Source organism: Lentzea sp. NPDC051838 (assembly GCF_040681245.1).
Lineage (GTDB): Bacteria > Actinomycetota > Actinomycetes > Mycobacteriales > Pseudonocardiaceae > Lentzea.
This window is the reverse complement of record NZ_JBFAYI010000038.1, coordinates 1-55,454: the sequence shown is the minus strand read 5'-3', so window position 1 is coordinate 55,454 and position 55,454 is coordinate 1. Positions and strand designations below refer to the sequence as shown.

56 protein-coding genes (1 of these 56 running past the window's edge) are annotated in these 55,454 nt (G+C 68.0%); 25 read left to right on the top strand and 31 right to left on the bottom strand.

Annotated features, from left to right (window positions below; translation table 11 throughout):
- Positions 1 to 92, bottom strand: partial view of a TetR/AcrR family transcriptional regulator gene (locus AB0M24_RS42495; RefSeq protein ID WP_363779885.1) — the 5' portion only. The gene continues 517 nt to the left of window position 1, outside the view; the window shows 92 of its 609 coding nt (coding positions 1-92); the start codon lies at positions 90 to 92; its stop codon lies beyond the left edge, outside the window.
- A gap of 50 nt (positions 93 to 142) precedes the next feature.
- Between AB0M24_RS42495 and AB0M24_RS42490 the strand changes: the two genes are divergently transcribed.
- Positions 143 to 1,039, top strand: coding sequence for an SDR family NAD(P)-dependent oxidoreductase (locus AB0M24_RS42490; RefSeq protein WP_363779883.1), 897 nt, complete (start codon positions 143 to 145; stop codon positions 1,037 to 1,039).
- Here AB0M24_RS42490 and AB0M24_RS42485 read toward each other — a convergent pair.
- Positions 944 to 2,602 carry a BTAD domain-containing putative transcriptional regulator gene (locus AB0M24_RS42485; protein WP_363779881.1) on the bottom strand — a complete coding sequence of 553 codons (1,659 nt, stop codon included), beginning with the start codon at positions 2,600 to 2,602 and terminating at the stop codon, positions 944 to 946. The two genes, AB0M24_RS42490 and AB0M24_RS42485, sit on opposite strands and share 96 nt — an antisense overlap.
- Positions 2,603 to 2,652: 50 nt before the next feature.
- On the opposite strand from AB0M24_RS42485, the gene AB0M24_RS42480 reads away from it, so the two are divergent.
- From AB0M24_RS42480 to AB0M24_RS42470, 3 genes are read left to right on the top strand one after another with little or no spacing between them, the layout of a single operon-like run.
- On the top strand, positions 2,653 to 3,525 hold the full coding sequence (locus AB0M24_RS42480) for an alpha/beta hydrolase (protein ID WP_363779879.1): 873 nt from the start codon (positions 2,653 to 2,655) through the stop codon (positions 3,523 to 3,525).
- Between the two features lie 15 nt (positions 3,526 to 3,540).
- Positions 3,541 to 4,002, top strand: coding sequence for a hypothetical protein (locus AB0M24_RS42475; protein ID WP_363779877.1), 462 nt, complete (start codon positions 3,541 to 3,543; stop codon positions 4,000 to 4,002).
- Entirely contained in the window at positions 3,999 to 4,859 is an 861-nt protein-coding gene (locus AB0M24_RS42470; protein ID WP_363779875.1) for a hypothetical protein, read from the top strand. The genes AB0M24_RS42475 and AB0M24_RS42470 overlap by 4 nt, the downstream gene beginning before the upstream one ends.
- A 39-nt stretch (positions 4,860 to 4,898) precedes the next feature.
- Here AB0M24_RS42470 and AB0M24_RS42465 read toward each other — a convergent pair whose 3' ends face one another.
- On the bottom strand, positions 4,899 to 5,090 hold the full coding sequence (locus tag AB0M24_RS42465) for a S1 RNA-binding domain-containing protein (protein WP_355561772.1): 192 nt from the start codon (positions 5,088 to 5,090) through the stop codon (positions 4,899 to 4,901).
- A 181-nt stretch (positions 5,091 to 5,271) separates the two neighbouring features.
- On the opposite strand from AB0M24_RS42465, the gene AB0M24_RS42460 reads away from it, so the two are divergent.
- A complete protein-coding gene (locus AB0M24_RS42460) occupies positions 5,272 to 6,234 on the top strand; it encodes a YafY family protein (protein WP_363779872.1) in 963 nt (320 codons plus the stop codon).
- A complete protein-coding gene (locus AB0M24_RS42455) occupies positions 6,231 to 7,148 on the top strand; it encodes a sigma-70 family RNA polymerase sigma factor (protein ID WP_363779870.1) in 918 nt (305 codons plus the stop codon). Before AB0M24_RS42460 ends, AB0M24_RS42455 begins: the two co-directional genes overlap by 4 nt.
- Here AB0M24_RS42455 and AB0M24_RS42450 read toward each other — a convergent pair.
- Positions 7,108 to 8,874 carry a LamG-like jellyroll fold domain-containing protein gene (locus AB0M24_RS42450; protein WP_363779868.1) on the bottom strand — a complete coding sequence of 589 codons (1,767 nt, stop codon included), beginning with the start codon at positions 8,872 to 8,874 and terminating at the stop codon, positions 7,108 to 7,110. The genes AB0M24_RS42455 and AB0M24_RS42450 overlap by 41 nt on opposite strands.
- Positions 8,875 to 8,967: 93 nt before the next feature.
- On the opposite strand from AB0M24_RS42450, the gene AB0M24_RS42445 reads away from it, so the two are divergent.
- Positions 8,968 to 9,687, top strand: a complete 720-nt coding sequence (locus AB0M24_RS42445; RefSeq protein ID WP_363779866.1) for a sulfite exporter TauE/SafE family protein — start codon at positions 8,968 to 8,970, stop codon at positions 9,685 to 9,687.
- Positions 9,684 to 10,634, top strand: a complete 951-nt coding sequence (locus AB0M24_RS42440; protein WP_363779864.1) for a hypothetical protein — start codon at positions 9,684 to 9,686, stop codon at positions 10,632 to 10,634. The genes AB0M24_RS42445 and AB0M24_RS42440 overlap by 4 nt, the downstream gene beginning before the upstream one ends.
- On the opposite strand, the gene AB0M24_RS42435 is transcribed toward AB0M24_RS42440, so the two are convergent.
- The 6 genes from AB0M24_RS42435 to AB0M24_RS42410 form a co-directional block, all read right to left on the bottom strand.
- Complete coding sequence (locus AB0M24_RS42435) at positions 10,591 to 12,207, bottom strand: alpha/beta hydrolase (protein WP_363779862.1); 1,617 nt, start codon at positions 12,205 to 12,207, stop codon at positions 10,591 to 10,593. The genes AB0M24_RS42440 and AB0M24_RS42435 overlap by 44 nt on opposite strands.
- A gap of 59 nt (positions 12,208 to 12,266) precedes the next feature.
- Entirely contained in the window at positions 12,267 to 13,238 is a 972-nt protein-coding gene (gene egtD, locus AB0M24_RS42430; protein ID WP_363779860.1) for an L-histidine N(alpha)-methyltransferase, read from the bottom strand.
- Complete coding sequence (gene egtC / locus AB0M24_RS42425; RefSeq protein ID WP_363779858.1) at positions 13,235 to 13,960, bottom strand: ergothioneine biosynthesis protein EgtC; 726 nt, start codon at positions 13,958 to 13,960, stop codon at positions 13,235 to 13,237. Before egtC ends, egtD begins: the two co-directional genes overlap by 4 nt.
- Before the next feature lie 4 nt (positions 13,961 to 13,964).
- A complete protein-coding gene (egtB, locus tag AB0M24_RS42420) occupies positions 13,965 to 15,254 on the bottom strand; it encodes an ergothioneine biosynthesis protein EgtB (RefSeq protein WP_363779856.1) in 1,290 nt (429 codons plus the stop codon).
- On the bottom strand, positions 15,251 to 16,450 hold the full coding sequence (locus AB0M24_RS42415) for a glutamate-cysteine ligase family protein (RefSeq protein WP_363779854.1): 1,200 nt from the start codon (positions 16,448 to 16,450) through the stop codon (positions 15,251 to 15,253). The genes egtB and AB0M24_RS42415 overlap by 4 nt, the downstream gene beginning before the upstream one ends.
- Positions 16,451 to 16,634: 184 nt before the next feature.
- On the bottom strand, positions 16,635 to 17,198 hold the full coding sequence (locus AB0M24_RS42410; RefSeq protein ID WP_363779852.1) for a YbhB/YbcL family Raf kinase inhibitor-like protein: 564 nt from the start codon (positions 17,196 to 17,198) through the stop codon (positions 16,635 to 16,637).
- 171 nt (positions 17,199 to 17,369) lie between these two features.
- On the opposite strand from AB0M24_RS42410, the gene AB0M24_RS42405 reads away from it, so the two are divergent.
- Positions 17,370 to 18,854: a S8 family serine peptidase gene (locus AB0M24_RS42405; protein ID WP_363779850.1), complete on the top strand. Its 1,485-nt coding sequence runs from the start codon at positions 17,370 to 17,372 to the stop codon at positions 18,852 to 18,854.
- A gap of 50 nt (positions 18,855 to 18,904) precedes the next feature.
- On the opposite strand, the gene AB0M24_RS42400 is transcribed toward AB0M24_RS42405, so the two are convergent.
- The gene (locus AB0M24_RS42400) at positions 18,905 to 21,787 is read right to left on the bottom strand and encodes a PQQ-dependent sugar dehydrogenase (RefSeq protein ID WP_363779848.1); all 2,883 of its coding nucleotides are present in this window, start codon (positions 21,785 to 21,787) and stop codon (positions 18,905 to 18,907) included.
- Between the two features lie 236 nt (positions 21,788 to 22,023).
- On the bottom strand, positions 22,024 to 22,176 hold the full coding sequence (locus AB0M24_RS42395) for a hypothetical protein (RefSeq protein WP_363779846.1): 153 nt from the start codon (positions 22,174 to 22,176) through the stop codon (positions 22,024 to 22,026).
- A 154-nt stretch (positions 22,177 to 22,330) separates the two neighbouring features.
- Here AB0M24_RS42395 and AB0M24_RS42390 point away from each other — a divergent pair, with 154 nt between their 5' ends.
- A complete protein-coding gene (locus AB0M24_RS42390; RefSeq protein WP_204766031.1) occupies positions 22,331 to 22,924 on the top strand; it encodes a TetR/AcrR family transcriptional regulator in 594 nt (197 codons plus the stop codon).
- Between the two features lie 31 nt (positions 22,925 to 22,955).
- Positions 22,956 to 24,236, top strand: coding sequence for a cytochrome P450 (locus AB0M24_RS42385; protein ID WP_363779843.1), 1,281 nt, complete (start codon positions 22,956 to 22,958; stop codon positions 24,234 to 24,236).
- 166 nt (positions 24,237 to 24,402) lie between these two features.
- Here the strand turns inward: AB0M24_RS42385 and AB0M24_RS42380 are convergent, their stop codons facing one another.
- The gene (locus AB0M24_RS42380) at positions 24,403 to 25,872 is read right to left on the bottom strand and encodes a peptide MFS transporter (RefSeq protein WP_363779841.1); all 1,470 of its coding nucleotides are present in this window, start codon (positions 25,870 to 25,872) and stop codon (positions 24,403 to 24,405) included.
- A gap of 149 nt (positions 25,873 to 26,021) precedes the next feature.
- Between AB0M24_RS42380 and AB0M24_RS42375 the strand changes: the two genes are divergently transcribed.
- Positions 26,022 to 26,585: a TIGR03086 family metal-binding protein gene (locus AB0M24_RS42375; protein WP_363779839.1), complete on the top strand. Its 564-nt coding sequence runs from the start codon at positions 26,022 to 26,024 to the stop codon at positions 26,583 to 26,585.
- An 85-nt stretch (positions 26,586 to 26,670) separates the two neighbouring features.
- Entirely contained in the window at positions 26,671 to 27,333 is a 663-nt protein-coding gene (locus tag AB0M24_RS42370; RefSeq protein ID WP_363779837.1) for a glycoside hydrolase family 75 protein, read from the top strand.
- A 335-nt stretch (positions 27,334 to 27,668) separates the two neighbouring features.
- Here AB0M24_RS42370 and AB0M24_RS42365 read toward each other — a convergent pair whose 3' ends face one another.
- Together AB0M24_RS42365 and AB0M24_RS42360 are read right to left on the bottom strand one after the other, a co-directional pair.
- The gene (locus tag AB0M24_RS42365; protein WP_363779835.1) at positions 27,669 to 28,136 is read right to left on the bottom strand and encodes a GNAT family N-acetyltransferase; all 468 of its coding nucleotides are present in this window, start codon (positions 28,134 to 28,136) and stop codon (positions 27,669 to 27,671) included.
- Positions 28,133 to 28,636: a DUF4262 domain-containing protein gene (locus AB0M24_RS42360; RefSeq protein WP_363779833.1), complete on the bottom strand. Its 504-nt coding sequence runs from the start codon at positions 28,634 to 28,636 to the stop codon at positions 28,133 to 28,135. Before AB0M24_RS42360 ends, AB0M24_RS42365 begins: the two co-directional genes overlap by 4 nt.
- A gap of 139 nt (positions 28,637 to 28,775) precedes the next feature.
- Here AB0M24_RS42360 and AB0M24_RS42355 point away from each other — a divergent pair, with 139 nt between their 5' ends.
- On the top strand, positions 28,776 to 29,588 hold the full coding sequence (locus tag AB0M24_RS42355) for a helix-turn-helix transcriptional regulator (RefSeq protein ID WP_363779831.1): 813 nt from the start codon (positions 28,776 to 28,778) through the stop codon (positions 29,586 to 29,588).
- Entirely contained in the window at positions 29,588 to 29,746 is a 159-nt protein-coding gene (locus AB0M24_RS42350) for a DUF397 domain-containing protein (RefSeq protein ID WP_363779829.1), read from the top strand. Before AB0M24_RS42355 ends, AB0M24_RS42350 begins: the two co-directional genes overlap by 1 nt.
- On the opposite strand, the gene AB0M24_RS42345 is transcribed toward AB0M24_RS42350, so the two are convergent.
- Positions 29,724 to 30,461, bottom strand: a complete 738-nt coding sequence (locus tag AB0M24_RS42345; protein ID WP_363779827.1) for an SDR family NAD(P)-dependent oxidoreductase — start codon at positions 30,459 to 30,461, stop codon at positions 29,724 to 29,726. The genes AB0M24_RS42350 and AB0M24_RS42345 overlap by 23 nt on opposite strands.
- A gap of 35 nt (positions 30,462 to 30,496) precedes the next feature.
- On the opposite strand from AB0M24_RS42345, the gene AB0M24_RS42340 reads away from it, so the two are divergent.
- Positions 30,497 to 31,063: a helix-turn-helix domain-containing protein gene (locus tag AB0M24_RS42340; protein WP_363779825.1), complete on the top strand. Its 567-nt coding sequence runs from the start codon at positions 30,497 to 30,499 to the stop codon at positions 31,061 to 31,063.
- Between the two features lie 7 nt (positions 31,064 to 31,070).
- On the opposite strand, the gene AB0M24_RS42335 is transcribed toward AB0M24_RS42340, so the two are convergent.
- From AB0M24_RS42335 to AB0M24_RS42315, 5 genes are all read right to left on the bottom strand, one after another.
- Positions 31,071 to 32,075, bottom strand: a complete 1,005-nt coding sequence (locus AB0M24_RS42335; RefSeq protein ID WP_363779823.1) for an NAD(P)-dependent alcohol dehydrogenase — start codon at positions 32,073 to 32,075, stop codon at positions 31,071 to 31,073.
- Positions 32,076 to 32,214: 139 nt separating this feature from the next.
- Entirely contained in the window at positions 32,215 to 32,964 is a 750-nt protein-coding gene (locus AB0M24_RS42330; RefSeq protein ID WP_363779821.1) for a YebC/PmpR family DNA-binding transcriptional regulator, read from the bottom strand.
- Positions 32,961 to 33,593 (bottom strand): pyridoxal 5'-phosphate synthase glutaminase subunit PdxT, encoded by a 633-nt coding sequence (pdxT, locus tag AB0M24_RS42325; RefSeq protein WP_363779819.1) that lies wholly within the window; start codon positions 33,591 to 33,593, stop codon positions 32,961 to 32,963. The genes AB0M24_RS42330 and pdxT overlap by 4 nt, the downstream gene beginning before the upstream one ends.
- Before the next feature lie 10 nt (positions 33,594 to 33,603).
- Positions 33,604 to 33,969, bottom strand: coding sequence for a PPOX class F420-dependent oxidoreductase (locus tag AB0M24_RS42320; protein ID WP_363779817.1), 366 nt, complete (start codon positions 33,967 to 33,969; stop codon positions 33,604 to 33,606).
- The gene (locus tag AB0M24_RS42315) at positions 33,966 to 34,559 is read right to left on the bottom strand and encodes a dihydrofolate reductase family protein (protein WP_363779815.1); all 594 of its coding nucleotides are present in this window, start codon (positions 34,557 to 34,559) and stop codon (positions 33,966 to 33,968) included. The genes AB0M24_RS42320 and AB0M24_RS42315 overlap by 4 nt, the downstream gene beginning before the upstream one ends.
- 79 nt (positions 34,560 to 34,638) lie before the next feature.
- Here AB0M24_RS42315 and AB0M24_RS42310 point away from each other — a divergent pair, with 79 nt between their 5' ends.
- A complete protein-coding gene (locus AB0M24_RS42310) occupies positions 34,639 to 35,091 on the top strand; it encodes a helix-turn-helix domain-containing protein (RefSeq protein ID WP_363779813.1) in 453 nt (150 codons plus the stop codon).
- Positions 35,092 to 35,109: 18 nt separating this feature from the next.
- On the opposite strand, the gene AB0M24_RS42305 is transcribed toward AB0M24_RS42310, so the two are convergent.
- From AB0M24_RS42305 to AB0M24_RS42295, 3 genes are all read right to left on the bottom strand, one after another.
- A complete protein-coding gene (locus AB0M24_RS42305; protein WP_363779811.1) occupies positions 35,110 to 35,406 on the bottom strand; it encodes a hypothetical protein in 297 nt (98 codons plus the stop codon).
- A 128-nt stretch (positions 35,407 to 35,534) separates the two neighbouring features.
- On the bottom strand, positions 35,535 to 36,881 hold the full coding sequence (locus AB0M24_RS42300; protein ID WP_363779917.1) for an amino acid permease: 1,347 nt from the start codon (positions 36,879 to 36,881) through the stop codon (positions 35,535 to 35,537).
- A 139-nt stretch (positions 36,882 to 37,020) separates the two neighbouring features.
- The gene (locus AB0M24_RS42295) at positions 37,021 to 38,208 is read right to left on the bottom strand and encodes a PLP-dependent transferase (RefSeq protein ID WP_363779809.1); all 1,188 of its coding nucleotides are present in this window, start codon (positions 38,206 to 38,208) and stop codon (positions 37,021 to 37,023) included.
- Positions 38,209 to 38,282: 74 nt separating this feature from the next.
- Between AB0M24_RS42295 and AB0M24_RS42290 the strand changes: the two genes are divergently transcribed.
- Positions 38,283 to 38,723 carry an Lrp/AsnC family transcriptional regulator gene (locus AB0M24_RS42290; RefSeq protein WP_363779807.1) on the top strand — a complete coding sequence of 147 codons (441 nt, stop codon included), beginning with the start codon at positions 38,283 to 38,285 and terminating at the stop codon, positions 38,721 to 38,723.
- Here the strand turns inward: AB0M24_RS42290 and AB0M24_RS42285 are convergent.
- From AB0M24_RS42285 to AB0M24_RS42275, 3 genes are all read right to left on the bottom strand, one after another.
- Positions 38,720 to 41,104 carry a BREX system ATP-binding domain-containing protein gene (locus AB0M24_RS42285; protein WP_363779805.1) on the bottom strand — a complete coding sequence of 795 codons (2,385 nt, stop codon included), beginning with the start codon at positions 41,102 to 41,104 and terminating at the stop codon, positions 38,720 to 38,722. The genes AB0M24_RS42290 and AB0M24_RS42285 overlap by 4 nt on opposite strands.
- 353 nt (positions 41,105 to 41,457) lie before the next feature.
- Positions 41,458 to 41,766 (bottom strand): AzlD domain-containing protein, encoded by a 309-nt coding sequence (locus AB0M24_RS42280; protein ID WP_363779803.1) that lies wholly within the window; start codon positions 41,764 to 41,766, stop codon positions 41,458 to 41,460.
- Positions 41,745 to 42,440 (bottom strand): AzlC family ABC transporter permease, encoded by a 696-nt coding sequence (locus AB0M24_RS42275; RefSeq protein ID WP_363779801.1) that lies wholly within the window; start codon positions 42,438 to 42,440, stop codon positions 41,745 to 41,747. The genes AB0M24_RS42280 and AB0M24_RS42275 overlap by 22 nt, the downstream gene beginning before the upstream one ends.
- A gap of 27 nt (positions 42,441 to 42,467) precedes the next feature.
- Here AB0M24_RS42275 and AB0M24_RS42270 point away from each other — a divergent pair, with 27 nt between their 5' ends.
- Positions 42,468 to 43,052 carry an XRE family transcriptional regulator gene (locus tag AB0M24_RS42270; RefSeq protein ID WP_363779799.1) on the top strand — a complete coding sequence of 195 codons (585 nt, stop codon included), beginning with the start codon at positions 42,468 to 42,470 and terminating at the stop codon, positions 43,050 to 43,052.
- On the opposite strand, the gene AB0M24_RS42265 is transcribed toward AB0M24_RS42270, so the two are convergent.
- Positions 43,053 to 43,880 (bottom strand): hypothetical protein, encoded by an 828-nt coding sequence (locus AB0M24_RS42265; protein ID WP_363779797.1) that lies wholly within the window; start codon positions 43,878 to 43,880, stop codon positions 43,053 to 43,055.
- 150 nt (positions 43,881 to 44,030) lie between these two features.
- On the opposite strand from AB0M24_RS42265, the gene AB0M24_RS42260 reads away from it, so the two are divergent.
- Positions 44,031 to 44,459, top strand: coding sequence for a hypothetical protein (locus tag AB0M24_RS42260; RefSeq protein WP_363779795.1), 429 nt, complete (start codon positions 44,031 to 44,033; stop codon positions 44,457 to 44,459).
- Positions 44,460 to 44,501: 42 nt separating this feature from the next.
- Here AB0M24_RS42260 and AB0M24_RS42255 read toward each other — a convergent pair whose 3' ends face one another.
- Positions 44,502 to 45,794, bottom strand: a complete 1,293-nt coding sequence (locus tag AB0M24_RS42255) for a VCBS repeat-containing protein (protein WP_363779793.1) — start codon at positions 45,792 to 45,794, stop codon at positions 44,502 to 44,504.
- Positions 45,795 to 45,932: 138 nt separating this feature from the next.
- Between AB0M24_RS42255 and AB0M24_RS42250 the strand changes: the two genes are divergently transcribed.
- The 3 genes from AB0M24_RS42250 to AB0M24_RS42240 all read left to right on the top strand — a co-directional run bounded on the left by AB0M24_RS42250 (position 45,933) and on the right by AB0M24_RS42240 (position 50,264).
- Positions 45,933 to 47,183: a cytochrome P450 gene (locus tag AB0M24_RS42250; RefSeq protein WP_363779791.1), complete on the top strand. Its 1,251-nt coding sequence runs from the start codon at positions 45,933 to 45,935 to the stop codon at positions 47,181 to 47,183.
- A 90-nt stretch (positions 47,184 to 47,273) separates the two neighbouring features.
- A complete protein-coding gene (gene helR, locus AB0M24_RS42245) occupies positions 47,274 to 49,445 on the top strand; it encodes an RNA polymerase recycling motor ATPase HelR (RefSeq protein WP_363779789.1) in 2,172 nt (723 codons plus the stop codon).
- Positions 49,446 to 49,559: 114 nt separating this feature from the next.
- On the top strand, positions 49,560 to 50,264 hold the full coding sequence (locus AB0M24_RS42240) for a hypothetical protein (protein ID WP_363779787.1): 705 nt from the start codon (positions 49,560 to 49,562) through the stop codon (positions 50,262 to 50,264).
- 6 nt (positions 50,265 to 50,270) lie between these two features.
- Here AB0M24_RS42240 and AB0M24_RS42235 read toward each other — a convergent pair whose 3' ends face one another.
- Positions 50,271 to 51,188, bottom strand: coding sequence for a hypothetical protein (locus AB0M24_RS42235; RefSeq protein WP_363779785.1), 918 nt, complete (start codon positions 51,186 to 51,188; stop codon positions 50,271 to 50,273).
- Between the two features lie 86 nt (positions 51,189 to 51,274).
- On the opposite strand from AB0M24_RS42235, the gene AB0M24_RS42230 reads away from it, so the two are divergent.
- Entirely contained in the window at positions 51,275 to 52,033 is a 759-nt protein-coding gene (locus tag AB0M24_RS42230; RefSeq protein WP_363779783.1) for a hypothetical protein, read from the top strand.
- A 52-nt stretch (positions 52,034 to 52,085) separates the two neighbouring features.
- On the opposite strand, the gene pdxS is transcribed toward AB0M24_RS42230, so the two are convergent.
- Positions 52,086 to 52,979, bottom strand: coding sequence for a pyridoxal 5'-phosphate synthase lyase subunit PdxS (gene pdxS / locus AB0M24_RS42225; protein WP_179953702.1), 894 nt, complete (start codon positions 52,977 to 52,979; stop codon positions 52,086 to 52,088).
- A 246-nt stretch (positions 52,980 to 53,225) separates the two neighbouring features.
- On the opposite strand from pdxS, the gene AB0M24_RS42220 reads away from it, so the two are divergent.
- On the top strand, positions 53,226 to 55,283 hold the full coding sequence (locus AB0M24_RS42220) for an elongation factor G-like protein EF-G2 (protein ID WP_363779915.1): 2,058 nt from the start codon (positions 53,226 to 53,228) through the stop codon (positions 55,281 to 55,283).
- Positions 55,284 to 55,454: the final 171 nt, after the last annotated feature.

The window sequence follows — 55,454 nt, the reverse complement described above, 5'->3', positions numbered from 1 at the left end:
ACCGCTTCCGGGCCGCCGGCGTCCAGCAGCGAGGCGGCCGCGTCCAGCAGCGCGCGGCGGGTGGCGGCGGCGGACTCCGCGCGGGTGACCATGACCCGATCCTACAGTTGACAGTGTCATCTCAACGCGTACCGTGGTTGAGGTGACAACGTCATCTGAAAAGCTCGTCGTCGTGACCGGCGCCTCGACGGGCATCGGCAGGGCCACCGCCGAAGAGCTCGCCAGGCGTGGTTTTCACGTGCTGGCGGGCGTGCGCGGCAACCCGGACGCCATCCGGGCACGAGGCATCGAGCCCGTCCTCCTCGACATCACCGTGCCCGAGCAGGTGGCGGCACTCGCCGAACGCGTCGCGACCCGTCCGCTGCACGCGCTCGTCAACAACGCGGGCATCCAGGTGAACGCCCCGGTCGAGACCCTGCCGCTGGACGAGTGGCGGCACGTGTTCGAGGTCAACCTGTTCGGCCACATCGCCGTCACGCAGGCGCTGCTGCCGAACCTGCGAAACGGCCGCGTGGTCAACATCAGCTCCGTGGGCGGCAAAGTCGCCATGCCCACCTACGGCGCGTACGCGGGCGCGAAGTTCGCCCTGGAAGCCGTCAGCGACGCACTCCGCCGCGAGGGCGTACGAGTGGTGGTGGTCGAACCCGGTGGGGTCCGCACGGAGATGGCCACGCGAGGCATCGCCACCGCGAACAACCTTGCCGCGGCCATGACACCGGAACAGAGCGCGCGCTACGGCACCATGGTCCTGGCGATCAACAACCTGATGGCGGAAGGCACCGGAGCGGGAGTGACGGCCGGGCAAGCCGCCGAGGTCATCGCGAAAGCCGTGACGACCCGTGCACCGCGCACCCGCTACACGGTCGGCCGTGACGCGGCCCTGATCACGCTGCTGACGAGGGTCCTGTCCGACCGCGCGTTGGACCAGGTCATCGCCGCACGCCTAAAGCGTTCCGAACGACAGCATGCCCGTGGTGCCACCGATGATCTCGCCGCGAGCGGGCTCCAGCGCTTCCCGGGCTGCTTCGGCGAGCGCTGAGTCGCCTCTCTGCTCAGCCATGCGTGCCGTGAGCCACCACAGCACCTCGTAGTAGTGGTCCGCGCGCGGTGTGGGCAAGGACATGCCTTCGACCCACGGCCGGTATGGCCCCCAGTCGAGCGCCGGGTCAGGCGGCAGCCCGATCGACAGCAACGCCAGTGGCAGGAACCCCGTTTCCACTCCTGGCATGGATGACAGGTCCAACGCGCGGTATCCGGCTTCATCCGGCGCACGCATCAGCCGGAACCCGTTCGTGAATACGCGTACCAGCGGTGCCTCGTAAGTCTCGGCCAGCCGCTCGGCCTCCGTGACGTGCCGGGAGGCCTCCGAGAAGTCGCCCAGCGCCGACCATGCCTGCACCCCCACGAGATGACCGAGGATCTCGTAGGCGGGCAGGTCGTGCCGAGCGGACACCTCGATCAGCTCGGCCGCGATCCGCGCCCGCTCCCCCGACCGGCCGGGCTGCTGGAACGACTGCATGAACCGCGCGTTCAACGCCACCACGAGCACCGACGGATCGCCGAGCGACCGGGCCAGCTCCTCGGCTTCCAGCGCCGCCTCCAGAGCCCAGGCGTCCCGTGTGCCCCGATGCTCCACCGCGAGAGTGGCGAGCACCCGCGCGCGCAACGCAGACCCCGAAAGACTCGGCAACAAGCGCCGCCCCACCGACACCAGCGCGGCGGACTGAGCGGGATCATCGCTCACGGTCCAGTTGGAAGGCACGTCGTAGGCGGTCAGCACACGTGCCGTGAGCAGCGGATTCCCCAACCGTTCGGCCTCAAGGACAGCAGCGAACCGCTGTGCCTGAGCCAACGCCAGCCCACCGGTCAACGCCGCCTCGCCCGCCACCACACTCGCGGACCGCAACTGCGCGTAGGAGCCACCACGTGCAACGGCGTGACGAAGGATCTCGGCCTCTGCACGGTCGAGATCAGGCAGCGCGTCCAACCCGAACCGGTCCACCAACAGCTCACGCGCCGAACGCAGCACCCGCAAGGCCTCGACCTGCCGCCCGTCCTGGACCAGCGCGTGCGCCAGCAGGACCTGGGCCTTCTCCCGCCACGGATGCGCCCCGGCGAACTCCGCCAGCTCAGCGACCACTGACGGCCCTCGGCCTTGGTCGAGTTCAGCGCGCGCACGCAGCTCGACGGCCTGAGCGCGCACCTCCGACAACCGCGCGCGCTCCTGGACCACCCATGGGGACGGATCGAGGTCGGCATACGGCTCGGCCCAGCTCACCGACGACCCCGAGCCTGCCCGGACGTCGGATTCGAGCCGCCAAGCGTCCACCTCGGAGACCCGCAAGGCGTAGCCACGGCCGACCGTCGCGATCGCCTCCGACCCCAGCGCCGCACGCAGCTCCGACACGAACGTCCGCACCGCCCCAACGGCTCCAGCAGGCGGGTCTTCCCACAGAGAGGAGATCAACGCGTCGAGCGACACCACACGCCCGCCCGCGGCCACGAGACGACCGAGGAGCTCACGACGACGTTTGCTGCCAACGGCCACAACGCGTCCATCGGTGCCGACGACCGTCACCGGCCCAAGCACCCTGATCTGCACGAACGTGGATGCTAATCGCCTGCTGATCGGCCCGCCCGATGCTGGGCGGCATGAAGCTCCACACCACCATCACCGGCGAGGGCTCGTCGATCGTCCTGCTGCACGGCTTCCCGCAGACCCACCTGATGTGGCGGCACGTCGCCCCGCAGCTCGCGCAGAACCACACCGTCATCTGCCCCGACCTGCGCGGCTACGGCGCCAGCGACAAACCGGCGACGGGTTACGACAAGCGCACCATGGCCCAGGACGTGATCGACCTGGCCGACGAACTGGGCATCGAGAAGTTCGCGCTCATCGGCCACGACCGGGGCGTGCACGTGGCGTTCCGCGCCGCCCTCGACCACCCGGACCGGATCAGCCACCTCGGCCTGCTCGACAGCGTCCCCGCGTTCGACACCTGGAACGTTCTGCACGGCCGCGAGGCGAAGGTCGCCTTCCACCTCTACCTGCTGGCCCAGGAGTCCGGCCTGCCCGAGCAGCTGGTCACCAACAGCTCCGACGCGTTCTTCGGCCACTTCCTCGACGTGTGGTCGAACAACCCTTTCCCCGACGACATCCGAGCCGAGTACCTCGAAGCGGCCAGGAACTCGATCCCGTCGATCATCGAGGACTTCCGCGCGCTGGCGACCATCGACGTCGAGCACGACCGCGAGGACCTCGACAAAGGCCGGAAACTCACCATGCCCGTCGCCGTGATGCAGCAGGACTGGGGCACCCAGCTCGGCTTCGACCCCACCGAGCTCTGGCGCAAGTGGACCACCGATCTCCGGTTCACCACGACCAAGGCCGGCCACTTCATGGCGGAGGAATCACCCGACGACGTGGTGGAGTTCATCCAGGACCTCGTTGCTCCAGTTGAGGGAAGTTCGTCGGCAACCGGACCAACTCAGCCGACTGGTCTGGCGGCGGAGAGGGGGTGTTGATCACGATTTCGGGGCATGGCAGCCGAACCGTTCGCCCGCTTGGCCGACCGCCAGAACGCGTTGCGAACAGCACTACGCGCGTTACAGGCAGCGGGTCCCGGCAGCCCTGACTTCCCCGCCCTTCTCGCCGACACCGACAAAGAGGTCGAGGCCGTCATGCAGGCCCGCCGCGACGTCGAGGCGGCCCGGCTGACGGTGCCGAACCGGGCGATCGCGGCGGGCACGGCCGTCGGAGCGCTCATCGTCGTCATCGGCTGGTTCGACGGCTGGTCGCTGCTGTCCGTCGTGCTCGCCCTGGCCGTCGCCGCCGCCGTCCTCGTCGACCCGGTGGGACGCACCATCTGGGAACCGCGAGCCAGGACGGCGGCGATCTCGGCGGCCCTGCTCGCGGTTTTGCTGACACCATTGGCGAACGGCTGGGCGGCACTGGCCGTCGTGGCGGGCGTCGCGTGGTGGGCGTGGAGGACTCTCCGATGATGAACATCGACCCGGTCAAGGCGCTGGACGACAAGGTCGAGCGCCTGAAGAAGGACCTGAAGTCGCTCGGCGACCGCATCGACAACGCCCAGAACGACGCCGCCCAGCAACAGCTGAGCGCCACGAACCAGCTGCGCGACACCACCCGCAAGATCGCCAAGACCAACGACAGGGTCACCGAGCTCGCGGACAGCGTGCACCGCCTCGAACGGCTTCTGGTGGCGCTCAACCGGAAGGTGCGCGCGGGCGAGACGCAGAAGGCCGACTTCGACACGTGGCCGGAGATCGAGAAGCCGCTCATCGCGCGGATCCTCGCGGGCCAGGAAGCCTACGCGCGCAAGACGTTCACGCCGCAGGAAGCCAAGGACACCCGCAAGGCCATCGCCTCGTACGACAAGGCAGCCCTCGAAGCGATCGACGCCGCCGAAGCGCTCACGACGTTGCCACCCAACGCGGAATCGTTGTGGCGCAAGAAGTACAAGCAGTGGCGGATGATCACGAACAAGGAACGCCCCGACGCGCCGGACGACGGCGGGCACGCCAAGGACACCGCTGCCAAGTCAGCGGGCAACGAGGCCGTCGCGGAGGTGCGCGACCTGATTCGCACCCGCATCGAGGACGCGGTGGCGCAGGACCTGCTCTTCCCGGCGTGGTTCGAGAACATGCTCGGACCGGCCGCACCGCCCGGCAAGGCGGACGATTGGCTTTACACCGCAACGGATGTCGTGTTGTACCGGCTGCTGCACGACGTCACCAGCCCGGCGAGCGCGCTCGGTGCGCCACCGCAGGAACAAGGGCATCGCAGAAGCCTCCACGACCGGTTGATCGTGGAGTGCGCGGACTACCGCAAGGCGTGAAGAACTCGGGCAGGGCGCCTCTGCCCGAGTGTTCACGCGTTAGGCCAGCTCAAGGCTGAACCTCTGCTTCTCGGTGTCCACCATGAGGACCTTCACCTGCACCGAAGAGCCCACCTCGGCCTGCTGGCCGTGCAGAAGCCCGTGTGCACCGGCGGGGTGCTCGATGAACGAACCGAACGGGACGGTCGAGACGACCTTGCCCGAGAAGACATCACCAACGTTGGGAAGCATTGCGCATCACCTCCTCTCCCAAGCGCGTATCCCAAGACGGATAAGCGCGGGGATGGAGGGGCCCTGATCAAGTCAGGGCCGGGCAACCGTTCCGCTCACGGCACAAGGCCGACCCGGCAGTCATGAGAGCAACCCTAGCCACCGCAGGCCGTTGTCCGCAATGGAATCTAGACTTCCTCACATGCTGGAGACGTCCGCACGGCTGCTGAAGCTCCTCTCCCTGTTGCAGGTGCGGCGCGACTGGACGGGCCCCGAGCTCGCCGACCGGCTCAGCGTCGACGTCCGCACGATCCGCCGCGACGTCGACAAGCTCCGCAGCCTCGGCTACCCCGTCACGTCCCTGCCCGGCGCGGCGGGCGGCTACCAGCTCGGTGCCGGCGCGGAGCTCCCGCCGCTGCTGCTGGACGACGACGAAGCCGTTGCCGTGGCGGTCGGCCTCAGAACCGCCGCCAACGGCACAATCGCGGGCATCGAGGAGACGTCAGTCCGCGCGCTCACGAAGCTCGAACAGATCCTCCCCACCCGCCTGCGCAGGCGAGTCCAGGCGCTGCAGGCCCACACCACTCCCCTGACCGGCGCCGGACCGACCGTCGACGCCGAGACGCTCACGATCATCGCCGCCGCCTGCCGCGACCACCAGCAGCTGCGCTTCACCTACGCCCCAACGCAAGGCGAGCCCGCGAAGCGACTCGTCGAACCCCAGGGGCTCGTGCACACCGGCAAGCGCTGGTACCTCGTGGCGTGGGACGTGTCCAAACAGGACTGGCGGACGTTCCGCGTCGACCGCATCCCGGACGCACCGACGCTCGCCGCCCGCTTCACACCACGCGAGCCGCCGGCGAAGTCGTTGGGCGAGTTCGTGTCCCGCCAGGTGTCCACGAACGTCTACACCTACCAAGCCGTGCTCACGATCCACGCACCCATGCAGGCAGTCGCCGAACGCAGCTCGCCCGTGTCGGCGGCGCTGGAACCGATCGACGACACGAAGTGCCTCATGCGCACCGGAGCCGACACGCTGGACCGGATCGTGTTCCACCTGATGTTCCTGGGCTACGAGTTCGACGTGCACGAACCGCCGGAGCTCAGGGACCATCTGCAATCGGCCATCAACCGGATGCAGAACGCGATTAGAGTGCAGGAGTGACAGTGGACTTCGCGACGGCGGCGGACCCGTTCCGGCGGGAGCTGCTCGCGCACTGCTACCGGATGCTCGGCTCGCTGCACGACGCCGAGGATCTGGTGCAGGAGACGTACCTGCGCGCGTGGAAGGCGTACGACCAGTTCGAGGGCCGGTCGTCGGTGCGCACGTGGCTGTACCGCATCGCGACGAACGTCTGCCTCACCGCGCTCGACACCCGCACCCGCAGGCCACTCCCGTTCGGCCTGTCGACCAGCTCAGGCGAGGCCGACCCGCTCACCCAGGACCACGAGATCCCGTGGCTGGAGCCGTTCCCGACGGACCCGGCCGCGATCGTCACCGAACGCGAGTCGACCAGGCTGGCGTTCGTCGCGGCACTGCAGCACCTGCCGCCACGGCAACGCGCGGTGCTGATCCTGCGCGACGTGCTGCGACTGACGGCCGCCGAGACCGCGGACCAGCTCGACATGACCGTCGCGGCCGTGAACAGCGCTCTGCAACGGGCTCACGCGCAGCTCAAGGACCTCAGCGAGGACAACGTCACCGAGCCCGCCGACGCCAAGCCGTTGCTGGACAGGTGGGTGAAAGCGTTCGAGGCCAAGGACATCCCCGCGATCATCGGCATGTTCACCGAGGACGTCGTCTGGGAGATGCCGCCGTACCCGCAGTGGTACAGCGGCCCGGACATGGTCGCGTGGCACCTCACGAACCAGTGCCCGGCCGTCCCGCACGGCGCACGCATGATCGCCGTGGAAGCCAACGGACAGCCCGCGTACGGCCTCTACCTGCGTGAAGAGGACGGCGTGTTCCGGCCGTTCAACCTCCAGGTGCTGGAAGTGCAGGGCGACCGGATCACGCACGTCTCGTCGTTCTTCGACCTCAGTCTGTTCCCGCGGTTCGGGCTGCCTTCGACCGCATGAACTCGGAGCGGTCGAGCGGCCGGTTCACGACGCGCAGGTCGCCGATCCAGCCGTACAAAGACTTCTCCACGATCTTGTTGTACGCGTAGGCACCGACGAGCCACGGGTCACCGGCCGTCGAGATGCCGCGCGACGGCGTGGACGGGTTGCGCAACAAGGGCGATCCGTCGACGTACAACGTGGTGTGCACGCCGTTGTTGACCACCGCGACGTGCCACCACGTCTCGTACGGCATCTCGTGGCCCCAGTTCGTCGAGAGGCCCGGCAGGTTGCGCGGGAACACCGCCCACTGCAGGCTGCTGCCGCCCGCGAGGTTCAGCGTGGCGATCGGCTCGCTCGGGTCGTCGCCGGTCTTGCCGGCAGCCGATCCGGGCGCGAGCTTGGTGAACAGACCGCACCACGGGTGGTCGAAGTCCTTGGGCACCTTGAGGAACAGCTCGATCGTGTAGCCGCGCTCGAACGTCTGCTTGTTGATCGGCGCACCGTCCACAGTGGTCAGGTAGCCGTTCTTGCCGAAGAACAGCGAACGATGCGACGGCGCGAACCGGTGGTGGTCGTCCGAAGCGGTCAACGTGCCGGTCTGCTTGAGGTCGTTCCCGTTGCCCGACAGGTCCTTCAGCCCCTCGCCGAGCCGCCAGTACGCGACCGTGCCGGGGACGACGACCTCACGAGCGGGCTGAGCGGGAGGCAGCACCGGCGGGTCGAACCGCGCGAACCGCTGCTCGAAGTCGATTGGCACGCTGAACCGGTCGACCGGCCCGGTCAGCTCGATCTCCTTGCGCTCCAACGGGTTGAGCGACTGCTTGCCAAGCAGCCACGGCGACAGCGTCCGCACGTCGATCGTCCTGCGGTCGAGGTCGAAGTGGTAGAGCCGGATCATCGCGCCGCCGCCGTAGTAGCGGTCCTGGTAGTTCGTGATGTGCACGTGCACGTCGTTGCCGGCGGTGTTGCGCATCGTGGCGCGCGCCGGCGGCCAGAAATGGCCGTTCAGCGTCAGGAAGATCTGGTCGTTGTCCTTGATCAGCTCGTCCCACAGCTTGCGGCCGTAGTCGGACATCGTCGCGTTGCCCTCACCACCGTCGTAGACGAGCTCGTGCGTGGTGAGGATGACCGGCAGCTTGGCGTGCTGCTTCAGAACGCCCCGAGCCCACTCGAAACCCTTGGCGGACATGCGCCAGTCCAGCGCCAGCACCAGCCATTCCTTGCCGGCGGCGCGGAACACGTGGAACGAGTTGTAGCCGTCCGTGCTCGCCCCGCGGAACGTCGGCGAGGTGCGGAACCTGACCGGCCCGAACTTGTCCAGGTACGGCGTGCGGCCGCGCTGGTCGTCCGTGCGCGAGTCCGGCAGGTCGTGGTTGCCCGCGAGCACGCTGTAGCCGACGCGACGCCGGTCGAGCACCTCGAACCGCTCGCTGATGTCGTCGATCTCGCTCTTCCGCGCGTTCTCGACGAGGTCGCCGAGATGGCTGATGAAGACGATGTTCTCGGACTTCTGGTGGTCGATCAGGTACTGCAGCGTGGCCTTCAACGGCGCCGAGTCGCCGCGGTCGAGGTCGAACATGTACTGCGTGTCCGGGATCACGGCGAGCGTGAACCGCCGCGCCTCGGGGTCCGGGCGGCCACCGCTGACAACGATGTCGGCTTGGGCTGAACCGGGCGTGACCAGGGCGGCAGCGGCGGCGGTCGCACCTGTGCCGAGCAGGAAGGAACGGCGGGACGCAGTCATGGCGCGGATCGTAAGTGCGTTTTCCCAACGGCAGGCGAACGGCGAGCGAAACCTGGTCGTAAGCCTCCGCACCGATCGATAGCATCGCTAACCATGTCTTGGGGGATGGTGGCGGCGGCGGGCATCGTGGTGGCGCTGGGCGGCCTGTTGCAGGGCCTGATCGGGTTTGGGCTGGCGTTGGTCGCTGTGCCGCTGCTCGCCCTGCTCGACCCCACGCTGCTCCCCGTCCCCGTGCTCATGGTCGCCACCGCGCACGCGTCGATGTCACTCGCACGCGAGTTCAGCCACGTTGACTGGCGCGGTGTGGGCTGGGCGATGCTCGGCCGCCTCCCAGGCACCGTCGTCGGCATCCTGATCGTGGACGCCCTGGACCCCAAGGGTTTCGGGCTCGTCGTCGGCGGTTCGGTGCTGGGGTGCGTGCTGCTGTCGATCACCACCTGGCGGCCGCAACCGGAACCGAAAGCGCTGGTCACGGCCGGGTTCGCGAGCGGGTCGTTCGGCACCGCGACGGCGGTCGGCGGCCCGATGGTCGCATTGCTCTACCAGAACCAGGCGGGCCCGCAGGTCAGAGCGACGCTGGCGGCGTTCTTCGTGCTCGGCTCGGGTGCCTCGGTGATCGGGTTGCTCGCGGCCGGGCAGGTGACCGCCCACCAGCTGTGGACGGGCCTCGCGCTGATCCCGTTCCTCATCGCGGGTTTTCTGCTCTCGGGGCCGTTGCGCAAGAAGTTCGACGCGGGCGGAATCCGGACCCCTATGTTGGTCGTCGCCGGGGCGAGCGCCGTCGTGCTGATCGTGAGGAGCGCACTGCTGTGAACTGGGGGACGGTCGTCTGGGGTGCCGCGCTGGCCGCAGTAGCCCTGGTCAACGACCAGCTGCACTGGTTACCACCGCTGCAGATCGCGGGTCTGGCGATCGCGGCCCTGCTGATCGGAGTGGCACCGCGCCCCGCGTGGGTCGCGCTGGTGATCGCAGGAATCGCCGCGTACCCGATCAGCTCGGCTGCCCTGGAGTCCGACTTCGGGCACAGGGACGACCCCTGCTCCAACGGCACAGCCACCTGCGTCATCGTCGTCCGGCCTGCCTCGTACGCCGTGGAAGAACCGTTCACCCGCGACGCCGACCACCTCTTCCAGCTGCCGTTCCTGCCGGCGTGGCTGATCGTTCTCGGCGTGCTGGGCTGGGCGATCCGGCGCCGCAGCTGGCGGACGGCCGTCGCGGGGGCGGTGTACGGCCTCGCGGTGATGTGGCAGCCGCACGAGGCCCCGATCGTGCTGCTCGCGGCCGCGGCGGCCGCGCTCGGACCGCGCAAGGACGTCCGTTACCTGGCAGGTCTCGGGATCCTGGCGCTCGCGCTGATCGACCAGCAGGGGCCGTGGACGTTGCTGGTCACGATCATCGCCATCGTCGTCACGCTGGCGCTCGCGGTATGGGCGCTGGTCAAAAAAGACGGCGTCAACGGTGCCGTGGCGCTGGTCGCGCTGGCCTCGGCCTCGTTGACGCCGTTCCTCAGTGCGGGAGTGCTGCTGGCCGCGTCACTGGTCCAGCGACGCGCCTGGTTCGGACTTGCCGCTGCGGCCGCGGTCATCGGCTGGGCGTTGTACACGTCCACGCCGGAGCCCACGGGGATGCAGTGGCTGTCCCAGGATCAGCTGCCGGCCCGGTCCGCTTGGCAGAGCCCGGCGGTGCTGATCCTGGGTGTCACCGCTTTCCTCGCGATCAGGCGAAGGGCTGCACGTTCGGCTGGAACACCGAACCGTTAGCCGGCGCCTCGAGGTCGATCAGGTACTTCGCCACCGCGGCGTCGGTCGCGGCCGAGCGGCCCAGGATGCAGTGGCCGAACGAGTCGACGCTGATCAGCCGCGCGTTGCCGAGCTCCTTGACCATGCGCTGCGAGAACAGGTACTGCGTCGCCGGGTCGTAGTAGTTGCCCACGACGACGACCGGGTTCGGCGTCTTGCGGTTCCACGGGCCGATCCAGCGGTCCGGGTGGCGCGTCGGCCACGTCGGGCACGTCAGCAGGTCCGAGGCGGCCTGGTAGCGACCGAACGTGGGCGACTCCTTCTCCCACTTCGACGCCGTGTCCGCCCAGAAGCGGTTCGTGCGCGCGAACGGCTTGTCGGTGCAGTTCACCGCGTAGTACGAGTCGTCGGCGGTGTACGGGGTGTCGGGCAGCGGGTCGACGTCCATGCGGCCACCGGCGTTGTTCAGCGGCGCCGGAAGCTCCACAACGGACTGAACGTCGAACGAGGCAGCGGCGGCCGACGGGTTGAGCGCCTTGTGCACGCTCTGCAGCCACGCCACCAGCGTGCCGAAGCGCGGCACCGAGTACAGGTCACCGGACACACGGCCGATGACGTCGGCCAAGCCGACCTTCGAACCGTCCGGCATCGTCACGGGAGCCTTGCCCAGCGCGGTCTTCATCGCCTCGAACTTGCCGCGGGCGTCACCGGCGAACGCGCACTTCGCGACACCGGCGGCGTCACAGCGCTTGAGCATCGCGTCGAGCGCGATCTCGAAGCCCCGCGCACGCTCGCGGTCGTACTGGGTGCCGTTGGTCAGGCGCAGCTGCGGGTCGACGTTGCCGTCGATCACGATCGCGCGCGAACGCTGCGGGAAGATGTTCGCGTACGTCGAGCCGATCAGCGTGCCGTACGAGAAGCCGACGAAGTTGAGCTGCTTGTCGCCGACGGACTCGCGCATGATGTCGAGGTCGCGCACGACGGCCTCGGTCGACATGTGGTTGAGCAGCGGACCGGCGTTGATCTTGCAGTAGTCCGTGTAGGCCTTGGACTGCCGGATCGAGCTGGTGATCTCCTCGGTCGTCCGCGGCAGGGCGTACCAGCCCTCGTTCACCGCGTCGGCCTCTTCCTGGGTGCGGAAGCAGCGCAGCGGCGCGCTGCGGGCGACACCGCGCGGGTCGAAGCCGACGACGTCGAACCGGTCCAGCACCTGCGGCTGGAAGTAGTTCTTCGAGACGGCACCGCGAATCAGGCCGGAACCGCCGGGGCCACCGGGGTTGAGGAAGATCGTGCCGATCTTCTTCGTCGGGTCGTTGGCCGGACGCTTCATCATGGCGATGCCGGTCTTCTCCCCGCGCGGGCGCGAGTGGTCGACAGGCACTTCCTGGGTGGCACAGGTGAGGCGGGCCCGCTCCTCCGGAGTGACCGAGGCGGGCAGCGAGGCGAGCACGTCAGCCGCGCACTGCCCCCAGGCAGCGGGTCTGACGGAAGACGGCTCGGCCTGCGCACTCGCGGTGCCCAGGCCGGAAACGATGGTGCCGAGCACAAGCGCTGAGGCCAGCGCAAGGCGCACGGGTGCAAGGGATGACTTCACGGATGCACCCCATCACCGTCGGTGCACCGTTTGTACCCGTCGAACGGAGGGTTGTGTCCCTACACCGCCTGGGCCAAGGAGACGGCGAACCGGCCCTCGGTGTCGGTCCACCAGCGGTGCAAGGAAAAGCCGCCGTCTTCGAGCTCCTGCCGCACGCCCTCCTCGCGGAACTTCGCCGACACCTCGGTCCGCAGTTCTTCACCTTCGCGGAACTCAACGGTCAACCCGAGGTCGTTGAGCTTGACCGTCATGGCCCGCTTGGCGCGCAGGCGCATCTCGATCCATTCCTGCTCGGCGTTCCACAACGCCACGTGCTCGAACGCGTCGACGTCGAAGTCGCCACCGACCTCGCGATTCAAGACGTTCAACACATTCCGGTTGAACTCGGCCGTCACGCCTTGCGAGTCGTCATAGGCACGAACCAAGGTGGCTGGGTCCTTCACGAGGTCCGTGCCGAGCAGCAGCCACTCCCCCGGCTGCAACACGTCGCGCACCGTGCGGAAGAACTTCTCCCGCTCGTCTGGAATCAGGTTGCCGATCGTGCCGCCCAGGAACGCCACCACTCGCGGCGACTCACCGGGCAGCAACGACAGGTGCTGGGTGAAGTCGCCGACCACGCCGTGCACCCGAAGTCCCGGGTAGTCCGCCATGATCGCGTGCGCCGCCTCGGTGAGGGCCGACACCGAGACGTCCTGCGGCACGAACTCCCGCAACGTGCCGTGCTCGCGCAGTGCGCTCAGCAGTAGCCGGGTCTTCTCCGACGAGCCGGAACCCAGCTCCACCAACGCGTGCGCGCCGGTCGTGGCCGCGATCTCCGCGGCGCGGTCGGTCAGCACCTCGCGTTCGGCCCGCGTCGGGTAGTACTCGGGCAGCCTCGTGATGTCCTCGAACAACGCGCTGCCCACCGCGTCGTAGAACCACTTCGGCGACACCCACTTCGGGTCCGCCGTCAGCCCCGCGCGCACGTCTGCCCGTAACGCGTGTGCGGCGTCCTCCGGTTTGAGATGAACGTCCAGCACCGGCTCGGTCATATCGGTCGAACCTCCACAGTGGATGGATCCGCGGTGACCACGTGCCGGTCAGGGATCTCCTGCCAGTCCGGGTCGTCGTCGAGCTTCTCGGACGCGATCGTCACGCCCTGCGCTTTCTGCAGCACCCACAGGGCGTGTGTCCACGTTGTCCCCACGAGCACTTTTCCGTTGGTCAGCAAGAAGTTCAGGCGCGACTTCGGAGCCGCGTCCACTACTTCCCGCACGAGTTCAACAAGCGTTCGGGCCGGGTTCTTCCCGGTCTCCAAACGACGTCTGAGGACTGTCCACAACAGCGCGGAGTCGGTCGGTGCGTCCATCGTGAGCAAGTCGGCCACGTCAAGGGTTTTCGCGAGTCCGGCCACGGTGTGAGGCCAGCCGTCGACTCGCCCGTTGTGACTGAACAACCACGTGCCGTCGGTGAACGGCGCGCACGCCGCGTCGGACACCGGCATACCGACAGTGGCTGACCGCACCGCCGCCAGGAACGCGGTCGACTCCACGCTCGCCAGCTGCCTGAGGTTCGGGTCGCTCCACAACGTGCCCGCGCGCCGGTACCGGACAGGGCCGGGGAACCAGCCGACGCCGTAGCCGTCGACGTTCACGGTTCCGCCGGCCCGCATGTCGGCGGGCGCGTACGACTGGTGCTCCAACGAGTGCGGTGCGTCGTAGAGAGCACTGGCCAAGGGCACGGCTGCGCCCAGGTACGCCAGATGGCGGCACATCGGGCTAGGCGTCCCTGGCGCAGCGGAAGCCGGCGAAGATCTGCCGTCTGATCGGGTAGTCCCAGTTGCGGAACGTCGACCTGATCGCGGACTTGTCGGTGCCGAACGAGCCGCCGCGCAGCACCTTGTAGTCCGGCCCGAAGAAGACCTGCGAGTACTCGGCGTACGGGAAGACCTCGAAACCCGGATACGGACCGAAGTCGCTTGACGTCCACTCCCAGACGTCACCGATCAGCTGGTGCACGCCCGCGGACGAGACACCGTCGGGGTAGGCACCGACCGGCGCGGGACGCAGGTGGCGCTGGTTGAGGTTGGCGTGCAGCTCGGACGGCTCCTCGTCACCCCAGGGATAACGGCGGGTCTGCCCGGTCGACGCGTCGTAGCGAGCGGCCTTCTCCCACTCCGGTTCCGTCGGGAGCCGCTTGCCCACCCACGTCGCGTACGCCTGGGCCTCGTGGAAGCACACGTGCACAACAGGTTCGTCCGGCACGATCGGTTCGGTGACACCGAAAGCCGTGCGGACGAACGAGCTCTCCTCGCGTTGCCAGAACCGCGGCGCGACCAGCTTGGCCGTCGTGCGGTGTTCCCAGCCCGCTTCCGTCCACAAGCGACGGTCGTCGTAGCCGCCCGCCAGGATGAACTGGGCGTACTCGGCGTTCGTGACCGGTGTCGTGTCGATGAAGAACGGGTCGACGTGGACCTGGTGCGCGGGCCGCTCGTTGTCGAGCGCCCACGGTTCGTCCGAGGTGCCCATTTCGAACGGTCCGCCCGGAATGAACGCTTCCGTTGCGGGAACGAGGTTTCCGTGCGGCGGCTGCGGCGCGTGCAGGACGGGTTCGCCGGTGCGCAGCTGGTGCGTGGCGAGCATCGTCTCGTCGTGCTGCTGCTCGTGCTGCACGATCATGCCGAACGCGAAGGCGTTCTCGACGAGCTTGCGGCCCTCCAGCGGGACCTTCTCCAGCACGTCGAACACCTTGCCGCGCACGTCTCCCACGTACTGGCGAGCCTCGCGAGGGTTCAGCAGCGGTAACTCGGGCCGGACGCTGCGGGAGAACTTGAACGCGTCGTAGTACTCGTCGATGTCGCTTCTGACCGGTTCACGACCGCCGACGTCGCGCACGAGCCAGAGCTCTTCCTGGTTGCCGATGTGCGCCAGGTCCCAGACCAGCGGCGACATCAGCTTCGAGTGCTGCCGGACGAGGTCGTGCTCGTCGACGGCATCGGTCAAGGCGGTGGAACGCGCGCGCGAACGCAACAGTTCCTCCGCCACGTGCTCGCGGAGTTCTTCGGTCACAGCTTCCCCTCAAGCTCCTGGCTGATGGCGCTGATCTGATCGTGGGAGAGACCCGTGCGGGGCAACGCCTCGATGCCCAGGGCCACAACGTCCTTGGCGGCCTTCGCGATGCGGTCGTCCGCCAGCCCGTGCCGTGCGGCGACGAGCCACCGCCCTGCGGCCCGTTCGGTCGCCGCCAGCACACCGTCCACAACGGACGGATCACTGAACAGCGCGACGAGCAGCGCACTCGGCGCGATCCACCCGCCGGGCGCGGGCGTGTCGAGGTATCTGATCTCTATGTACCCGCGAGGTCTCACCGGCGGGAACATCGTCGTCATGTGGTACTCGAGGTCGTCACTGGTGGGGCTGCGGTCGAGTGCCCCGTTTATCCAGTCGGCAAACGTGAACCTGCGCGGCGGAATCCAACTTGGACTCGGCCCGCGCACCACGATCACCGGTGTGTCGACGACTCTCTTCGCGTAGGCGGCTGCCGGATCGGCGCACACAGCGCTGGGCCTGGTGCGCACGGGATCCGTGCCGTAGAGCGTCCGCATGCGCGCCGACGCCCAGTCCTGGTGCATGCCGCCGATGCTCGGCGAGTTCGCGAACAACGCGATCAGCACCGGCCCGAGCTGGTGCACGGCGGCCCACCGGTCGCGGAGGTGCTTCTCCTCGCCGAAGTCGAGGCACACCTGCAGGCCCGCGGTGTTGCACATCATCGCGATGCCGTCGGGACCGACGTCGTGGAACGCGTGCTCCATCGCCGCGTACCTCGGCACCTGCAGCATGCGCGTGGGATGTCTGTGCAGGTCAGCGCCTCGATCTCCGAGTACGAGACCGTGGTCCGCCAACATCGCGGTGAGATGGGAGATGTCCTGAGCGACCGTCCGGAAGAGGTCCGGGAGGCTGGTGCAGGGAGGAGTGGAGATCTCGACCTGCCCGCCGGGTTCGACGGTCAACGGTGTGCCGCTGGGCAACGGCCGCTGGGGGCTGTCCGGAACGAGCGTAGGGGGCGCGTGCTCTCCGAGAGCCGCGGCCAACCTGGCCCTGTCGAGCGTCTGACCTGGGTCTTCAGCGTGATGCACGGTCCATTCGAGCTCCACGCCGAACAACCTCGGTGGCCCGTGCTTGAAACAGACCGAGGCCACGTAGGCCTCGGCCTCCGCGCGGTCGGCGAACCTCACCGGCGCGGGTTCGTTACGCAACGCAGTCACGCTGCCACACTCCCCGTGATCGAATGGCGCGTTCGACGCTACACGCGGGGTCTGACAGTTGCACGGGTTCGGGCGGCCGCAAATCCTTACGGATCAACGACGTGGCTCGTGCGCACGCGTGCGTGCAGGGGGAATGTGACGCACCTTCCACGGAGGGTTTCCGCGGGAGGTGCGTCACGCTCGACTAGGGCTTCGCAGTCGAGAAGCCCGCCAGCTTCGCCTGACCCACCGCCGCCTTCTTCGCCGCGGCCTCCACGTCGGCCACCTTCGAGTTCTTGGTGATCCCGGGCAGCTTCGCGACCTTCACCGCGTACAGCGTGAACTCGTACTTGTGCTTGGAGCGCGGGCAAGGACCGAAGAACTGCTCGTTCACGGACGCGTTGCCCATCGCGCGCTGGTGAGCGCCCTTCAGGTCGGGCTCGACGACGTCGTAACCCTTCTTCAGACCCTCGGGCAGACCGGTGGCGGTGGCCGGGACGTCCCAGGCCGCCCAGTGCTTGCCGCCGTTCGAGGTGTCGATGAAGACCAGCGCGTAGGAGGCGGCCTTCACGTCACCACCGGTCCAGGCCAGCGGCGGGGAGATGTCGTTGCCCGCGCCGTGGTCGCCGGCGCACGAGTACTTGTCCGGGATGTTGCCGTTGTTCTTGTAAGCCGTGCTCGTCAACGCCAGCGGCGCGGGAGCGGCGACTGCGGGAGCAGCGACGGCCAAAGCGGCCAGGGAGAGCGCTGCCACGAAGAATTTACGCACGAAAGAACCTCCAGAGAAGCGGGCGGCGGAGGTTTCTGACAAGTGCCATCCGACCACATATAGGTGACCAATGCAATACGGCGAGTGAGTATCCGTGTACTACTCTCCGCGATGAGTTCGCGTATCCGCCGCGTGAGCAGAGCTTTTGAGACGCGTTCACAAGGGAGAACAATGCGGAAATTCCGGCTCGGACTCGCCGCGGCGGTTGTGCTAACAGGGCTGAGCACTCCCGCACAAGCCGCCGAAGACACCTACATCGTGGTCCTGCGGGAGCACATCCTCACCACGAACGTCACATCTCAATACGACGTGAACGTCCGCCACACATATTCATCGGCGCTGAACGGATTCAGCGCCACGATGACCGAGCAAAAGGCCGCGGAACTCAAGAAGGACCCGAACGTCCAGCTCGTCCAGCGCAACATCACCCACACCGTCAGCGACGCGCAGAACAACCCGCAGGCGTGGGGCCTGGACCGCATCGACCAGCGCACACTGCCGTTCGACCAGACCTACTACTACTCGACGGACGCGGCCAACGTGCACGCGTACGTCGTCGACACCGGCATCCGCGCGACGCACCAGCAGTTCGAGGGCAGGGTCAAGGAGGGCTTCGACGCCATCGACAACGACACCAACCCGGACGACTGCCACGGCCACGGCACGCACGTCTCGGGCACGGTGGGCGGCAAGGACTTCGGCGTCGCGAAGAAGGTCACGCTGCACGGCGTCCGCGTCCTGAACTGCAAGGGTTCCGGCACCACTGAACAGGTCGTCGCGGGCATCGACTGGGTCACCAAGAACGCGGTCAAGCCCGCCGTCGCCAACATGTCCCTGGGCGGCGAGGAAGACGACGTCCTCGACGCGGCGCTCAAGAAGTCAGTCGAGTCGGGCATCACCTACGCCGTCGCCGCGGGCAACTCCAACACGGACGCCTGCACCCAGTCCCCCGCACGGGAACCGAGTGCCATCACGGTCGGCGCCACGGCCCGCGACGACAGCCGCGCCTACTTCAGCAACTACGGCACCTGCCTCGACATCTTCGCGCCCGGCCTGGGAATCCTGAGCAGCTGGAAGGACTCCGACACCGCCACGCTCGACGCGTCCGGCACGAGCATGGCCTCCCCGCACGTCGCGGGCGCCGCCGCGCTCTACCTCGCCAAGAACCCCGCGGCCACCCCGCAGCAGGTCCGCGACGCGCTCGTCACCGCAGCGACGCCCGACAAGGTCACCAACCCGGGCCCCAACTCCCCCAACAAACTCCTCTTCACCAACCACGGCATCGTCCCGCCGCCGCCCACCCCCGGCTGCGGCCGCAAGACCAACGAGAACGACGTGCAGATCCCCGACGCGGGCGAGTACGTCGGCACGGCGATCCGGTACGCGGGCTGCAAGGGCAACGCCCCCAAGGCCACCAAGGTGGAGGTGACGATCAAGCACTCCGCCCAGAGCGACGTGCGGATCGAGCTCGCGGGCCCGAGCGGCCGCACGTACCTGCTGAAGGCCAACGGCGCCGGCACCAAGTTCCAGCCGTACTACACGGTCGACCTGTCGTCCGAAACCAAGAACGGCACCTGGCAGCTGCTGGTCCGCGACCGCAGCGAAGGTGACGTCGGAACTGTCGAATCCTGGGCCATCACCCTGCCCAAGAAGTAAAAGAAAGGGCGGGGCCCCGCAGGAGGCCCCGCCCTTCACCTAGCGAATTATCAGGTAGAAGCGTTCGACCGTCCGCGCAGCACGGTGTTCGCCGTGGACGCGTTCTTGATGGCCGTTTCGATCTGAGCCATCGTCGACGACGAAGTGATTCCAGGAACCACGTTGGTGTTCAACGCGTACAAAGTGAACGTGTACGGGTTGGTGGAACCACCGGGACAAGGTCCGAAGTACTTCAGCGAATTCGCACCCGAACCCATGGCCTTCTGCTTGGCACCACCCTGGTTCGGAACGTTGAACCCGGATCCGAGATTCTCCGGCAGCGAGGAAGCCGTCGCCGGAATGTCCCAGATCGCCCAGTGCAGCTTGTTGCCGTTGTTCGCCCGGTCGGCGAAGACAATCGCGTAGCCGGCGGCACCGGTCGAAGCACCCCACGCCAACGGCGGCGACGGGTCCTGACCCGCCGTACCGTCACCGGCACACGTGTACTTGTTCGGAATCATCGCGTCGTCCGCGAAGGCCGTGGACGACAGCTTGAAACCGGTGGGCGGGTTGCCGCCCGAGTACTGGATGTCGATCAGCAGGATGCGGTCGTTGTTCGCCGTGCCGTCCTTGTCCGTCGACGTGGTCAGCCAGATGTCGCCGTCGTGGTCGACCTCGACCGTGCGCAGACGGTTGTAGGTGCTCTGGAAGTACACCTTCTGGTCGACCAGCGTGTCGCCGTCGATCTTCATCCGGTACACCCGCTGACCCACGGTCGTCGCCACGAAGACGTGGTCGTTGATGATCGTCAGGCCGGAAGGGGACGCCTGCGACGTCGACCAGACCTTCTTCGGGGCGATGTAGCCGGAGCAGCTACCGGTCGTTCCCTCGCACGCCGGGTAGCCGTAGTTGCCGCCCTTGGTGATCAGGTTGACCTCGTCCTGCGTGGAGTCGCCGAACTCGGACTCCCACAGGCGGCCCTTCGAGTCGAAGTCGAGGCCCTGCGGGTTGCGGTGACCGAACGACCAGACCGCGTTGCCGAACGGGTTGTCCGACGGGATCGAGCCGTCGAGGTTGATCCGCAGGATCTTGCCGTTGAGCGAGTTCTTGTTCTGCGGGTTGTTGTCCGGGTTCTGCGCGTCGCCGACGGAGATGTACAGCTTGCCGTCGACCGGGCCGTACCGCAGGCGGCCACCGTTGTGGTAGCGGTTCTTCGCCATGCCCTGCAACAGGATCTGGTACGTGTTCTGAACGAGCGCGCCGTTCTCGTACTTGATCCGGATGACGCGGTTGCCCTCGGAAGCCGTGTGGTAGACGTACAACCAGTGGTCGGTGTTGAACGACGGCGACACCTCGAGGCCGAGCAGACCGCCCTCACCGTTCGTGCCGACGGCCTGGCTGATCTTGCCCGCCAACGTCTTCTGGCCGCTCTTGGTCAGCCGGTAGATGTTGAACGTGTTGCGCTCGCTGAACAAAGCCGAGCCGTCGGGCAGGAACACGAGGCCCCACGCCACGTCGACACCGGACGCGATCGTCGACACCGCACCGGGGTCGGGCGTGCCGGAAGGCCCACCCGCGGCCGGGGTCACCTTGATCTCGTTGGAGAGCCCGGACTGGTTGTTCTTCGCGTCCTTGGCCAGCACGCGGAACGCGTACTCGGTACCGGTGGTCAGACCGGCCACCGTCGCCGAGGTCGCGTTGCCGTCAGCGGACTGACGCACCGCGCCGTTGACGTAGATGTCGTAGCCCGTCACGCCCACGTTGTCCGTGGAGGCGTTCCAAGCCAGGTCGACGGACGTCGCGGTCTTGCCAGTGGAGCGCAGGTTGCCGGGAACCGAGGGGGCCTCGTTGTCCGGCGGCGCGGGCTGGGTGCGGCCGATGACGTTGTTGGAGGCCTGCGAGACGTTGTTCGCGGCGTCCTTGGCGAGCACGGTCCAGTCGTAGTCCGTGTCGGGCTGCAGACCGGTCGCGGTGGCCTGCAGGACGTTGCCGACGCTCGCGACGTGCTGGCCGTGCTGGTAGATCTCGTAGCCCGTGACACCGATGTTGTCCGTGGCCGCTTCCCACTTCAGCGACACCGTGGTCGCCGTCGAGGAGACGAACTGCAGGTTCTTCGGCGGCGTCGGCGGTTCGTTGTCGACGGGGCCGAGCCGGACCGCGGAGAGCTTGTCCGCGTTCGGGCCGCCGTTCGCGGTGGTCGCCGTCGCCCGGATCTTGTTGGCGCCGGCCTTCAGCACGACCTTCGCGGTGCGCGTCTGCCACGTCGTCCACGCGCCGGTGCCGGGGAACGACACGGTCTGCGCGGCGGCACCGTCCACCGTCACCGAGACAGGGCGGTCGACCGTCGTCCCGTTGGCGTACCGGAACGTCAGGTCGTGCTCGCCGGCCTGGTCAGCGGTGATCGTGTACTCGACGTACGAGCCCACCACGTTGTCGTAGTTGACGAACCCGGTGCCGGAGAAGCCGGCGTGGTTCGACTCGACGACACCCTGACCGATCGTCGCGTTCTCCGCTTCCTGCTCCAAAGCGGGAACGGCGTTGATCTCCTCGACGTCCAGGTAGTCGAGGTTGGGGCCACCCGTGGCACCGGTGGACGTGAGCTTGATCTTGTTCGCGCCCGCGTTCAGGTTCACCGTGTTGTCAACGGACGTCCACGTCGTCCACGCGCCCGTGCCCGCGAACGCGCGCTCGTCGACCGCGAGGCCGCCGTTCACGTTCACGTCGACCGGCCGGTTGTCGGCGGTTCCGTTGGCATAGCGGAAGGTCAGCTTCGCCTGGCCCGCCTTCGCCGCGTTCACGGTGAACTCGACGGAGCTCCCTGCGACGTTGTCGAAGTTGACGAAACCGGACCCGGAGAAACCCGCGTGGTTCGACTCCACCACGCCCTGGGAGATCGTCGCGCTCTCCGCTTCGTACCGGACGGGCGCCGCGAAGGCGCTTTCCGGTACCGACATCACTGCGATGGTTGTCGCGAACGCAACACCCATCGTGCCGAGCGCGCGTAACGCCCGGCCTCTGCTCGGTGCCACTGTTGTGCCTCCCACAAGACGGGTAGGGGGATCACTCCATGCGGCGGCGGGATTCAGTTATTGAATAGGAAAGTTTCCTGTCTGTCGCGCAGATCACACCACCACGTGACATGTCGAGTCAACCCCCTCCCAGAACTGCGGGAAAGCGCTTACCACGACCGTTACCCATCCCGGTTCTCCGCAAGTGCCGCGATGAGATCGGTGACCGTCCGGCTGAGCAGCAGATCGACCACGTGGACGCCTGTGGATTCACGCCGCTGCCACCCGAGGCGCTCAGCGAGCGCCGACAGCTTGATGATCTCCTGCGTCTCCATGGCGCTGGAGGATATTGGTGGCGCCGCACCCGTCTTCGCAGGCCCGGCCGATGATCCACTCGAAAGGGTCCCGCGCAGAAGATCACACAGTTGGACCCGTCCAATCCGTACGTACGGATTGGATTTCCCACCTCGGCCCTGCGACCATCTACAGGTGCCCAGGGTCAGCCAGGACCACCTAGACGCCCGCCGCCGCCAGATCCTCGACGGTGCGCGTGCCTGCTTCGCGCGCCACGGCTACGAGGGTGCCACGGTACGCCGTCTCGAGGAGGCGACGGGGCTTTCCCGCGGTGCGATCTTCCACCACTTCCGCGACAAGGAGTCGCTCTTCCTCGCACTCGCCGAGGACGACGCGCTGCGCATGGCGGACGTGGTGGCCGAACAAGGTCTCGTCCAGGTCATGCGCGACCTTCTCGACGAACCGGAGAAAAGGGACGAAGAGCACGCGGCGGATTGGCTCGGCACGCGTCTGGAAGTCTCCCGCCGACTTCGCACCGACCCCGATTTCCGCGCCCGCTGGGCAGAGCGGTCGGAACAGCTCACCGCCGCCACCCGCCAACGCCTCATCCGGCAGCGCGAAGCCGGCAACCTGCGCGACGACGTCGACGTCACCGTCCTGACGAGCTTCTTGGAGCTGGTGCTGGAAGGCCTCGTCTCCCACCTGGCCATGGGCCTGCCAGCGGACGACATGGAGCCGGTGCTCGATCTGGTCGAAGAAACCGTGCGCCGACACCGCCGGAGCTCTTGAAGCTTCTTCACGTAAGCCGCAGTGTGGAGGCATGTCCACGCTGAAGACCGCCGCCCAGTTCTTCGCAGTGCGCACGCTCCTGCGCGGCTATGCGCTGATCGGTGACCCGTACGCCAAGGTGATCACGTCTCCGCCGAACACCGACCCGTACCCGATGTACGAGAACGTGCGCGCCAAGGGCGACATGGTCCGCAGCAGGATGGGCGCGTACGTCACGACGTCGCGCGAGATCTGCGACTCGGTGCTGCGGGACAGCCGGTTCCTCACGATGACGTTCGACGAGGCGTCGATGGTGCCGATCACGCTGGTCAAGGACGGCGAGAAGATCGTCAACCCGGTGCAGGACTCGTTCCTGATGATGAACCCGCCGGACCACACCCGGCTGCGCAAGCTCGTCCAGCCGTTCTTCACGCCACGGGCGCTGAAGGACCGCAGCGAGTCCATCCAGAAGATCGTCGCGAAGTACCTCGACGGCCTCGACGGGCACTTCGACGTCGTCACGGAGTTCGCCTCCCAGGTGCCCATGCAGGTGATCGCGGACCTGCTCGGCGTGCCCGACGACGACAAGCCGACCTTTGCCCGTTGGGGCAGCGCGCTCGCGGAGACGCTCGACGGCGTCTGGTCGCACAAGCAGCTGAAGGACCTGCACGCCACGATCATCGAGTACAACGACTTCATCGACGGCCTGATGGACGAGCGCCGCCGCAACCCGCAGGACGACATCGTCAGCTACCTGGTCACGCAGCACGCGGACCTCAGCCGCGAGGATCTCGTCGCCACGACGGGGTTGTTGCTGTTCGCCGGGTTCGAGACGACGGTCAACCTGATCGGCAACGGCGTGCTGAAGGCGTTCGAGAACCCGCACACCGTCGCGCCGCTCGCGCAGAGCCCCGAGTACGCCGAGGGGTTCGTCGAGGAGGTGCTGCGACTCGACCCGCCGGTGCAGTACACGTTGCGGTGGCCGAAGGAGCGTCTCGAACTGGCCGGCGTCTCGCTCCCGAAGGGCATGCCGGTGATGCTGATGCTCGCGGCCGCGAACCGGGACCCGCGCGTCTTCAAGGACCCGCTGAAGTTCGACCCGACGCGGTCCAACGCGCGTGAGCACCTCGCGTTCTCCGCGGGCATCCACTACTGCATCGGCGCGGGACTCAGCCGCATCGAGGGCGCCATCGCGTTGCACGAGCTCTTCAAGCGCTTCCCGAACCTCGCCCCGGACGGCGCCGTCAAGCGTCGGAGGTCGAAGCTCATCCGCGGCGCGTTGCAACTTCCGGTACGAGCGAACGAAACCAAACGATCACTGGCGGTGAACTAGAGCTGACGTGGGGCGAAATTCGTCGCAGCACGTGCTCGACTTCACCCGGCTGGAGCAATGTTCGTGCCCCAATGACACATCTCCGTAGTGCATCCTTGAAGGCAGAGAGGGAGACCCGCCGCACCGCCGCCGCGACGGGCCTCCCTCTCGCCGTATCTCAAGGCTCTTACTCGACGCCCGCCATGAGCTTCCGGATCGCCGGAGCCGCCACCGCGAGAGCGACACCGAGCACCACGGCCGCGCCGCCCAGCGTGAAGAAGTACGCCGACGGGCTCGTCGTGTAGAACTTCACGAGCTGCGCCGCCACACCGGTTCCGGCCGACACCGCGAGGAACCACAGGCTCATCGTCTGCGACGCGAACGCCTTGGGCGCCAGCTTCGTCGTGACCGACAGGCCGACCGGCGAGAGCATGAGCTCACCGCACGTCATGATCAGGAACATCACGACCAGCCACAGCGGCGTCACCTTGCCGTCGGCGGCCGAGTTGCTCGCGAAGTACATGAGCACGAACGACAGACCGACGAGCACCAGCGCACCGGCGAACTTGCGCGGGGTCGACGGCGCGCGGTCGGCGAGCTTCAGCCACAGCCACGCGAACACCGGCGCCAGCACGATGATCATGATCGGGTTGATGGACTGGAACCACGCGACCGGGAACTCCCAGCCGAACACGTGGTTGTCCACGTGCGAGTCCGCGAACTCGGCGATGACCGACGCGCTCTGCTCGAAGATCAGCCAGAACATCGCCGCCGCGATGAACAGCGGGATGTACGCGAGAACGCGCGGCTTCTCCTCCGGCAGCGTCTTCTTGCTGCGCAGCATCACGGTGAAGTACGTGATCGGCAGGACGATCGACATGATGCTGATCATCAGGATGACGCCCTCGACGCCACCGGCCAGGTACGACACCACGCCCAGCGCGCCGATCACGACGACGATGCCGGCGATGAGGCCGTAGACGCGGCCCTTCTCCTGAGCGGGCAACGGGTTCGGCGCCACGGCAGCGGAGCCGCGCAGGTTCTTGCGACCGATCCGGTACTGGATCAGGCCGAGCGCCATGCCGACCGCGGCCACCGCGAAACCGGCGTGGAAGCCGACGCCGTCCGCCAGCGCACCGGTGATCAACGGCGAGACGAAGCCACCGATGTTGATCGCCATGTAGAACACCGTGAAGCCGGCGTCGCGACGCGTGTCGTGCTGCTCGTAGAGACCGCCGACGACCGTCGAGATGTTCGGCTTGAGCAGGCCGGTGCCGAGCACGATGAAGATCAGGCCCAGGTACACGCCCGCGATGCCGATGGGCAGCGCCAGGGCGATGTGACCGCACATGATCAGCACGCCGCCGTAGAACGTGGCGCGCTGGCCACCGAACACGCGGTCGGCGAGCCATCCGCCGGCGACACCGGACATGTAGACCGCGGTGCCGTAGATGGCGACCACCGAGAGGGCCAGCGCCTTGTCGACGCCCAGACCGCCCTCGGAGACGGCTGTCCACAGGTAGAGGCCGAGGATGGCCTTCATCCCGTAGAACGAGAACCGTTCCCAGAGCTCGGTGAAGAACAGCGTGGACAGGCCTCGGGGGTGCCCGAAGAATCCCTTGTCCTGCGCGGAGATGCTGGCGCTAGGAGCGCTCACAGTCATCGTCCTCTCGTGTCAACGATGTCACGGCGGATCTGGGGCACATTACGCCGGACGCTCGTACGGCTAGCAAATCGGGTTGCGTCCGAGTGGTCCAACTCTCATGCCGGGGTGCGCGATTGAGCCGAATTTGATGCACTGCTGGGATGGACTTGATCCAGGCGCACGGGTTGGCCATGACGGAGTTCGACCGTCGGGTGCGGGCGATCGCCCCCGACCAGTGGGTGCTCGGCACGCCCTGCCGGGAGTGGTCGGTCAGAGACCTCGTCGGACACCTCGTCTACGAGCAGCTCTGGGCCCCTGAGCTGCTCGCGGGGTGCACGGTCAAACAGGTCGGCGACCGGTTCGACCACGACAACCTGGGCGACGACCCGCTGGTGTCCTGGGTCGTGGCGGCCGCGGCGGCGCGCGAGGCGTGGCTGGAGCCGTCGGCGTTGTCCAAGCCCATAAGCGTCTCGTGGGGAACCATCGACGCCGAGGAGTACTGCTGGCAGATGACGACGGATCTCGCCGTGCACGCGTGGGATCTGGCGCGTTCCATCGGCGCGGACGAACGCATTGATCGTGAGCTTGCCTCAAGTGTTTTGGCGTACGTCGAACGAAACATCGCGGAATGGGGCGAAACTTCGATGTTCGACTCACCAGTACCGGTCGCCCCGGACGCGGACGACCAGACGCGACTAATAGGACTTCTAGGACGTAAGCCTTAGCGTCTTGACGGTCGTTGCTTAAGTTGCGCAAAGTAGTGCCACCGCCGCTTTCAGTCAGGAAAGTTACCTGTCGAAAGAGGTGGCAATGCGCAAGCTCGCCCCAGGGCTTTTCGCCGTGTCCGCACTCGTTGCGTCCGTCCTGGCCTCCCCTGCCGCCCAGGCCGCCGGTCCGAGTGCCTCGCAGCTGCTCGCCAAGCTCTCGTCGTGCCAGCAGATCTCCAGCGGCAAGTACCGCACCGACACCGAGACCGCCGCGAACATCCCGGTCTGCGGCAAGAACGGCGCCGTTTGGTACAAGGCCGACATGGACATCGACTGCGATGGCCAGGTCACGACCAAGTGCAACAAGAACACCGACCCGTGGTTCCAACCCGACACCGCCTTCCACGACTCGAAGGGCAAGCCGCTCGTCGCGGACAAGCTCCCGTACGTCGTGGTGCCGTCGGCCAGCGGCACGTGGGACTACCGCAAGTTCGGCATCCAGGGCGGTGGCGTCGTCGCCGTCATCTACAACAACAGGGTCGACTACGCCGTCGTCGGCGACACGGGCCCGTCCAACATCATCGGTGAGGCGTCCTACGCGTCCGCGGTGACGCTGGGCATCAACCCGGACCCGAAGAACGGCGGCACCGACGGTCCGGTGCACTACATCTACTTCAAGAACTCGAAGGTGTCCCCGATCGAGGACCACGGGAAGGCCGTCTCCCAGGGAGAGGCCCTGGCCCAGAAGTTCCTCAACGAGAACTGACCGTGCTTGAAGCGCCCCGCTTCGCATCCCCCTCTGCCTCCTGCGAGGCGGGGCGCTCCTCCCCCGATCGCGGCTTCCTCAGATCCCCCCGGACTGGTTGGCCGCGATGCATTTCTACAGGTTGATCGTTGTCCGGTGTCGGAGCGCTCCGAGCGGACAACGCACTCCGGACAACGTTTTGGTCTCCTCACGCGCGCCAGCCCCGGCGCCGGATGCGCCGGGGCTGGCGGGTGCCGGACGGATCAGCCGACGTGTGATCGACGTCCGCACCGGTGGTTGGTCGTGGGTGGACCGCTTCAGGAGCTTGCCAGTGTGGCGTGACCAGCCCCTGAACGTCAGATGACCTTCTGCTCCAATGTGACGCACCTGATGCCAACGGCGTCGTCGTGTTCGTGGGTTCGGACAAATCCGGCACTCTCGTAGAACCTCAGGTTCCCGTCGCTCTCCACGCCCGTGAAGAGCCAGACGACCCTTACCTGTTCCGGTGCCAGTGTGCTGATGCCGTCGAGCAGCCGCCTGCCGACGCCTCCGCCCTGGACGTCCGGCGCCACCGACAGCCGCGCGACCTCCATGCGGTCTCCGTCGATCCGGCTGCGCACCGAGCCGATCAGCCGTGCGCCTTGGAACGCCCCGAGCGCGGGTGTGCCGTCTCCGAGATGGTTCTTGATCTCCTGCAACGTCTCGACGAGCGGCGGCAGGTCCCACGCCCCGTACCTCCTGGCCTCGCCCAGGTAAGCGGCGCGCTGAACCGTCATGACCTCGCCGGCGTGCTCGGGCGTGATCGGTCCGATGTGGACGTTCACGGCCCGGTGACCCCCGGCGTCCAGCTCTCCGGCACTCCGCTCTCGGTGAGGATCATCTGGTGGTCGTGGAACCCCTCCGGCGCGTCCGGCTGCCACGGCCACTGTCCTTGCGGCGTCGGCACGATCAGCTGGATCGCCGCGAACTCCGACCCGTCGTAGAGCAGGTACGCACTCCCGAAGAACTCCGGGTAGAACCCCTTGTAGACCCGCTCGACCGTGAGCGGCACGCCGGGCTGGAAGAAGTTGTAGTACAGCTTCCCCGGCACGAACCTCTCGCCGTTGCTGGCCCTCGTGACGTACATGTTGATCACGTTCTCGCCCATGCCCTGCGGCAGCCCGATCACGACCGCCTCCGCCACGCCGAACCGGCGCCACGCCCCCACCGAGAACACGTACCCAGGACCCTCGGAGTCCGGGTTCACGACGATGTTGGTGTGGCCGTGCCGGTCGGCGGCGGAAAGCAGCCGGGCACGCAGTTCGATGTCCTCGTCGGAAAGCACGAAGCCCACCCTACGTGCCGAATATGGCTTAGAGCTGCTCCAAGGCTCCCACCTTCAGGCAGATTTGACGCGAAACGATGGAGTCCGGTCCACGTTGACTCCTACTTTCCTTTGCATGCCCAAGAGATCGTCCAGCGTGGTGGGCCGCGAGTTCGGCGCCGGTGTTCGTGCCGCCATCGGAAGCACGGGCCTCACCCAACGCCAACTCGCGGAGCATCTCGGCTGGCAGGAAGCCAAGATCTCCGACATGTTGGCCGGCAAAGGCGGCGTGACACGAGAAGAAGTCATCGCCCTCCTCGCCTACTGCCGCACAACCGCCGCCGAACGCGACCGCCTGGTCGCGCTCTTCGAGGAGACCGGGGAAAAGGGCTGGCTGCAATTCCCCGAAGACGGCGTCCCCGACCAGGTCCGCACCTTCATAGAGCACGAGAAGAGCGCCACGAAGATCGTCGCCTGGTCAGCGACGCTGGTGCCGGGAGTGCTTCAGATTCCCGAGTACATCCAGGTGGTCACCGAGGCTTCGCCCGTGATCGACGCAGCGGATTTCCCCGCGGTCGTCGCGGCCAGGATCGCGAGGGCGGAGATCCTCAACTGGGATCGCGAGTTCGTCTTCTACGTACACGAATTCGCGCTCCGGCTGCAGGTAGGCGGGATAGAGGTCTGGCGCGAGCAACTGGCTCATCTGCTCCGGGTGTCGGTGCGGACGTACATCAGCATCCGGGTCGTCCCGGCGTCGATCGGCATCCACCCCGGCACGACCGGCGGGTTCTACCTGCTGGAGTTCCCGAAGTTCCTGCCGCTCGTCTTCCTCGACAGCCTGAACTGCTGCTTGTTCTTCGACGACACCGAGACCGTCGAGGTGTACGAGACCACCCTGAAGCGGCTCGCTGCCGTCGCCTTGGATGAGGAAGAATCGAGGGCGGTGATCGACAGCATCTTGGAGGGGCACTGATGACCGTCTGGCGCAAGAGCAGCTACAGCGGCAGCAGCGCGGACTGCGTGGAGATCGGTACCGGCGTCGGCATCCGGGACAGCAAGGCGCCCTCGACCCACCTGCCCGTGTCGGCCGACGCGTGGGCCGCGTTCCTCAAGCTGGCTCGACACCAGTGAGTTCGACGCTCCTGTCCCACACCTGGGCAGCGAGCGTGACGTCCGCGAGCTGACCGCGGACAGGTTCGACCCGTGGTTCGCCGCGCAGTCCGAACACGCGCGGCCCCACCATCTGGCCACTTCGCAGGCTCGGGTCCAGCACGGCCTGGACCGCGGGCCAGGCACCGGCCTCCTTGTCCTGCAACAAAAGCGAGACGGGGAACCTGATGGTGTCCAGCGCGCCGCCGGGGTGGTTGACGATGCTCGTCACGGCACTCTGCCGCCGGGCGAGCTCGAAGCCGAACAGCATCTGGTCCTGCTTCGACCGGGCGTAGTCGTCGCCGTCCTTCACCTTCTTGCCGCGCAGGCTGCCGGTGGTGACGACCCGGCCACCGGCGAGCAGCGGCATCAGCCAGCCGACCAGCGCGAAGTGCCCGAGGTGGTTGGTGGCGTACATGAGCTCGGTGTCGTCGATCATGACGCCGCCGTTGCAGACGACCGCGTCGAGGCTGTCCAGCTCGTGCGCCGCGGCCTTGACCGAGTCGAGGTCGGCGAGGTCCAACTGCAGGTGTCGTAGGCGCGCGTCGGGCACAACAGACCTGATGGACGCCATCGCCGCGTCAACCTTCTCAGCGCTGCGACTGCCCATGACGACGGTGGCGCCGGTACGGGCCAACTGCAGAGCTACGTGGTAGCCGATGCCGGCGTTGGAACCCGTGACGAGGTAGGTAGGCATACCGACACCATAATCGGAGTGACTATGATTTCGGCATGACTTCGACAGGTCGGCGCGAACGCAAGAAGGCGGCCACCAAACAGGCCCTGGCGGAGGCGGCACGGCGGTTGTTCCTGGAACGCGGGTTCGACCAGGTCACGGTCGCGGAGATCGCGAACGAGGCCGACACGGCGGTGTCGACGTTGTTCGTGCACTTCCCCGGCGGCAAGGAGGCGCTGGTCCTGGGCGACCGGACGGAACGCGAGCAGTCGCTGACCGCCGCCGTCCGGGAACGTCCCGAGGGCGCGTCGATCCTGCAGGCGCTGCACGACTTCCTGGCGACGCGCGGCCCGTTCGACCCGGATCCGGAACGGCAGGACACGCGCCTCGCCGACCTGGTGGTCGCGACTCCGGCGCTGCGCGGCTACGCCAGGTCGTTGTGGACGAGCTGCGAGACCGCGCTCGTGGAGGTCATGGCGCGGGAGCACGAGGACGGTTTCGCGCTGCGGCAGGTCGCGCGGTACGTGCTGGAGATCCCCGACCTGGCGGGCACCGAACCCGACCCGCCCGCCGCGCTGGCCGCCGCGTTCGCGCGCCTGCGGCTGGCTTGGCCCGACCTCTGAGAACGCGTTATGCGGCGTCGACCGTGACGACGACCTTCGCCCGCGCGTGGTCCAGTTCGAGGTACCGGATCGCCTCCGGCGCCTCGGGCAGCGGGTAGGTCCGGTCGATGACCGGGACGACAGCGCCGGACTCGGCGAGTCCGGCCAGCGTCTCCAGGTTCGCTGTGCTCGGCGCCACGTCGAGCCGCAGCACGCGGTGGCGGACGAAGCGGGAGACCAGCCCACCGGCGATCGTGAGTCCCATCGGCCCGACGAGGCTGCCGCCGTTGGACACGCCGCCACCGGACAGCACGAGCGTCCCGGTGGGTGTCAGCGCCCGCCGGAGATGGGCCAGCGAGCGGTTCGCCACAAGGTCGAACACGACGTCGTAGCGCTGCCCGTTGGCGGTGAAGTCGTCCTTCGCGTAGTCGATCACGTGGTCCGCGCCGATCGACCGGGCCAGGTCGGCGTTGCGCGCGCTGCACACGGCGGTCACCTCCGCGCCGGACGACTTCGCGATCTGCACGGCGAACGTGCCGACACCGCCGGACGCGCCGTTGACCAGGAACCGCTGTCCAGGCGTTGCCCGTCCCAGGTCGCGCACACCCGTCAGGGCGGTGTTGCCCGCCGTCGGAATCGCCGCCGCCTGCTCGAACGTGAGGCTGGCGGGCTTGCCCGCCACCAGGTCCTGCGGGGCGCACACGTACTCGGCGAACGCGCCGTCGGCCCAGCCGAGATCGCCGAACACCTCGTCACCGGGCCGGAAGCGGGTGACCCCCGGCCCCACCGCCTCGACGACACCCGCGAAGTCGCGGCCCCGAATCCTCTTCTTGGGAGCGGACCACCCGAAGACGACCGGCATCGCGAGCCTCGCCAGACGAGGATCGCCCCGCATGACGTGCCAGTCGGCCGCGTTGACCGATGCCGCGCGCACCCGCACGAGCACCTCGCCGTCCGCGGGCGCCGGCTGGTCGATCTCGACCAGTCTCAGAGTGTCGTGGGAGCCGTATCTGTCCTGGACGATCGCCTTCATCGCAGGGCCTCCGTGGCGGCGCGGGTTCACTGGAGGCGAGCGTAGGGCGGGGATTCGGCGGGAACATCCGGGCAGATCCCCTAGCCCTTATGAACGAAAACGCCGGCCCCGCGGGACCGGCGTTCGTTGCGAGCGAAGGTCAGCCGACCTCGGCCATGACCTCGTCGGACACGTCGAAGTTGGCGAAGACGTTCTGCACGTCGTCGCAGTCCTCCAGCGCGTCGATCAGCTTGAAGATCTTCTTGGCGCCCTCGGCCTCGAGCTGCACCGACACCGACGGCAGGAAGCTCGACTCGGCGGACTCGTAGTCGATGCCCGCGTCCTGCAGCGCCTTGCGCACCGGGATCAGGTCGCCGGCCTCGGACACGACCTCGAAGGCCTCGCCCAGGTCGTTGACCTCCTCGGCACCGGCTTCGAGCACCGCCATCATGACGTCGTCCTCGTTCGTGCCCGCCTTCGGCACGATCACAACACCCTTGCGGCTGAACATGTACGACACCGAGCCGGGGTCGGCCATCGAACCGCCGTTGCGGGTCATCGCCGTGCGGACCTCGGTGGCGGCGCGGTTGCGGTTGTCCGTGAGGCACTCGATGAGCACCGCGACGCCGTTGGGGCCGTAGCCCTCGTACATGATGGTCTGCCAGTCGGCGCCACCGGCTTCCTCGCCGCCGCCGCGCTTGCGGGCGCGTTCGATGTTGTCCAGCGGCACCGAGTTCTTGCGGGCCTTCTGGATCGCGTCGTACAGCGTCGGGTTGCCATCCGGGTCCCCACCACCGGTGCGGGCCGCCACCTCGATGTTCTTGATCAGCCGCGCGAAGAGCTTGCCGCGCTTGGCGTCAATGGCGGCCTTCTTGTGCTTGGTGGTCGCCCACTTGGAGTGGCCGCTCATTTCTCCTCCGAACCAGTCAAACCACGAACCATGTCCACGAACAGGCGGTGGACGCGCTCATCCCCCGTGAGCTCCGGATGAAACGCCGTGGCCAGCACGTTGCCCTGCCTGACCGCGACGATCCTACCGGCGGCGTCGCCCGCCTCAGCCGTAACGGGCACCGTAGCGAGAACCTCCACGTCCCCGCTCACCGCCTCCACCCACGGCGCACGGATGAACACGGCGTGCACCGTCTCGCCGGCGAGGTCCAGATCGGTCTCGAACGAGTCGATCTGCCTGCCGAAGGCATTCCGCCGCACGGTGACGTCCAAACCACCGAGCTGGTGCTGGTCTTCGCGGCCGTCGAGCACGTTGTTGGCCAGCAGGATCATGCCCGCGCACGACCCGTACGCCGGAAAACCGGCAGCGATCTTGGCCTTGAGCGGCTCGAGCAGCTCGAAGTTGTCCAGCAGCTTGCTGATGGTCGTCGACTCGCCGCCGGGAATCACGATGCCGTCGAGCTCGTCGAGCTCCTCGGCGCGCCGGATGGGACGCGCGGTGACATCGCACTTGGCGAGGGAGATCAAGTGTTCCTGGACGTCGCCCTGCAGGGCGAGCACTCCGATGACGAGTGGGGCAGCGACAACCATGCCCACCAGCTTATTTGACTCCCGGGTCGATCAGCGCGACCACCCGTTCCTCGTCGCGCGAGTAGGGCGCGCCGATGTACTTGGTCGCGATCCGATCGACGATCTCCCAGGCGTCGTCACCGGTCAGCCATTCGACGACCCGGCCGCGGAGGACGACCGGCTGGAACGGGTTGTCCGCCTCGGTGAGGGAGATCGCCACGCGCGGGTCGCGGCGCAGGTTGCGGGCCTTCTGGCTGCCGGGGCCGGTGATGATCGCGATGTGCTCGCCGTGCGTGCCGATCCAGACCGGAACGGAGTGCGGCGCGCCGTCGGGCAGCACCGTGGCGAGGTGGGCGATCGAGGTGCCGTCGAGGACGCGGCGCAGGTCGTCCTTCATCGCCGCACCTCGTACCGGAGGTGGGTGACGCCGGGCGCGGGCACGGCCTCGACCAGCGCGAGCTTCACGTGCTTCGGCAGCTTCCGGAAGAACGGACGGCCTTCGCCGAGCAGGATCGGCACCTGGTGCAGCACGACCTCGTCCACGAGGCCCGCCTCCAGCGCCGACGCGAGCACTCCGCCGCCCATCAGCCCGACGTCCTTGCCTTCCGCGAGTTCGAGGGCTTTCGCGACCGCGTCCTCGATGCCGGTGGTGACGAGGGTTTGGCGTTCGGTGATCTCCGGGGCCGGACGGTGGCTGAGCAGGACCATCTTCGCGCCGGGGTGCGGGCTGCCGCCGCCGAAGTGGTCGGAGTCCTCGTAGGTGTTCCGGCCTGCGACAACGGCACCGACTCGGGCGGCCAGGAAGTCGAACACGCGTGCACTCGGCTCGCTCAGTTTGAAGCCGTCGAACACCTGCGACGGGGTGTCGCCGTCGAAGTACCAGTCGAAGAGCATCCCGCCGTCGCCGAGACCGTGTCCGGCCCGCGGGTCGCGCCCGGTGATGTAGCCGTCGGCCGACACCGAGTGCGCGCTGATGACCTTGCCCATGATCGCCTCCCAGAGTTCCTTGAGGGAACCCTAGCAGTCTTGAGTTCCCTAAGGGAACCCCACGGGCTAGACTCAGGGCATGCAGCGGACGGACTTCAGCAAGATGGCGTGCTCGATCGCGCGCACCCTGGACGTCATCGGGGAGCCGTGGTCGCCGTTGATCCTGCGGGACGTGTGGGTCGGCATGAGCCGGTTCGAGCAGCTCCAGGCCGACCTCGGGATCTCCCGCAAGGTGCTGACCGAGCGCCTCAACCACCTCGTCGAGCACGGCGTGCTGGAGCGCCGCCCGTACGACAACCGCCCGCGCTACGAGTACGTGCTGACGCCGAAGGGGACCGATCTCGTCGACCTGCTGATGGTCATGGTCGGGTGGGGCGACAAGTACCTGGCGGGCGAGGCAGGGCCACCCGTGCTCTACCGGCACCACGCGTGCGGTGAGATCGCCACTGCCGAACTCTGCTGTGCGAACTGCGGGAAACCCATGCACGCCAAGGACGTCGACGTGCTGCCCGGCCCCGGCTCAGCCGTGTGAGCCGGGGTCCGAAAAGGGTCAGTGCTCGTCGTAGTGGCCGTTGTGGGCCGCGTGCCGATGACCGTCGTGCACGTAGTCGACGTGGTCCGCGTGAGGGACCGCCACGTGCCCGCAGCCGTCACCGTGCGCGTGGTCGTGGGCGCCGTGCTCGTCGTGGCCGTCCGGCTCGCACTCGTCGAAATGGCCGTCGTGCTCGCGGTGGATGTGTCCGTCGTGGACGTAGTCGACGTGGTCGCTGTGCGGCACACCGACGTGTCCGCAGCCATCGCCGTGGACGTGGGAGTGCTCGACGTGTTCCAGGTGGCTCGTTGTCATGGAGTCAGGCTGCTCCGGCTGGCCGCGGGCCGCGTGCCGAGCCGCCCGACCGGGTGACACCGACCCTGGAAAAGAACGAGCCGCCCCCTTTGTGAGGGGACGGCTCGTGATCATCACCGGTCGACGGGTCAGTCGACCGAGACGAGCTGCTCCTGCTCCGGTCCGACGGGCTGGCGCGACTTCACGTAACGCCAGCCGAGGAACAGCACCAGGGCGAGGCCGGGGATCGACCAGAACGCGATCCGCTCGGCGTGGCCGGACGAGAACGCCATCTGCCCGACCACCAATGCCAGGAACGCGAGCGTGAGCCAGCCCGTGTAGGGCGCGCCCGGCATCCGGTAGGACGGCCGTTCGATCTCGCCGCGCAAAGCCTTCTGCCGCAAGCGCATCTGGCAGATGATCAGAGTGGCCCAAGTGGACACGACGCCGAGGGATGCGATGGCGATCGCGATGTCGAACGCGTCCTTCGGCACGGTGTAGTTGAGCACCACACCGATCACGTATGCGCCGGCGGTGAACAGGATGCCGCCGTAAGGCACGTGGCGGGAGTTCATCTTGCCGGTGATCGCGGGCGCCTCACCCTTCTGCGCCAACGAACGCAGGATGCGGCCGGTGGAGTACAGACCCGAGTTGCACGACGACAGCGCGGCCGTCAGCACCACGGCGTTCATGATGTCGCCGACCGCCGGGATGCCCAGCGCCGAGAACACGGTCACGAACGGCGACTCGGTGCCGGTGTAGTGGTCCCACGGCAGCAGCATCGTCAGCAGCAGCACGGAACCGACGTAGAAGATCGCGATGCGGTAGACCACGCCGTTGATGGCGCGCGGCATGATCTTCTGCGGGTCCTTGGTCTCACCGGCCGCGATGCCCACGAGCTCGATGGCCGAGTAGGCGAAGATGACTGCCTGCAGGGTCATCAGGGCGACGCCGAAGCCTGCCGGGAACAGGCCGCCGTGGCCGAGCGTGTTGGTCACCGAAGCCGTCGTGCCGCCGATGTCCGCGGCGCCGATGACGAGGCCGATGCCGGTCACGAGGAACACGACGATGGCCGTGACCTTGATGACCGAGAACCAGAACTCCAGCTCACCGAAGAGCTTGACGGACAACATGTTGATGGCGACCAGGACCACCAGCGCGACCAGCGCGGTGACCCACTGCGGCAGGTCCGGGAACCACTTGTGCATGTAGATCGCGACAGCGGTGATCTCGGCGATGCCCGTCATGGCCCAGTTGAGCCAGTACAGCCAGCCGGACGCGAAACCCGCCCACGGGCCGATGAACTCGCGGGCGTACTCGACGAAGCTGCCGGCCACGGCGCGGTGCAGGACGAGCTCGCCCAGCGCGCGCATGACGAAGAACGCCGCGATACCGCACACGGCGTACGACAGGATCAGCGACGGCCCCGCCGTGGCGAGGCGTCCGCCCGCACCCAGGAAGAGGCCGACGCCGATCGCGCCACCGATGGCGATCATCTGCACCTGACGCTTGCTCAGCGACTTGGTGTAGCCGTCCGCATCAGTTTCCACAGAACTCACGAGGAGGTTCCTTCCGAAAACGGAAAATTGCTCGCATCGGAACCTCCCGCGCCCCGATGCGCTGATGCAGCGGACCCTAGTGAGTGGCGGTCATCACCAAGTAATCACCTGGGGAAGGCTTAACGTAAGCGACGTCACACAGAGCTGCGTTTAGGTCGTCCCAAATGTCCTCGACATGCTCAAGTCCAACTGAAATGCGCAGCAAATTGTCCGGAACTCCCGATGCCCGCAGTTCTTCTCCGGGTACCAGGCGATGGGTGAGCGCCCACGGGTGCTCGATCAACGTGTCGACCGAACCCAGCGAGACCGCGGGCGTGATGAGCTTCAGGCGCCGCACCACCGCCGTCGGGTCGCCGTGCACGCCGAACGCGATCATCGCGCCGGTCCCCCGCATCTGCACCGACGCGGACGGGTAGCGCACGAACTCCACCGCGTCGTGCTCGGCGAGCCTTCGCGCCAGGATCGAGGCGCTTCGGGACGCCGCCTCGATCCGCAACGGCAGCGTCGCCAGGCCGCGGTGCAGCAGGTAGCCGCCCAACGGGTGCAGCACGGCGCCGGTGATGATCCTGACCTGCCGCAACGCTCCTGCCAGCGACTCCGCGCACGCCACGACGCCGCCGAGCACGTCGCCGTGCCCGCCCAGGTACTTGGTGCCGGAGTGCAGGACGTAGCTCGCGCCGTGCAGCGCGGGGTTCTGCAGGATCGGCGTCGCGAAGGTGTTGTCGACCATGACCGGAACTCCGCCGGCCTGGCGCACGACGTGCTCGATGTCGACCTGGTCGAGGTTGGGGTTGGCGGGCGTCTCGACGACGATGAGCCCGGTGTCCGGCCGGATCGCGGAGGACACCAGGCCCGCTTCGACGTAGGTGGTCCGGACGCCCAGGAGACCGGACGACAGCAGGTGGTCGGTGCCGCCGTAGAGCGGTCGCACGGCCACGACGTGCGGCTTTCCGGCCATCACGCACGCTGCCTGGATCACCGCGGTGACCGCGGCCATGCCACTGCCGAACGCGACAGCGGTGTCGGTGTGCTCGAGGCGGGCCAGCGCCTGCTCGAACCGCGCCACTGTCGGGTTGTGCAGCCGCGCGTACACGGGCGACGAGGCCTGTGCGGCGCCGGTGGCCCACTCACCCAGTGCTTCCCCGCCGAGTGCCTGGTCAGGCACGGGGTAGGTGGTGGACAGGTCGATCGGTGGTGCGTGCACACCCAGCTCGGCGAGGTCGTCGCGGCCGCCGTGCACTGCGATGGTCTCGATGCGCGTCATGGCCGAAATGGTGGAGACTTCCTCGTCAGAACGGGTGCTGGTCCGCACTGGATTCAACGGAACGGAGATTCGCCGTGCTGGATTCGATCGACGAGGCCATCGTGCGGGAGCTGCGGAAGGACGCGCGGCTGCAGAACAAGGACCTGGCCGAACGCGTGAACGTCGCGCAGTCCACGGCGGTCGTGCGGCACCGGGCGTTGCGGGAGCGCGGGGTGATCACCGGCTACCACGCCGAGGTCGACCTGAGCGCGCTCGGCAGGCCGGTGCAGGCGATGCTCGCGTTGAAGATCCGTCCCCACACCAAGGAGATCGTCGACCCGTTCATGGCGTACGTGCTCGCGTTGCCCGAAACTCTTGCACTCTCACATGTGACTGGACCGGAAGATTTCCTGGTTCATGTCGCGGTATCGGACGTCGGCCATCTGCAACGGCTCGTTCTGGACAAATTCACCAGTCGCCGGGAGGTGACAGAGGTTCATACAAACCTCCTCTTTTCGCACGTTCGCAAGCACTAACTCGCGAGCCTGAGTGCGGGGGCGAGCTGGTCGCGGCCGTCAATTCCGAGTTTCCGGTACACCTTCGTCAGGTGAATCTCGACAGTGCGGAGTTGCACGAAGAGCGCGGCCGCGATTTCCCGGTTCATCTTGCCCTCGGCGGCCAGTGCGGCGACCCGGCGTTCGGACTCGGTCAGCCCGGCGGGACCCGCCGCGAGCTCCTGCCGGATCTCCTCGGCGAGGTCCTCGACGCCGCAGTCGTCGGCGAGGTCGACGGCTGTTCTCAGCTCGGCGCGGGCGGGCTTGACGCGTCCGGCGAGGTGCAGCGCCCGGCCGAGCGCGAAGTGGCTGCGGGCACGTTCCAGCAGTGCGTTCGTGGGGGCCAGCAGTGCAACCGATTCTTCCAGCAGCGCAACGCCTTCCACGCCTCGCTGCACGCCTTGTTCGCGCAGAGCCGCCGCTAACGGCAGCAGTGCGCCCGTTGCGCGCGCGAGGCGTTCCTCGGCGGCGAGGTGGTCGCCTCCGAGAGGAAGCCGCCACGACGTCGTGTCTGTGCCGCGCGCTCGTAGGCGTTCACCGCAGTCCAGGAGGTCGCGCACGCCGTCCTTGCGCCGCTCGGCCGCGATCCGCACCCTGCCGCGCGCGGCCAGCAGAGCCGGCGCGCCGAACAGGTCCGGCACCTCGCCGGGCATGACCTCGAACACCTGCGCGGCCATCTCGACGTCGCCCATTTCCAGCAGTGCCAACGAAAGCTCCGTCAGCGCGGCGAAGATCGGCGTCGACACGCGCGCCGCCCCGCAGCTTTCGAGGGCGGCAAGCGCTTCGCGTGCGTCGGACTCGGCCGCCGCCAGCCGTCCGAGATCCCTGAGGCACGCCGAACGTGCCGTGAGCGCCGCCGCGGTGCACGGCCTGTGCTGCCACCTCCGCGCGATGGTCAACGCACGGTCCGCACGGGCGTATGCCGCCGTGAGTTCGCCACGCGTCCTTAGGAGTGCGATCGCTTTCACGTAGGGCTCGAACTCCGACGGCGTCACGGGCACGACGTCCGGGTCGCCGACGGCGTCCGGCTCGAACTCCGGCTCCTCTCCCAGCAACGCCAGCAACCCCGGCAACGCGGGATGCGCGGGATCGGCCTCGCCCAGGTGATCCACAGCGGCCGGTACGTCCACATAGGACTCGACCTCGCCGAGTTCCGCCAGCAGAACCTGCGATCCCGGCTCGTCCATCGCGCGACGCAGGTAGCGAACGGCGTCGGTCACCCGGTTGCGCGCGCGGGCCCGTCCGGCGGCCGACACCAGCACCTCGGTCGCCCACTCCTCCTGCAGCGGCCGCGTCTCGGTCAGATGCTCCGCCACCGCTTCCGCCGACGCGCCGGTCTCGGTCAGCAGGCGGGCCGCGGCGGCGTGCAGGTCCTGACGTTCGGTGATGGTCAACTCTTCGCGGAGTGTGTTGCGCACCAACGGATGCACCAACGAGCCGTCCGCTGACAGCAGTCCCATGCGGTGCAGTGACGCGATCGTGCCGGCGAGCTCGCACGGTTCGGTGCCGATCAGCTCGGCCACACGCGGCAACGTGACCTCGCCACCGAGCACAGCGAGCGCGTGCAACGCGTCGGGAGCGTGCGGCGCGAGGCGACGCAGCCGGACGTTGACCGTGGGCAGCAACGCGGGCGCCGTCTCCCCGTGCGCGCGCAGCAGGTTGAGCAACAGCAACGGGTTGCCGCCCGCCTGCGCGTGGCAATGCCGCGCGAACTCGTCGTCGACCCGCTGCCCGAGCTCTTGTTCCAGGAGGGCCCGCACGCCGTCGAGTTGGAGCTCGTCGAGCCGGATCTCCGCGGTGCTCGCGGCCAGCAGCTCTTCGAGCGTCTGCGGCCCCGTGCACACCTCACCCGCGCCGATGCCCGCGAGCGCGAAGACCGGCAGGTGCTCGATGCGGTGTGGAAGCGTGCTCAGCCACTGCAACGAGGGCTGGTCGGCCCACTGCGCGTCGTCCACAACGATGGCCACGGGCCGCTCGTTGGCCATGCGCGCGAGTGCCCGATGCAGGACGTGCAGCTCGGGCAACGTCACCGGCCCCGGCTCGGCGAGCTGGTCGGACTGCCCGAGCGCGGCGGCGATGCGGGGCAGGTGCTGCACCTCATCCCCCGGCTGCACACACACGAACAACCGGCTGACCAGACCAAACGGCAACTCCCGCTCGAGATAGCTCCCCCGCGCCGCCAGCACCGTGAACCCACGTTCCGCCGCCAACTCGCGCGCCGCGGTGAGCAGCGCCGTCTTACCGGACCCCAGCCCACCGGTGGCCACCACAAGATGCCCGTCACCACCCGCCGCCGCGGCCAGAGCCCTCGTCAGCTGAGTCGTCTCCCGGTCCCGCCCGACCAGTCCAGGTTTCGCGCCCATGGGTCCATCTGAGGCCTGCCGCCCATCGGCCGCCTATTGCGAGGGCATCGCACGCGATATGCCACCCGACCGCGCCTGGCTGGGCCGCCTGGCTGGGCCGCCTGGCTGGGCCGCCTGGCTGGGCCGCCTGGCTGGGCCGCCTGGCTGGGCCGCCTGGCTGGGCCGCCTGGCTGCGGCCGCTCACGCCACCCAGCCACGCCTCACCAGAACCACTCGCGCCACCCCCAGCCACGCCTCACCCCAGCCGCTCACGCCACCCCCAGCCCCGCCTCACTAGAACCACTCGCGCCACCCCCAGCCACGCCTCACCCCAGCCGCTCACGCCACCCCGAGCCCCGCCTCACCCCAGCCGCTCACGCCACCCCGAGCAACCTCAACCCAGCCGTAGTAGCCGCAGCCAGCACGATCACCGCCACGAACGGCAGCTTCCGCCAAGCCGCGAGCCCACCCACCAGCACCCCAGCCGCGAGCGCCCATCCCCCGAACTGCTTCCCGCTCGTCAACGCCGACACCGCCACCAGCGCCAACAACAACACGGTCGCCGACGCCGTCATCAGCTCGTTGACCTTCTTCGGCAACGTCACCCGATCCCGCAGCAACGGCCCGGCGAACCGAATCGCGAACGTCCCAGCGGCGAGGATCAGGACTGCGGTGACGGGCACGGTGCCTCCTTCTTGGTCTTGAACACGAGCAACCCACCCAGCGCCAGCAACACCGGCACCCCGGCAGGCAGGAACGGCGTGGTCGCCAGCGCGATCGCCGCACCGGTCAACGCCGCGTTGCGCGTGGAGGCGTCCTTCAAAGCCGGAAGCGTGAGCGCCAGCATCGCCGCCGGGAACGCCGCGTCCAGCCCGAACGTCGCCGGATCCCCGATCGCCTGCCCGGCGAGCGCGCCGATCAGCACCCCGAGGTTCCAGCTGAAGAACAACGCCACGCCGCACGCCCAGTAAGCCGCGCGCGCCCGAGCGGGGTCCTTCTGCGACATCGCGAACGCCGTCGACTCGTCGATCAGCAGATGGCTGCCGACGATCCGAGCCAGCGGGCCGCGACCCAGCACGTCGCCGATCGCGAGCCCGAACGGCAGGTGCCGGGCGTTGAGCACGAGGCCGGCCACGACCGCGGCCGCAGGGCTACCACCTGCGGCGACAATGCCCACAGCCATGAACTGCGAGCCGCCCGCGAAGATCACCAGCGACATCAGCACCGGCATCCACCACGGCAGGCCCGAGCCCACCGAGATCGCGCCGAAGCTGGCACCGGTCACCGCGGCACCAAGTGCGACTGCGGCCACGTCACGCAGGAGCACAGCATCAAGGGTTCGCCATATCGAACGCATCACCCATTACGATGAACACTTGAACGGGTGTTCGTCAAGACGAACGGATGGACTTCTGTGTCGAACGCACCACTCGACCTCATCGCGGCCAACCTCCGCCGCGAGCGCGAGCGCACCGGCATGTCGCTGTCGGACCTCGCGCGCAAGGCCGGCATCGCCAAGTCGACGCTCTCCCAGCTGGAGTCCGGCAGCGGCAACCCGAGCGTGGAAACCCTGTGGGCCCTGGGGGTGGCGCTGGGCGTCCCGTTCAGCAGCCTGGTCGAACCCGCGGTGCCGCGCGTCCAGGTGATCCGGCGCGGTGAGGGCCCCGTCATCCACTCCGAGCGCGCGCACTACGCCGCCACGTTGCTCGCCGCCTGCCGTCCGGGCACCAAGCACGACATCTACTGGCTGGCGCTGGAACCCGGCGGCGCGCGCGAGTCAGAGCCGCACGTGCCGGGCAGCATCGAGCACATGATCGTCGCGTCCGGCCGCTGCCTGGCCGGGCTCGCCGACGACCCGGTCGAGCTCGGGCCCGGCGACTACATGGTCTATCCCGGCGACCTGCCGCACATCTGCAAGGCGCTGGAGCCGGGGACGACCGCGATGATGGTCATGGAGCACACGGCCTGATCAGGCCGAGAGCTGGCGGAACAGCGTGCGCAGCCACGGCTCGGACAGCGCGGGTTCGCCGTCGATGCCCCGCGCGATCATCCGCCGAACCTCCTTGGTGCGCCCGAGCGACACCAGGTGCACGGCCTCGGCGAGGGCCTCCCGCGTGCGTTCGTCGCGCTTGGCCTCGCGCAGGTACTCCCGCCACCGGTGCAGCTGGTAGGACAGCGTCAGCTTGGTCTGGACGTCGCCGAAGTACGACCAGACGTGCCGGTGCAGCGACACGTTGACCACGGCCGAGGCGGGCAACCGGCGGGTCCACTCGGCGTGCTGCTGCCAGCGCCACGTGTTCGGGCTGGTCTTCGTCCGCGAGGTGACACCGACGAACCGCAGCTTGCGGCGGATCACCGGCCACGTCTCGCGTTCCTCGGCGATCCAGTCGTCGAGCAGCTTGAAGAGCGTGGTGAACGTGGAACCCTGGTAGACCACGTCGACGAAGGTCACCGGACGCTCGCGCCGGGCCAGCGACGCGGGCGTGATGCCGATGTCGGCGGCCAGCTCACGGGCGCGGGGCACGTTCCAGGGGTCGACCCCGTCCCACCAGTCGAACGACACCGGCAACCTCGACACCACCCGGCCGGTCCCCTGCAACGCGCCGCCGAGCAGGTCGAACATCGAGTCGAGCGACCGGCCGACGAACACCAGGTCGCCGTTTCCGCTGCGCGCCAGCACCTTTCCCGTGCACTCGGCGAGGTCGTCGAGGTACCACGCTTCGGGCGGGTCGACGTCGTCGAGCATCGACCCCAGCTGGTCGGGCGTGACGAGATCCCAGCGGAGCGGCATGTTCATGTCGGAATTCTGTCGGCGCAAAGCCCCATTACGCAACCGAGTAACGAACGGTTCATCGGAGCCGAAATCCCGGTACGCAATTCGGATGAACAGCGTAACTTTTGGCCGCGAACTTGCCAGGAAAGACAATTGCTGGCTTCAATTCTCGCCATGAACAAGCTCATCCGCTCGATCGCGACCGCCGCCACCATCGCGGCCGCCACCAGCGCATTCACCCTCGTCACCCCCGCGAGCGCGGCACCGTCCGCCGGCGAGTGCGCCACCCAGCTCGGAAGGGCGAGCAACCCGCTCAGCCTCGCCGCCTACGCGGTCGAATTCGGCGCAGAACAGGGACCGTTCGAACACCATGAATTCATTTACACCGATCTGGAAAGCGCACGCACGAATCTGCGGGGCGGGCAATGCGCCGGACTGGTGAGCACCGTGAAGGCCGACGTCGACTTCGCACTGGCCCGCATCGCGACCGGTGAGTCGGCACTGCGCGCGGGCGACTGGGCGAGCAGCTTCACCGCGCTCGACCAGGCCGACAAGGCGGTCTCGTCCGCCTACTACAAGGCCTGGAAGATCGCGCACCCGTAACAGCGAAGCGCGGGATGCGAAGCTCGCATCCCGCGCCACACATCAGTAGGAAGCCGGACGGAAACCGCTCCACCCCGAGCCGACCTGCGCCGCCGTCGCCAAGGTCCCGTCGCCTTCACCGCTCCAGCGCCACAACGTCGCGTCACTGGACCGCACCGCGACGACATCGGCCCGAGCGTCACCGTTCACGTCGAGCACGTTGAGACCCGTGAACCCGGACCAGCCGGAACCGACCTCACGGCCGCTGGAGAAGGTGCCGTTTCCGTTGCCCTCCCAGAAGAACAGCTCGCCGGCCGTGTTGACGCCCCACAGGTCGCCGTCGCCGTCACCGTCGGCGTCACCACCGGCGAAGCGCGGGAACGTGGCCCAGCCCTCGCCGATGAAGATGCGCGCGGAGAACTTGCCCGAGCCCTCGCCGGGGTACCAGTAGAGCTTCCCGCCGTCCCGGCCGACGATGTCCGCGCGGTTGTCGCCGTTGACGTCCAGCACCGCGAACCACTCCAGCGTCTGCCAGCCGGAGCCGGAGTTGGCGAGCTTGGTGAACGTGCCGCGGCCGGAGTTGTGCCAGTAGTGCAAGGAACCGTCGGCGGAGGTGGCGATGATGTCCGCGAAGCCGTCGGCGTTCGTGTCACCGACGCCGATTCGGTTGAACGAGGACCAGCCCGGCCCCACCTCGGAAGACCCGCCGAAGCTGCCGGTGGAGGTGCCGGGGTAGAGCCGGAGGGTGTTGTCCGGAGCGACGGCGAGCAGGTCGTCGTAGCGGTCGCCGTTCACGCTCTCCGCGGACAGGCTGCGCGCGGCGGTCCACCACGTCGTCTGCTTGCGCGCGCCCGCCCAGCTGAAGCTGAAGTGGATGTGGTCGGTGTGCGGGGACTCGCCGCTGTAGGCCTGCCAGCCCGCGGAAGGCTCGTAGGCCTTCCAGATCTTGTGGTTCCAGATCATGTACATGATGCCGAGGCGCCGGGCCAGCGCGTGCTTGTTGCCGTACTGGTCGGTGGCGAGCAACCAGTTGATGACGTCCTGCGCCTCCGCCGCCTGCGAGGAGTTGAAGGCGTTGAACGGGTAGTCGAGCGCGCGGCCTTCCTTGTGCTCGCTCTGCCCGCCCGAGTCGCAGGCACGGACCATGCCGAGGTCGGCGCGCCCGTACTCGGCCTTGAGCAGGTCGCGGAACCCGACCACGCCCGGTTTGGCGTCCGGGTCGCACGTGGTCTGGCCCACGTAGGTCGCGTACTTGTCGATAGCGGCGCCGAAAGCGGGCGTCGGCGGTGCGGCGGAAGCAGGTGCGGCCAAGGCCAACGAGAGCAATGCGCTGAGTCCCACGAGCAGTCTTTTCACGGCTGGTCTCCCCTGTCGAGTGGTTGGCGCTGAGCCTCGACAGGCGGACTACACGGGCTCTACACAAGTTCCACACGTCTCGACCGGCTCCCGTTTCACTCCTTGGCCGGACGATCATCAGGGCGCTATACACCGATGGTGACCCTGCCACCCGCGGTTTCCGGAGCGCGCTTGCTGGTCGGCCACACCTGGGAGTTCCTGCGCGACCCCGGTGAGCTGGTGCGGCGCGGGCACGCCGAGCACGGCCGGGTGTTCTCGGTGCGGCTGCCGGGCCGGCCGGGGGTCGTGTTGCTGGGGCAGGACAACGCGAAGTTCTTCCACGCCGAGTCGGACGCGCTGCGGCTGTCGATCCGCGAGGCCTACCCGTTCCTGCGACACATGTTCGGGCACAACACCTTCTGGCTCGCGCCGCACGAGGAGTACCTGAGGCAACGGGCCGTGCTCGCGCCGCAGTTCTGCCCGCGGCGGATCACCCGGCACGTCGCGGAGATGGACCGCAGGACGACGGCGTTGATCGACTCGCTGCCGGAGACCGGCACGGTCGAGCTGACCGACCTGCTAGGGCCGCTGGTGATCGAGATCGCGACGTCGCTGTTCCTCGGTGACGACGCGGCGTCGCGGTTCCGCAGGCTGCTGACCGAGTTCCGGGCGTTCGCGGACGGCATGGACCCGTTGCTGCCCGGCTGGGTGCCCGCGCGTCACCTGCTGCGCAGCCACCGGGCGCGCGACCGGCTGCGGCGGATCACGTCGGCGCTGGTGGCCGAGCGGCGCGCGATTCCGGCGGAGGAACCGGACTTCCTGGAGCTGATGGCACGCGCGCCGTTTCAGGACGATCTGCTCGTCGACCTCGTCGTCATGCTGGTGTGGGTCGGGCACGAGACCACGACAGGGCACCTGTGCTGGGCGTTGACCGACCTGCTGCGACACCCCGAGGAGCTGCGCCGGGTGCACGACGACGCGTTCCTCGGCCGGGCACTGCAGGAGACCGAGCGGCTGCACCCGGTGACACCGTTCCTCACCCGCGTGGCCACTGTGGACATTCCACATGAGACTTGCGTCATACCGCGCGGCGCTTCCGTGATGCTGCATCCCGGTGTGTCGCACCGGGACCCGGCCGTGTTCACCGATCCGGACTCCTACCGGCCGGACAGGTTCCTCACCGAACCGGCGTCCGCGCTGCAGGCGTTCGGCGGCGGCATCCACCGCTGCCTGGGCGAACACTTCGCGCAGCTGGAGATGAAGGTCGTGCTCCGGCGGCTCGTCGAGCGCATGGAGATGCGGCTGCTGGACCCTGATCCGGTGACGGTGAAGGGGCATCGGAGCAACTGGCCGCGGCGCCCCTGCCGGGTCGCGTACGCGAAGAAGGCTCGCCCGTTTCTTCCCACTTAACCGTATAGCAGAGAGGGGGCCTTGCCACAAGGCCCCGTGCGTCGTTCACACTCATCGCCTCAGGCAGAACAAGGGCGCTGTGGGGAGCACGTGGGGTACGAAGAAGAACTGCAGTCCGAACGCGACTACGTGGCCGGTCTCTACGCACGGCTCGACGCTGAACGCGCGCGGGTGAAGGCCGCGTACCAGTCCGCGCTGGGTGGCACCGGCGAGACCGCGATGGACAGGGACAACGAGGTGCGGGCCCGGCACCGCGAGATGAAGCGGCTCAACGTCGCCGACTACGGGCTGTGCTTCGGCCGGCTGGACGGCGTCGGCGGTGACCCGTCCTACATCGGCAGGATCGGCCTGTTCGACGAGTTCGACGACTTCGAGCCGGTGCTGCTCGACTGGCGCGCACCGGCGGCGCGCCCGTTCTACACGGCCACCGGAGCGCAGCCCGAGGGCATGGCGCGGCGGCGTCAGTTCCACACCCGGCGCCGTTCGGTGCTCGGCTTCACCGACGAGGTCTTCGGCAAGCTCGGTGAGGAACAGGGCGACGTGGCGCTGCTCGCGGCGTTGAACGCGCCGCGCGGCGAGGGCATGCGCGACATCGTGGCGACGATCCAGGCCGAGCAGGACGCGATCATCCGGCTCGACCACCCCGGTGTGCTGGTGATCGAGGGTGGTCCCGGCACCGGCAAGACCGTCGTGGCGCTGCACCGCGTCGCCTATCTGATGTACACGCAACGAGAGCGCATGGAACGGCACGGCGTCCTCGTCGTGGGCCCGAACCCGGCGTTCCTCAACCACATCGGTCGCGTGCTGCCGTCGCTGGGCGAGTCCGACGTGGTGTTCTCGACCGCCGGCGGGCTTCTGCCGGGGCTGCGGACGTCGTCGGAGGACACGCCGGACGTCGCGCGGCTCAAGGGCTCGCTGAAGATGGTGGAGGTGCTGAAGGCGGCGGTGGCCGACCGGCAGCGGCTGCCCGGGTCACCGATCCCGATCACCATGAAGGACGTCGTCGTCGAGATCAACGCCGAGACGGCCGAGTGGGCGCGGCAGGAGGCGCGGGACAGCGGTCTGCCGCACAACGAGGCTCGCAAGGTCTTCACCGAGATCGTCACGTACGTGCTGACCGAGCGCGCGCTCGGCCGGATCGGGAAGGGCTGGCTGTCGCGGTCCGACAAGCAGGGCTGGGAGGACATGCGCTCAGGGCTCCTGAAGGAGCTCGCGGACGACGAGCGGTTCGCCGCCGCGGTGGACGAGATGTGGCCGTTGCTGACCCCTGAGGAGCTCCTGGGCTCGCTCTACTCGTCTCCGGAACGTCTCGCGGCGGCGGGCGCCGACGCGTCGCTCGGGCGTGAAAGCAGCGAGGCGTGGACGGTGTCGGACATCCCGCTGCTCGACGAGCTGCACGAGCTGCTGGGCCGCGACGGTCGCGAACAGGCTCGTGACCAGGCTGTGTTGGCCGAGAAGCAGGCCGAGGCACGGTACGCCGCCGAGGTGCTGGACAGCCTCGTCGGCCGCCAGGACCACATGGACGACGAGGACCACCTGTTCGCGACGGACCTCCTGTTCGCGGAGGACCTGGCCGACCGCTTCGACGAGCACGACACCCGCACCCTGGTCGAGCGCGCCTCGGCCGACCGCGGCTGGACCTACCGGCACGTGGTGGTCGACGAGGCACAGGAACTGTCCGAAATGGACTGGCGGGTGCTGATGCGCCGCTGCCCGGGCCGTTCCTTCACGGTGGTGGGCGACCTGGCGCAACGCCGTTCGTCGGCGGGCGCGACGTCGTGGGGCCAGATGCTCGAACCGTACGTGCCGGGCCGCTGGACCTACCGCTCGCTGACGGTCAACTACCGCACGCCGGCCGAGATCATGGCGGTCGCCGCCCAGGTGCTCGCCGAGTTCGCGCCGGACGTGCAGGCACCGGAATCCGTACGTGCCAACGGAATCGCGCCGTGGTCCCGCCAGGTGTCGGCGGACGAACTGCCCGCCGCGATCGCCGAGTTCGTCGCGGCGGAGGCGTTGGAGGAGGGTACGAGCGTCGTGATCGGCCCGCCCGGTGTGCCCGGCACGATTCCGGCGTCCGAGACCAAGGGCCTGGAGTACGACGCGGTGCTCGTCGTTGCGCCGGAACAGATCCTGGCCGACGGACCCCGCGGCGCGGCCGAGCTCTACGTCGCGCTGACCCGTGCCACACAACGACTCGGCGTGCTGCACCACGAACCGCTGCCCACCGCGTTGTCCGGCCTCACTGAGACGGTGCGCACATGAGCCGTTGAGCGGTTCTTCGCGGCGCTTCAGGGTTTTAGGATGGGCGGAAGTCTGGGGGGACTGCTCGTTTTCGGCCAGACGATCACATCCACGTCCAGCCGAACGGGGGATCCCATGACTCCGCCCATCCAGCCCACGCCGCCGGACGAGCCGGTCAACATCTGGGCGCCCACCGGCCCAGCGCCAGGGCATCCAGCCGTCCCGCCGCCCGTCTACCCCTCGAACCCCTATCCGCCCCCGCCGCCGCCCAGATCGGCCCGCGTCGGCCTGAGAATCGCGACCACGCTCGGCGTGCTGGTGCTCTTGGCGATGTGCGCCCGTTTGTTCGTGACGCCGACGGCCGGCGACTCGCTGGTGGCAGTGGACACCACGACCACCACGCCCACAACCACCACGCCGCCCAAGCCGTTCGCGGTGGTCGGCGACTGCGCGAAGGTGACCGGAGCGTCGTTCAACATCAAGTACGACAAGGTGTCCTGCGAGGGCGGCCTGCACAACTACACCGTGAGCAAGGTGCTGGCGTCCCAGAGCGAGAAGTGCGGCGACGAGCCCGACACGTACACGAAGTACATGGGCCACGTGGGCAGCAAGAGCGTGAACCTGTGCCTGATCCCCGTTTTCGTGGAGGGGCAGTGCTACGACCTCATGTTCACCTCGCTCGACGCCGAGCTCAAGAAGATGGAGTGCGGCGGATACCCCTCGGTGCGGGCGAAGATCTTCGCGAACACGGTGGACAAGGCGGTGTGCGGGCCGTCGCCGGCGCTGGCGCTCGCGTACCCGGAGACCAGGACGACCTACTGCTTCACGCAGGCGTTCTGACCCGGGTCAGCTCGCCGAGACGAACCTGACCACGTAGTCGCCGTTCCTGGACGGCTGCCGTTGCGCCGAAGCAGGGCTTCCGTACACGCTCATCGACACGTGAGCCTTGTCCCCCTTGAGCTCCACCGGCATGTCGACGATGGCAACGGCGCCGGTGCACCGCACGACCTGCCGTCCCCACCCGTACGGCTTGCCGGTGATGTCGGGATCGTGCGCGTCCAGCCAGACCTCGTCACGCGGGTCGCACGTGACCTCGAAGCGCAACGACGTCGCGGTCGCGGGCACCCGCCACTGGCCGATCCCCGTGCTCTCGGCGCCGATCCCGTCGACCTCGGGCACCGCTTCGAGCACGAACTCGCGATCGAGCGCGCCCCGGATGTGCGCGACCATCGACCGCGTCAGCCGCACCTCGCTCAGCACCACCGCCTCGCGCGGTGAGTAGGTGAGCTCGTACCGCGGCGCCACCACGTCGCCGTCGAGCAGCGAGAACTTCAGGGAAGCCTTGTCGCTGAACGACTTCCCGTCCGCCCGCACCACGGTTCCCGAGCCAGGATGCCCTGCGGCGCACGCGGCCTCGTTCACCTCGAACGTCGTCCCGCCCCACCCTCCGACCAGCCGAAAACCTTTGCCCCGCAACACGCCCACGAAGGAAGCGCACTCGCTCGCCGGTCCGGACAGATGCCTGCCCAGGTAGAGGTCGGCCGAGTACACGGCAGCCCGGTCCGGCCCGTCCGCGCACTCGAAGAAGTCGTGGCACCCCTTGTCGAAGCGCCCGCGGAGCAACTGAGCCCCCACCGGCAACGGTGCCGTGGCCATCTCGGCCTCGACCGCGGACCGCAGCGCGGCGATCTCGGCGTCACTGCGCCCACAGCCGGCCACCAGCAGCACCGCCACCAGCACAAACACCCGAAGTCCCCCAGCCATGCCCTGATCATGGCAGCAAAAGAATTCCGCCGCCTGCGCAACGCGTCCGGCGCTAAGCTCTGCCTCCGAGTCTCTGGGGGGACCTGATGACCACACCACCGAACGAACCCGAGCGCCCGAGATCCGCGGACCTGTACGAGCCGGCCCAGTCCGACCCGTTCTCCGCTTTCCCGGAGCCCGCACCCGAACGACCCGCCACCGGGTCCAGCCGGCCCATCGGCGTGTACGAGGTGCCGGAGCCGATCCTGCCGGTCGCGCCGCACGGCGAGTCCGGTGCGGGCGTGAAGATCGTCGCCGTGCTGGCGGTGTTCGCGCTCGCGTTGGGCGGCCTGATCTTCTGGCTGTCCACGAAGGACTCGATGAAGTTCACCAGTGCGCCGACGCCGACCAAAGCCACCACGACGACCACCCGCACGACCACGCCGCCGCCCGCGCCGATCGCGGCACCGGGCGACTGCGTGTCGATGACCGGTCTGATGGCCCAGCCGGACTTCAAGAAGGTCTCGTGCGGCGAGCACAACTACACCGTGACCAAGGTCGTCACCGAGCCGCCGCCGGACGAGAAGTGCGGCACGGAGGCCGACGGGTACGTGCAGTACAAGAGGATCGCGCTGGCCGGCAGGTCGGTGTCGGTGTGCCTGATCCCGGTGTTCGCCGACGGCGCCTGCTACGACCTCGCGTTCAGCATGGCGAAGGCGGCGATCCCGCAGAAGGAGTGCGGCGAGGTCGGCACGGCGCGGGTGAAGGTGCTCGCGGACACCGTCGACAAGGCGGCGTGCGGGCCGAACCCGGTGCTGGCGCTCGCGTATCCGGAAACGAAGACCACGTACTGCTTCTCGCGCTAGAAACGGCGAAGGCGCACCGCACGATGCGATGCGCCTTCGTCAGCGATAAGGCTTACCAGCCGCGCTCGGCGAGGCGGTGCGGCTCCGGCACGTCCTCGACGTTGATGCCGACCATGGCCTCACCGAGGCCGCGCGACACCTTGGCGATGACGTCCGGGTCGTCGTGGAAGGTCGTGGCCTTCACGATGGCCTCGGCGCGCTGGGCCGGGTTGCCGGACTTGAAGATGCCGGAACCGACGAACACGCCCTCGGCGCCGAGCTGCATCATCATCGCGGCGTCGGCCGGGGTCGCGATGCCGCCCGCGGTGAACAGCACGACGGGGAGCTTGCCGTTCTGCGCGACCTCCTTCACGAGCTCGTACGGCGCCTGGAGCTCCTTGGCGGCCACGTACAGCTCGTCCTCCGGCAGGTTCTGCAGGCGGCGGATCTCCTGGCGGATCTTGCGCATGTGCGTGGTGGCGTTGGAGACGTCACCGGTGCCGGCCTCGCCCTTGGAGCGGATCATGGCCGCGCCCTCGGTGATGCGGCGCAGGGCCTCGCCGAGGTTCGTCGCGCCGCAGACGAAGGGAACCGTGAAGGCCCACTTGTCGATGTGGTTCGCGTAGTCGGCCGGGGTCAGCACCTCGGACTCGTCGATGTAGTCGACGCCCAGCGACGCGAGGACCTGGGCCTCGACGAAGTGACCGATGCGGGCCTTCGCCATCACGGGGATCGAGACGGCGTTGATGATCCCGTCGATCAGGTCGGGGTCGCTCATGCGGGCGACGCCGCCCTGCGCACGGATGTCGGCGGGCACGCGCTCGAGCGCCATGACGGCGACGGCGCCGGCGTCCTCCGCGATCTTCGCCTGAGTGGCGTCGACCACGTCCATGATCACGCCACCCTTGAGCATCTCGGCCATGCCGCGCTTGACGCGGGCGGTGCCAGTGACCTGATCAGTGCTCACGGGCCAACCTTTCACGAGAGGAAGTCTTCGGTTAACCCATCCTACGTCTCACGTGGCCACCTCACCCAAGCCACTGAAGCCCGGAACCAGAAGGCCACTTCGCGATCAACCGCAGGTCGTGAGCCCTGTCACTCCGCAAGAAACGAAACGGACTCACAACCGAGCAGGCGTCCAGTCGGGGTCTCCCACTTGTACCGGGAGGTGAACGGGTGTGAGATCGAACACTACGACTTGACGGAGGTAGCCATGGGAACGAAGCACTCCGACAACGGGACACCGGCAGGCGCGGTCGCTGTGGACGACCCGGCCAAGGTCCGCAACGTCGTGCTCGTGGGCCCGTCCGGCGCGGGCAAGACGACGCTCACCGAAGCCTTGCTAGCCGCCACCGGCGTCCTGTCCCGAGCAGGATCGGTAACCGAGGGAACGACCGTCTGCGACCACGACCCGGCCGCGGTACGACAACAACGATCGGTAGGCCTCTCAGTAGCCCCGGTCCAGCACGGCGACATCAAAATCAACTTCATCGACACCCCCGGCTACGTCGACTTCGTGGGCGAACTGAGGGCAGGACTACGGGCCGCAGACGCGGCCCTTTTTGTTGTGAACGCCTTCGAAGGCGTAGACGCCGCCACCATCGCCCTGTGGGAAGAGTGCGCTCTAGTAGGCATGCCACGCGCCGTGGTCATCACCCGCACCGACCACCACCGCGCGAACTTCGGCAACGAGGTCATCGAGTGCCAGGCAGCGTTCGGCGCGGGCGTGGTCCCCCTCTACATGCAGGAAGGCGACTCTCTGGTCGGCCTCCTCACCCAGGGCGACAACTACCCGGACGAACGCGCGGCCCTCATCGAAGGCATCATCGCCGAGAGCGAAGACGAAACCCTCATGGACCGCTACCTGGCGGGCGAGGACATCGACCAGGACACCCTCATCGCCGACCTGGAAACCGCGGTCGCACGCGGCTCCTTCCACCCGGTGATGCCGGTCTGCGCCGCAACGGGCATGGGCCTGACCGAACTCCTGGACGGCATAGCCCGAGCCTTCCCGTCCCCGCTGGAACACGAAGTCCCGTCCGTGACGTCCGTAGAAGGCATCCCCCAGCCCCGCATGGCAGTGGACCCAGACGGCCCCTTGGTGGCCGAAGTCGTCCGAACAGCAGTCGACTCCTACGTGGGCCGCGTCTCCCTGGTCCGAGTCTTCTCCGGCACCCTCCGCCCAGAACGCCCGGTCCACGTCTCAGGCCACGGCATGGCCGACCGAGGCCACGAGGACCACGACGCGGACGAACGAGTGGCCCACGTCTACTCCCCGCTGGGCGCCTCCCTCCGCGAGGTCCCGTACTGCGTAGCCGGAGACCTCTGCGCCCTGACAAAACTGACCACCGCAGAAACCGGCGACACCGTCTCCGCCCCGGAACAACCTCTCCTCATGGCTCCCTGGGACATGCCAGAACCCCTGCTCCCAGTAGCCGTAGTCCCCCGAACCCGAAGCGACGAGGACAACCTGGCCCGCAACCTCAACCGCCTGGTCGCCAGCGACCCCACCCTCCGCCTGGACCGCAACGCGGAAACCCACCAAATGGTCCTCTGGTGCATGGGCGAAGCCCACGCCGACGTAGTCCTCGCGCGCCTCCGAGCAGGCGGAGCGGAGATCGACACCGAACCGGTCCGCGTCCCCCTGCGCGAAACCTTCGTAGGCTCGGCAAAGGGCCACGGCCGCCACGTAAAACAGTCCGGCGGCCACGGCCAGTACGCAGTCTGCGACATCGTCGTAGAGCCCCTCCCCCGAGGCTCGGGCTTCGAGTTCGTGGACAAGATCGTCGGCGGCGCCATCCCCAACCAGTTCATCCCTTCAGTCGAAAAGGGCGTCCGCGCCCAACTGGAAAAGGGCCTGCACGACCACACCCCGGTAGTAGACGTCCGCGTAACCCTCGTGGACGGCAAGGCCCACTCAGTCGACTCCTCAGACGCCGCCTTCCAAACAGCAGGCGCCATGGCCCTCAAAGAAGCCGCAGCAGCAGGCCGAACCACCCTCCTCGAACCTCTGGACGAGGTAGCCATCCGCCTCCCGGACGAACACATGGGCACAGTCCTGGGCGACCTCTCCGGCCGCCGAGGCCGCGTACTAGGCACAGAAGCAGACGAGGGCGGCCGCACGGTGATCCGAGCAGAAGTCCCGTCGAGCGAACTACTGCGCTACGCAATAGAACTCCGAGCAATGACCTCAGGCACAGGCACCTTCACCCGCCACTTCTCCCGCTACGACCCAATCCCGGAGGCCCTTGCAGCACGAGCAGGCAAATAGCCCCGAGGCCGAAGGCGAGGCACCCAAAGGCGAAGCCGAGGAGTCTTTGGCGAAGGCGAAGCCGAGCTGCTTGAAACGTGCGCTCCGGCGGGCCCCGTCACGAGTCGTGCCTGATCGTTGGCCGCGCCAGAGGGGTTGGGTCAAGTCGACACGCTTTTCGTCGACTTGACC

Excerpts from the sequence above, each read along its gene's own strand:
- AB0M24_RS42310 (WP_363779813.1), top strand. The coding sequence starts at position 34,639 with ATGCAGCGGACGGACTTCAGCAAGATGGCGTGCTCGATCGCGCGCACC.
- pdxT (WP_363779819.1), bottom strand. The coding sequence starts at position 33,593 with ATGGTTGTCGCTGCCCCACTCGTCATCGGAGTGCTCGCCCTGCAGGGC.
- AB0M24_RS42350 (WP_363779829.1), top strand. The coding sequence starts at position 29,588 with ATGACCGTCTGGCGCAAGAGCAGCTACAGCGGCAGCAGCGCGGACTGC.
- AB0M24_RS42375 (WP_363779839.1), top strand. The coding sequence starts at position 26,022 with ATGGACTTGATCCAGGCGCACGGGTTGGCCATGACGGAGTTCGACCGT.
- AB0M24_RS42395 (WP_363779846.1), bottom strand. The coding sequence starts at position 22,176 with ATGGAGACGCAGGAGATCATCAAGCTGTCGGCGCTCGCTGAGCGCCTC.
- AB0M24_RS42265 (WP_363779797.1), bottom strand. The coding sequence starts at position 43,880 with ATGAACATGCCGCTCCGCTGGGATCTCGTCACGCCCGACCAGCTGGGG.
- AB0M24_RS42240 (WP_363779787.1), top strand. The coding sequence starts at position 49,560 with ATGACTCCGCCCATCCAGCCCACGCCGCCGGACGAGCCGGTCAACATC.
- AB0M24_RS42320 (WP_363779817.1), bottom strand. The coding sequence starts at position 33,969 with ATGAAGGACGACCTGCGCCGCGTCCTCGACGGCACCTCGATCGCCCAC.
- AB0M24_RS42220 (WP_363779915.1), top strand. The coding sequence starts at position 53,226 with ATGGGAACGAAGCACTCCGACAACGGGACACCGGCAGGCGCGGTCGCT.
- AB0M24_RS42235 (WP_363779785.1), bottom strand. The coding sequence starts at position 51,188 with ATGGCTGGGGGACTTCGGGTGTTTGTGCTGGTGGCGGTGCTGCTGGTG.
- AB0M24_RS42335 (WP_363779823.1), bottom strand. The coding sequence starts at position 32,075 with ATGAAGGCGATCGTCCAGGACAGATACGGCTCCCACGACACTCTGAGA.
- AB0M24_RS42230 (WP_363779783.1), top strand. The coding sequence starts at position 51,275 with ATGACCACACCACCGAACGAACCCGAGCGCCCGAGATCCGCGGACCTG.
- AB0M24_RS42475 (WP_363779877.1), top strand. The coding sequence starts at position 3,541 with ATGGCAGCCGAACCGTTCGCCCGCTTGGCCGACCGCCAGAACGCGTTG.
- AB0M24_RS42260 (WP_363779795.1), top strand. The coding sequence starts at position 44,031 with ATGAACAAGCTCATCCGCTCGATCGCGACCGCCGCCACCATCGCGGCC.
- AB0M24_RS42405 (WP_363779850.1), top strand. The coding sequence starts at position 17,370 with ATGCGGAAATTCCGGCTCGGACTCGCCGCGGCGGTTGTGCTAACAGGG.
- egtD (WP_363779860.1), bottom strand. The coding sequence starts at position 13,238 with ATGACCGAGCCGGTGCTGGACGTTCATCTCAAACCGGAGGACGCCGCA.
- AB0M24_RS42450 (WP_363779868.1), bottom strand. The coding sequence starts at position 8,874 with ATGACTGCGTCCCGCCGTTCCTTCCTGCTCGGCACAGGTGCGACCGCC.
- AB0M24_RS42345 (WP_363779827.1), bottom strand. The coding sequence starts at position 30,461 with ATGCCTACCTACCTCGTCACGGGTTCCAACGCCGGCATCGGCTACCAC.
- AB0M24_RS42315 (WP_363779815.1), bottom strand. The coding sequence starts at position 34,559 with ATGGGCAAGGTCATCAGCGCGCACTCGGTGTCGGCCGACGGCTACATC.
- AB0M24_RS42300 (WP_363779917.1), bottom strand. The coding sequence starts at position 36,881 with ATGATCGCCATCGGTGGCGCGATCGGCGTCGGCCTCTTCCTGGGTGCG.
- AB0M24_RS42460 (WP_363779872.1), top strand. The coding sequence starts at position 5,272 with ATGCTGGAGACGTCCGCACGGCTGCTGAAGCTCCTCTCCCTGTTGCAG.
- AB0M24_RS42385 (WP_363779843.1), top strand. The coding sequence starts at position 22,956 with ATGTCCACGCTGAAGACCGCCGCCCAGTTCTTCGCAGTGCGCACGCTC.
- AB0M24_RS42295 (WP_363779809.1), bottom strand. The coding sequence starts at position 38,208 with ATGACGCGCATCGAGACCATCGCAGTGCACGGCGGCCGCGACGACCTC.
- AB0M24_RS42400 (WP_363779848.1), bottom strand. The coding sequence starts at position 21,787 with ATGTCGGTACCGGAAAGCGCCTTCGCGGCGCCCGTCCGGTACGAAGCG.
- AB0M24_RS42370 (WP_363779837.1), top strand. The coding sequence starts at position 26,671 with ATGCGCAAGCTCGCCCCAGGGCTTTTCGCCGTGTCCGCACTCGTTGCG.
- AB0M24_RS42340 (WP_363779825.1), top strand. The coding sequence starts at position 30,497 with ATGACTTCGACAGGTCGGCGCGAACGCAAGAAGGCGGCCACCAAACAG.
- AB0M24_RS42480 (WP_363779879.1), top strand. The coding sequence starts at position 2,653 with ATGAAGCTCCACACCACCATCACCGGCGAGGGCTCGTCGATCGTCCTG.
- AB0M24_RS42275 (WP_363779801.1), bottom strand. The coding sequence starts at position 42,440 with ATGCGTTCGATATGGCGAACCCTTGATGCTGTGCTCCTGCGTGACGTG.
- AB0M24_RS42470 (WP_363779875.1), top strand. The coding sequence starts at position 3,999 with ATGATGAACATCGACCCGGTCAAGGCGCTGGACGACAAGGTCGAGCGC.
- AB0M24_RS42305 (WP_363779811.1), bottom strand. The coding sequence starts at position 35,406 with ATGACAACGAGCCACCTGGAACACGTCGAGCACTCCCACGTCCACGGC.
- AB0M24_RS42465 (WP_355561772.1), bottom strand. The coding sequence starts at position 5,090 with ATGCTTCCCAACGTTGGTGATGTCTTCTCGGGCAAGGTCGTCTCGACC.
- AB0M24_RS42285 (WP_363779805.1), bottom strand. The coding sequence starts at position 41,104 with ATGGGCGCGAAACCTGGACTGGTCGGGCGGGACCGGGAGACGACTCAG.
- egtC (WP_363779858.1), bottom strand. The coding sequence starts at position 13,960 with ATGTGCCGCCATCTGGCGTACCTGGGCGCAGCCGTGCCCTTGGCCAGT.
- AB0M24_RS42330 (WP_363779821.1), bottom strand. The coding sequence starts at position 32,964 with ATGAGCGGCCACTCCAAGTGGGCGACCACCAAGCACAAGAAGGCCGCC.
- AB0M24_RS42445 (WP_363779866.1), top strand. The coding sequence starts at position 8,968 with ATGTCTTGGGGGATGGTGGCGGCGGCGGGCATCGTGGTGGCGCTGGGC.